Genomic DNA, 57,671 nt, shown 5'->3' with positions numbered 1-57,671 from the left:
ACATCCGCTCGCGCTCGGGGTCGTCCTCGGGGAGGTCGACGAAGTCGAGCACGACCATGCCGCCGGAGAGGCCCAGCGCGGTCTCGACCGAGTCGGTGAGCCGGCGCTTGGCGCTGTCCTTGACGGTGAGGCGGTCGATGACCACCTCGATGGTGTGCTTCTCCTGCTTCTTGAGCGTGGGCGGCTCGGAGAGCTGGATGGTGGTGCCGTCGACCCTGGCCCGGCTGTATCCCTTGGTCTGGAGATCGGCGAAGAGGTCGACGAACTCGCCCTTGCGCTCGCGCACCAGCGGCGAGAGCACCTGGAAGCGGCTGCCCTCGGGCAGGCCGAGGACCTTGTCCACGATGGCCTGCGGCGACTGGCGGGCGATGGGGCGGCCGCACTCGGGACAGTGCGGCTTGCCGATCCGGGCGAAGAGCAGCCGGAGGTAGTCGTAGACCTCCGTGATGGTGCCGACCGTCGAGCGCGGGTTGCGCGAGGTCGACTTCTGGTCGATGGAGACGGCAGGGGAGAGACCCTCGATGAAATCGACGTCCGGCTTGTCCATCTGGCCGAGGAACTGCCGGGCGTACGAGGAGAGGGACTCCACATAGCGCCGCTGGCCCTCGGCGAAGATCGTGTCGAACGCGAGGGACGACTTGCCCGACCCGGAGAGCCCGGTGAAGACGATGAGGGAGTCACGGGGGAGATCGAGCGAGACGTTCTTCAGGTTGTGCTCGCGCGCGCCACGGACGATGAGACGGTCGGCCACGCCGGTCCGCACCTTTCTAGAGAGAAGCGGGGGAACTGAGCCCCCGGTCCAGGTTATGGGGGGCGCCACAGCGATGTGGGAAGGTCTGTCTCCTCCGAGCGTATAGCACGCACATTCGATTTACGGTCGTGCTCGGACTCCTTCACCCGAATGAGTGGCGGAGCTAGGCTCGGCCGCATGATTGATCATGCGCACGACCTGGGAGCTGTACGCGAAGCGACCGATCGGCTGCTCAGCGAAGCGGGTAAGTGGGACAACGCCGCCCTCGCCGAGCCGTCACGGCTGCCCGGATGGAGTCGGGGCCATGTTCTGGCCCACCTGTCACGTAACGCCGACGCGCTCGGAAATGTTCTCCGGGGTCTCCCGATGTACGCGAGCAGCGAAACCCGGGACGCCGACATCGCCACCGGCGCCCCGCGCCCCCTGGCCGAGCAGCTGGCCGACTTCGAGGCGAGCGCGGGCCGCTTCGACGCGGTGGCGGCCGAACCGGCCGACTGGTCCCGTACGGTCACCCTGCGCAACGGCGTGACGGACTCCGCGTCCCGGGTCCCGTTCCGCCGGTTGATCGAGCTGGAGATCCACCACGTCGACCTGGACGTCGGCTACGAGCTGGAGGACCTGCCGGAGGGGTTCACGGAGCGGGAGATCGTCTTCCTCACCGACCGCTTCACCGGCCACCCGGAGGTCCCCGCCACCACCCTGACCGACGAGGCCGGCCGCACCTGGACCACGGGCGGCGGGTCGGACGGCGCCCCGGTGTCGGTGCGGGGTACGGCGGCCGGTCTGCTGGGCTGGCTCGCCGGCCGCCGTGACGGCTCCGCCCTGACGGTGACCGGGGGCGGACTGCCCGCCCTGCCGCCTCTGTAGCGGCCGCTCGGACTCCGTCCCCGCCCCGGCGGGGACGGATTAGGGTGAGCCGCATGACGTACAGCGGAGCGGTGAAGGTCGGCGGACCGGCGAGCGTGCACGAACTGACGGATCTGATGATCTCGAAGGCCGCCGTCGGCGGAATGAACAACAACGCCTATCTGCTGCGCTGCCGGGCCACCGGCGAGCAGCTCCTGATCGACGCGGCGGCCGAGCCCGCGACCCTGCTCACGCTGATCGGCGACGACTCCATCGCGTCCGTCGTCACCACCCACCGGCACGGCGACCACTGGCAGGCGCTGGCCGAGGTGGTGGCGGCCACCGGCGCCCGTACGTACGCGGGCCGGTACGACGCGGAGGGCATCCCGGTCCCCACGGACGTGCTCGTGGAGGACGGCGACATCATCACCGTGGGCCGGGTCGAGCTGACCGCCCGCCATCTGACCGGCCACACGCCGGGCTCGATCGCCCTGGTCTACGACGACCCGCACGGGGCCCCGCACCTCTTCACGGGGGACTGCCTCTTCCCCGGTGGGATCGGCAATACGCACAAGGACCCCGAGGCGTTCGCGAGCCTGCTGCACGATGTCGAGACGAAGCTGTTCGACCGGCTGCCGGACGAGACCTGGGTCTACCCGGGCCACGGCAACGACACGACGCTCGGCGACGAGCGCCCGCAGCTGCCCGAGTGGCGTGCGCGGGGCTGGTAGCCCCGGGCCGGCCCGCCTCCCGTAAACGGACAGCGGCCGGGGTGGACGGCTTGTGCCGTTCCGCCCCGGCCGCTGCCGGTGGGTCCCTGTGCCGCGCTCGGCGGCCCGGGATCAGCTGCTGACGCTCTCGGTCTCCTCGTCGGCCGCGTCGACGCTCTTGGCCTTCGCGGCCGCCTCGGCCTCGGCCGCCTCCTGCTTCTTGTTGGCGATCAGGCTGGTGATCGTGGTGATCACCAGGACGCCGCAGATGACGGTGAGCGAGAACGGGATGGAGATCTCGGGCACGTGCACCCCGGACTCGTGCAGGGCGTGCAGCACCAGCTTCACGCCGATGAAGCCGAGGATCACCGACAGGCCGTAGCTGAGGTGGACCAGCTTCTTCAGCAGACCGCCGATGAGGAAGTACAGCTGGCGCAGGCCCATCAGCGCGAACGCGTTGGCCGTGAAGACGATGTACGGGTCCTGGGTCAGGCCGAAGATCGCCGGGATCGAGTCCAGTGCGAACAGCACATCGGTCATACCGATGGCGAGCATGACCACCATCAGCGGGGTCAGGATGCGCTTGCCGTTCTTCTGGATGAAGAGCTTCGTGCCGTGGTACTGGTCGGCGACGCCGAAGCGCTGCTCGATCTTCTTGAGGAGACGGTTCTCCTCGAACTCCTCGTCCTCCTCGTCGGCCCGCGCCTCCTGGATGAGCTTCCAGGCGGTGTAGATCAGGAACGCGCCGAAGATGTAGAACACCCACGAGAAGTTCGCGATCACGGCGGCACCGGCGGCGATGAAGATCGCCCGGAGCACCAGGGCGATCAGCACACCGATGAGCAGCACCCGCTGCTGGAGGTGCGAGGGCACCGAGAACTTCGCCATGATCAGGACGAAGACGAAGAGGTTGTCGACGCTCAGCGACTTCTCGGTGATGAATCCGGCGAAGAACTCACCGGAGGCCTGGCTCTCGCCGAAGACCATGAGGCCGAGTCCGAAGAGGATGGCCAGGGCGATCCAGACGACCGTCCAGATCCCGGCTTCCTTGGTCGACACGTCATGGGGCTTGCGCCCGATGAAGAAGTCGACGGCGATCAGGGCTGACAGACCAAAGATGGTCAGAGCCCAAAGGGTCCATGAAACGTCCACTGCGCCTCCGGCAGTTCGCTACGGCTACTGATCAGCGTCGTCGCTGCCGGAGGTCTCTTCCACCCTGGCACACGGGATGCGTGCCGGGCCGACGCCCCGGGACCGGTCACGGTCCGTACTGACGGGAACGTCGCGTAAGGAGTACTCCCCTCCGTGCACCGAACAGTACAGGTACACCAAGGATAGGTAAAGAAAACGGTAAAGAGATCGTAAAAACAGCAGGTGGGGGCCGTTGGTACGGTCAGTGGCCGGCGGCTCTGCGAGCGGCTGTGACCGCCGCGAGGACCTGCTCCAGGACGCGGCTGCCCGGTGGTGTCGCCGGCGGCTCGTATGTCCACGCGTGACCGACCCAGGGGTCGGCGAGGTGGTTGTCGGCGACCGGGGTGATCCGCAGCAGCGAACGCCACAGCGGGTCGAGCACCGGCCCGTACGCACTCGCGTCCTCCCGGTCCGCGACCATCAGCAGATGCACGCCGACCGAGGGACCCTCGTCCGCGAGGTAGCGGAGCTGGGTGACGGCCCGGTCGTCGAAGCCGTGCGGGAAGTCGTTGACCACCAGGAGCTGCTCGCCGGTGTCCAGGTCGGGCGGGAGCGCGTCGGCCGCACCGGCCCGCACCGCCATCTGCACCAGGTCCACGCGCCGGGTGAGATGGGCGAGGACCGAGGCCACTCCCCCGGGCCCGGCGGCGGGCGGCCCGGCGAGGACGCCCGCGTCGACCAGCGGCGCCAGCGACCCGGCCGCAGAACCCGCCGGGTCGATGACATGGACCGAGAACTCACCGGGCGGGTAGACCGCGAGCAGCCGGGCGGCGTGCAGGACCGCGGTCTCCATCGCGAGGCGGCGGAGCCGGTCGGTGTCCATGTGGGCAGCGGCCTCGGAGGCCGTACGCCCGCTGTCCACCCATATCCCCCGCTCCAGCGGCAGCCGGACGAGCAGCGGGATGCGCAGGTCGGTGCGCTCGGGCAGATGGAGGTCACCGATGCGCAGGGCCATCGGCAGCTCCATCGGGATGCGGTGGGCGTGCCAGACGGGGTTGTCCCAGCCGGCGTACGCGGCGGGGAGCGCGGGCTCGACGACGGCCGCCTCGGCGGCCAGCTGGGCGAGGTCGCGGTCGAGGACCTCACGGGCCCGGGCGATCAGCTCGTCGCGCTTGGCGCGGGCCTCCTCGCGGGCGCGGTCGCCCGTACCGCCGATCCGGTTGCGCGGGTCGGACAGGGACCGGTCGAGCTCCTGGCCCATCCGGGACTCGGCGAAGTCCACGGCGCTGCGGTAGGCCGCGGCGGCCCGTGCCAGGTCCTCGAACATGCCCCAGATCTGGTTGTAGAGCCGCTCGTCCATCGACCAGCCGGTCGCGTCCCCGGCGACCGGCTGCGGGGCCTGTCCGGGCTCGGCGGGAGGTGCGGCTGGCGGGGGCGGCGGCGGGGCGGCGTGCTGCCGGCGCGGGTGCGCGTAGTTGATGGGGCCACCGGCCGTGGGGGCGGCGGGGGCCGTGGGGGTGCCGGGGCCGGTGCCGGTCGGCGGGTGCGCGGGCGCGGCGGGCTGGGGCACGGCCGACGGGTGTGCGGGCACCTGGGGCTGGGGCGCGGTGGGAGGGTGCGTTGCCGACTGGGGCGCGGTCGGCTGGTGCACCGTCGGGGGGTGTGCTGTCGGCTGGGGCTGGGGCGCGGTCTCAGGGTGCGGGTCCGACGGTCCGGAGGCGTGCCGTACGCGGTCGCCTTCGGGGGTGCGGGGCGGCGGTGGGGCCACCGAGCGGGCCAGGGACCGGGCGACCGCCTCCTGGATGGACGCGGCGAGCTCGGCCGCCCCGGCCAGGCCCTGGTCGGCGAGCATCTCGGCCAGCCCGGCCGCGTACCCCTGTCCGACGGCCCGGACCTTCCAGGCGCCCTGGCGGCGGTAGAGCTCCAGGGCGCTGACCGCCGACTCGGCGTCCAGGCCGGTCAGCGTGAAGGTGGCGATCTCGGTGCCGTCGAGCCCGGTGACGGCGACGAACGGCGCGGCGGTGGCGCCGAACCGGGTCGGCCCGCCGACGCCCGTCGGCAGGGCGAGCAGCACGGTGACCCGGTGCACCTCGTCGGGCAGGGCCTCCAGGTCGACGGCGAGCCGGTGACCGGCCGCGGCCTGGCGGGAGACCTCCAGGCCGGGGAGCCGGTGGGCGCCGGGGTGGGCGATCCACTCGACGCCGCGCACCGTGCCGTTCTCGTCGCCGAGGGTGGCTCCGGCCACGACGGGTGAGCCCGCCGACACCCGGATCTCCAGACGGGTCTGGGGCAAGGTGTGGTTCTGCCCCCGGACCAGTTCGGCCGTCATTGCGCTGTCCCCCTCGACGATGTGTGCTGCGCCGGGCCCCGCGCGGTGCAGCTCCCGGTGGCTAATGCCTCCGGGAGCTGCACGTGCCGGTGCCGGCCTCTGATCCGGTCCGGTCCGCCTACAGGTGGGGCAGGATGGACGGCATCAGGTCCTGGAAGGTGCGGCCGTTGGCCGGGTTTCCGAGGGCGGTCATCTGCCATCCGCTGCCCGCACGGTGCACCTTCGCCATGATCTGCGCGGTGTACTGGCCGCCGCCGTCCAGCGTGTACCGGGCGAGCTCCTGGCCGTTGGTCTCGTCGACGATGCGGCAGAAGGCGTGCCGGACCTCCTGGAACGTCTGTCCGGTGAAGGAGTTCACCGTGAAGACGATCTGGTCGATGTGGACCGGGACGCGCTGGAGGTCGACGAGGATCGCCTCGTCGTCGCCGCCGGAGCCGGCGCCGCCGACGAGGTTGTCACCGGTGTGCTTGACCGAGCCGTCGTCGCTGACGAGGTGACGGAAGAACACGACGTCGACCGGCTGCTTGTCGGCGAAGAGCACCGCCGAGGCGTCGAGGTCGATCTCCCGGGTGCGCGAGCCGAACAGACCGCGGCGCGGAGCCGCCTGCCAGCCGAGCCCCATCCGTACCGCGGTCAGGGTCCCCCCGTCGCTCTTCTGCAGGCTGATGGCCTGACCCTTGGTCATATTGACCGTCACGCGCTGTCCCCTCTCGGCATTGCCCCGCAACCATCCGTGTGCGGTTTTCCCGCACCCTACGCATTCCCCCCGGGACGGCAGCAGGTTCGGTCCGTTTTTGTGTCGGTCTTGCAACACACCGGGGGCGGTGGCCCCCGGTGCGGTCCTCGTCGGGCGCCGCCCGTCGCGTCAGGCGAGGCCCGCCTCCTTCATCTGGCGCAGCTCCTTCTTCAACTCGCCCACCTCGTCGCGCAGCCGGGCGGCCACCTCGAACTGCAGGTCGGCGGCGGCGGCCCGCATCCGGTCGGTCATCTCCTCGATGATCCCGGCCAGTTCGGTGGCGGGGCGGTCGCTGACGACGGCACCGGCCGACGCGCCCCGGCCCTTCGCACCGCCCTTGGCCGTCTTGGCGCCGAGCGTCGGCACCGGGGTCCTGGCCTCCTTGCCCTGGCGGTAGCCACTGCCGAGGAGCTGCTCGGTGTCGATCTCCTCGCGGGCGATGGTCGCGACGATGTCGTTGATCTTCTTGCGCAGCGGCTGCGGGTCCAGGCCGCGCTCGGTGTTGTAGGCGATCTGCTTCTCGCGGCGGCGGTTCGTCTCGTCGATGGCCTGCGCCATCGCCGGGGTGATCTTGTCCGCGTACATATGGACCTGGCCGGACACGTTACGGGCGGCGCGTCCGATGGTCTGGATGAGGGAGGTACCGGAGCGGAGGAAGCCCTGCTTGTCGGCGTCGAGGATGGCCACGAGGGACACCTCGGGGAGGTCGAGGCCCTCACGCAGCAGGTTGATGCCGACCAGGACGTCGTACTCGCCGGAGCGCAGCTCGCGCAGCAGCTCGATGCGGCGCAGGGTGTCGACGTCGCTGTGCAGATACCTGACCTGGATGCCGAGCTCCAGGAAGTAGTCGGTGAGGTCCTCCGACATCTTCTTGGTGAGGGTGGTGACCAGGACCCGCTCGTCGCGCTCGGTGCGCTTGCGGATCTCGTGCACCAGGTCGTCGATCTGGCCCTCGGTGGGCTTGACGACGATCTCGGGGTCGACCAGGCCGGTGGGGCGGATGATCTGCTCGACGAAGCCGTCGCCGCGTGAGAGCTCGTACTTCCCCGGGGTGGCGGAGAGGTAGACCGTCTGGTCGATCCGCTTCAGGAACTCCTCCCACTTCAGCGGGCGGTTGTCCATGGCGGACGGCAGCCGGAAGCCGTGGTCGACGAGCGTCCGCTTGCGGGAGGCGTCGCCCTCGTACATCGCGCCGATCTGCGGGACCGTGACGTGCGATTCGTCGAGGACGAGCAGGAAGTCCTCGGGGAAGTAGTCGAGGAGGGTGTTGGGGGCGGTGCCGGGGGCGCGCTCGTCGAAGTGCATCGAGTAGTTCTCGACGCCGGAGCAGCTGCCGATCTGGTGGAGCATCTCGATGTCGTACGTCGTGCGCATCCGCAGCCGCTGGGCCTCCAGCATCTTGCCCTGCTTCTCCAGCTCGGCCAGCCGCTCCTGGAGCTCCTCCTCGATGCCCCGGACGGCCTTCTGCAACCGCTCGGGTCCGGCCACGTAATGGCTGGCGGGGAAGACGTGCAGCGACCGGTCCTCGCTGATGACCTCGCCGGTCAGCGGGTGCAGGGTGGAGAGCGCCTCGATCTCGTCACCGAACATCTCGATGCGGACGGCGAGCTCCTCGTAGACCGGGAAGATCTCGATGGTGTCGCCGCGGACCCGGAAGGTGCCGCGGGTGAACGCGACGTCGTTGCGCGTGTACTGCATCTCCACGAACCGGCGCAGCAACTGGTCCCGGTCGACCTCCTCGCCGACCTTGAGCTGGACCATGCGGTCCACGTACTCCTGGGGCGTGCCGAGGCCGTAGATGCAGGAGACGGAGGCGACCACGATGACGTCGCGCCGGGTGAGCAGCGAATTCGTCGCCGAGTGGCGCAGCCGCTCGACCTCCTCGTTGATCGAGGAGTCCTTCTCGATGTAGGTGTCCGACTGGGGGACGTACGCTTCGGGCTGGTAGTAGTCGTAGTACGAGACGAAGTACTCCACCGCGTTGTTCGGCAGGAGCTCGCGGAACTCGTTGGCCAGCTGGGCGGCGAGCGTCTTGTTCGGCGCCATCACCAGGGTGGGGCGCTGCAGCTTCTCGATCATCCAGGCGGTGGTCGCCGACTTGCCGGTGCCGGTCGCGCCGAGCAGGACGACATCCTTCTCACCTGCGCGGATGCGCCGCTCCAGCTCGGCGATGGCCGCCGGCTGGTCGCCGCTGGGCTGGTAGGGACTGACGACCTCGAAGGGCGCCACCGAACGTTCGATCTTGGAAACGGGCCGCATGCATCCACCGTACGGCCCCCCACTGACAACGGCCTCGGATCGGTGTCACCGGACGTGGGAGGTGGGGCCGGGCGCGGCGGGGTGCAGCTGCACCCCGAGCGCGGCCATGCCGGTGTAGTGCATCCCGGTCACCGCGGCGGCCATCATGACGGCCGCCCCCAGGCCGGAGAGGAAGGCGCGGGAGGACAGGGCGAACCGGAGCGCGGCCGTGGCGGCGGCCGCGGCGATCAGGACCGAGAGGACGACGAGAGGTGTCTCGTACGTGAAGTGCCCCGGAAAGCGGATGCCCGCCATACCCAGGTAGTGGGTGGAGGCGATACCGAGGCCGGTGAGGGTGCCGCCCGTGATCAACGCCATGCGGGTCGCGCCCCGGTACCCGACAATGAAGAGGCCGACACCGGCCATCACGACGGCCACGACCAGGCCGGCGAGGATGTGGGGCTTGTCGTGGGAGAGCGGTGCCTCCACGACGGTGAAGCCCGTCATCGCGACGAAATGCATGGCCCAGATGCCGGAGCCGATGGACAGCGCACCCAGTGCCAGCCGGCCGGTCCTGAAGGAGCGTGCCGTGCGGGGAGACCTGATGGTGAAGCGGAGTCCGAGAGCGGCCCCCAGACAGGCCACCAGGAAAGCCAGGACCGGGATCACCGGGCCATGGGTGAATCCGTCAACCGTTCCCTGCACGCCGGCACACCCTTCGAGAAAGCCCGGGTTCGAGGGGGATCCCCCAGGGTCCGACAGGCATATGTAAGGAACACATTTTATCGGCACGGGACCGTGCTCCCGGCCCCCCGGTGTGTATCCCGGGCCACTCCGGTGGCGCGGATTCCGTTCATTCCGCGGCCATCGCCGCCCCGCCCGGCGTTGGTGGGCCGCTGCCAGTCTCGTCGTGTCCGCACACTCCGATACGAGGAGTCCACGTGTTCGTACGCACCGCTACCGCCTCCACCGCCGCCGCGGCCGTACTCGGCGCCGGCGCCCTGCTGCTGCCCGCCGCCCAGCCGCAGGAGACGGCCGCCCGTACCCCGGACCGGCAGACGAGCCCCGTCGTCGTGGCCCACCGGGGCGCGTCGGGCTACGCACCGGAGAACACGCTCGCCGCCGTGGACGCCGCGAAGGCGCTCTCCGTCGACTGGGTGGAGAACGACGTCCAGCGCACCAAGGACGGCGTGCTGGTCGTGCTGCACGACACCGACCTGAAGCGCACGACGGACGTCGAGGAGGTCTTCCCCGACCGTGCGCCGTGGGCCGTCAAGGACTTCACCGCCGCGGAGGTGGCGAAGCTGGACGCGGGCAGCTGGTTCGGGAAGCAGTTCGCCGGAGCCCGCGTGCCGACGCTCACCCAGTTCGTGAACCGCCTGGAGCGCAACCGGCAGAAGCTCCTTCTGGAGATCAAGAGCCCGACGACCTACCCGGGCATCGAGCGGGACATCCTGCGCGTGCTGCGCAAGGAGGGGTGGCTGGACCGCGCGCACGTACGGGACCGGCTGGTCATCCAGAGCTTCGGCGCCGCCGTCATCAAGGAGGTGCACGCACTGCGGCCCGACATCATCACCGGCTTCCTGGGCACGCCGGCGGTGGCAGACCTCCCTTCGTACGCGGCGTTCGCCGACCAGATCAACCCCTCGTACGCGACGATCGGCGCCGAGTACGTGGCGGCCGTGCAGCGGCTCAAGGGCCCGCACGGCAAGCGGCTGAGGGTGAACACCTGGACGGTCAACGACGCGGCGAAAGCGGTGAAGGCCCGCGCGTACGGCGTCGACGGCATCATCACCAACTATCCCGACGTGGTGCGGGACGCCACGCGCTGACGCGGTGGGGTGAGGGGCGGCGGAGCAGGGGACGGGGCCGTTGTCAGTGGCCGGTCGTACGGTGGGCGGCATGAACAACTACGGGCTCGGTGGCGAGCCGACCGTCGAGTGGTCCGTCGTGGAGAGCGGTATCGGGCCACTACTGCTCGCCGCGACCTCCGCCGGTCTGGTGAGCGTGGCCTTCCATGCCCGCCCCGACGTCCGGGACGCGGCGCTCGCACAGCTGCGGACCCGGCTCGGCGCGGAGCCGGTGGAGGCGCCCGGCTCGGCCCGGCTGGCCGAGCCGATACGCAGGCTCGCGGCGTACTTCGCGGGTGAGCGGCAGGACTTCGGCCTTGAGCTGGACTGGTCGCTGACGGCCGGGTTCCACCGCGAGGTGCTCCGCGAGCTGGCATCCGGGGTGCCGTACGGGACGGTCGTCGGGTACGGGGAGCTGGCCGCGCGGGTCGGCCGGCCGGAGGGGGCACAGGCGGTGGGGGCCGCGATGGGGGCCAACCCCCTGCCGGTGGTGGTGCCCTGCCACCGGGTGGTGGAGAGCGACGGCGGCCTCGGGGGGTTCGGGGGCGGACTGGAGACGAAGCGGCAGCTGCTGGCGCTGGAGGGAGTGCTTCCGCAGCCGCTGTTCTAGGGGGCGTCCGGAGCGGGCTGTTCGGGGCGGCATCCGGAGCGGCTGTTCCGCGGACGTCCGGAACGGCTGTTCCGCGGACGTCCGGAACGGCTGTTTCCGGGACACCCGAAGCGGGCTGTTCCAGCCGACGCCCGGAGCCGCTGTTCCGGGCGGCATCCGGAGCGCCTCGTGCGATTCCCGGACGCTTCGGCGGCCGGTTCACCCGTTCGGGTGCGTCACGCCGTTCGCCTGATGGCACACTTCGCCGGTGACGCCACCCCTCCCCCGCTCCGCCGTCCCGCCGGTCACGGCCGCCGGGCTGCCCGCCCTCCAGCGCCGGACATCGGCCGTGCTCGTCGTCAGCCAGATACTCGGCGGCCTCGGTGTGGCCATCGGCATCGCCCTGGCTCCGATGCTGGCCACCGAGGTGACCGGTTCCGAGGCCCTGTCCGGTCTGGCCCCCACCGCTTCCGTCGCCGGTACGGCGCTGCTGTCGCTGCCGCTGGCTGCCCTGATGACCTCGCGCGGCCGCCGCCCCGGTCTGGTGCTCGCCTATCTGATCGGTGCGCTCGGCGGCGCTCTGGTGGTCCTCGGCACGGTGGTGCGCAGCTTCCCGTTGCTGCTGCTCGGGATGGCCGCGTTCGGCGCCGGGTCCTCCGCCAACCTCCAGGCCCGGTTCGCGGCGGCCGACCTGGTCGGGCCGGAGCGGCGGGGCCGGGCGATCTCGACCGTCATCTGGGCCACCACCATCGGCTCGGTGGTGGGCCCCAACATCGCGGCCCCGGCGGGCCGGGTGTTCCGCGGTACGCCGGTGCCGGAGAGCGCGGGCCCCTACCTCTGGTCGGCCGCCGCCTTCCTGCTCGCCGGAGTGGTCGTGGCCGTACTCCTGCGGCCGGACCCGCTGCTCACGGCCCGGGCCCTGGCCCCGCAGAGCCCCCAGGGCGAGCGGAAGAGGTCCCTGCGCGCCGGGGTCGCCGCCGTCCGGGAGTCGCCGATGGCCAAGCTGGCCCTGGTGGCCGTCACCGTGTCGCACACCGCGATGGTGTCGATCATGGTCATGACCCCGGTCCATCTGGGCGGGCACGGTGCGGATCTCCAGCTGATCGGGCTGGTCATCAGCGGGCACATCGCGGGCATGTACGCGTTCTCCCCGGTGATGGGGTGGCTGGCCGACCGGTTCGGGCGGCTCTCCGTGATCGGCCTGGCGGTCGGTCTGCTGAGCACCGCCGCGCTGCTCGCGGGCACCGCCGGGCCCCGGCACGGCCAGACCGCCCTGGGCCTGTTCGTCCTCGGCCTCGGCTGGTCGGCGGGGATGATCGCCGGTTCGGCGCTGCTCACCGACTCCGTACCGCAGGAGGCCCGGGCAGCCGTGCAGGGTCTGTCGGACCTGACCATGAACGCGGCGGCGGGCATCGGCGGAGCGAGCGCCGGGGTGATCGTCGCCCAGTGGGGGTACGGCCCACTGAACGCGATCGGTGCCGCTCTGCTGCTGCCGGTGGCCGCGCTCGCCCTGCGCCGGAGCCTGCGGCCTTCCGCCGCCGGAGCCTGAACCCCCAGGCCTCAGAGGCCTCAGAGGCTGATGTGGTACGCCTTGCGGAGCGTCTCGTGGACCGTCCAGGTGGTCCGGTCGCCCTCGCGCAGTACGCAGGCGTCGCCCGGCCCGATCTCCAGCGTCGCGCCGCCCTCGACCGCCACGGTCGCCCGACCGCTGACGACCACGAACAGCTCGTTCGCCTCGGTGTCGGTGACCACTCCCGGAGTGATCTGCCAGATCCCGCGCACCTGTGTGCCGTCGGCGGACTCCCACAGCACCTTGCCCGTCACCACGGGCTCGCCCGAGACGATCTGTGCCGGGTCCAAGGGCTCCGGTTCGAGCTCGGCGTCCGGGATGTGCACGGCGAAGGAGGCGGGGGCCTGGTCATTTGTCGTCATGGGCGGTCACCCTAGCGACCACTTCCGGCCGACCCGTCACCAGGACCGGCCGGAACCCGTCCCCCCGTGGTTTGCGGCCCTCCTGCCCGCGACAGGGATGGGGGCATGCCACAGAACACCGACACCTCCTACGAGCCGGTCCTCTCCGCCGAGGTACGCGCGGCCCTGGCCGGCGGGCTGCCCGTCGTGGCCCTGGAGTCGACGATCATCGCGCACGGGCTGCCGCGTCCCCGCAACCTCCGGGTCGCCGTCGAACTGGAAGGGATCGTCCGGTCCGCCGGTGCGGTCCCGGCCACCATCGCGGTCCTGGACGGGCAGGCCCATGTGGGCCTGGAGAAGGACCAGTTGGAGCGGGTGGCCGGGGATCCGGCGGTCCGGAAGCTGGGCCACCGCGATCTCGCCCCCGCCCTCGCACTCGGGGCGAGCGGAGCGACGACGGTCTCCGCGACCGCGTTCCTGGCAGCGCGGGCGGGCCTGCGCTTCTTCGCCACCGGCGGGCTCGGGGGCGTACACCGGGAGTGGGCGGACAGCCAGGACGAATCGGCCGATCTGCGGCTCCTCGCCCGTACCGGGATCACGGTGGTCTGCGCGGGTGTGAAGTCGATCCTCGACGTCCCGGCGACGCTCCAGCGCCTGGAGACCCTGGGGGTGGGCATCCTCGGTTACGGCACCGGCCACTTCCCGGGCTTCTATCTGAGCAGCTCCGGGCAGCCGGTCGACTGGACCGTGCACAGCCCCGAGGAGGTGGTGGAGGTGGTCCGGGCGAAGGAGGCGCTGGGCGGCCCGGCGGCAGCGCTGATCGTCGCCAACCCCGTACCGGAAGCGGACCAGTTGGATCCCGCGCTGCACGACCGGGTGCTCTCGGAGGCGCTCGACGCGTGCCGGGAGCGCGGGATCACCGGGCAGGGCGTCACCCCGTTCCTGCTGGACCAGCTGATGCGGCGGACCGAGGGCGCGTCGCTGGAGGCGAACCTGGCGGCGGTACGGGGGAACGTGCGGCTCGCGGCCCGGATCGCCGCAGCGGCGGCCGTACGGTGACCGACGCCGAGCAGGCGGCGGGGAGCGGGCTCCTCGTGGTGGGGGACGTGGTCACCGATGTCGTGGCCCTCCACGGCTCCCCGCTCACCCACGGCACGGACACCCCGGCCCGGATCCGGAGCGTGCCGGGCGGCGCGGGGGCCAACGTCGCCTGCTGGGCGGTGCGTTCGGGGTGCCGGGAGGTGGCGCTGCTGGCCAGGGCGGGGGCGGAGTCCGCCGACTGGCACCGGGACGCGCTGGAGCGGGCGGGGGTGCGGGCGCTGCTGGCGGTGGACGAGGAGGTGGCGACCGCGACCGTCATCTCCCTGGTGGACGCCACCGCCGAGCGGACGTTCCTCACCGACAGCGGGGCCGTGCTGCGGCTCGCCACCGAGGACTTCGCGCCCTCCATGCTCGACGGCATGGGGTGGCTGCACCTCTCCGGCTATCTCCTGTTCGCCGCGACGAGCCGCGCCACGGCACGGCTCGCCCTGCGTACGGCCCGGGAGCGGGGCGTTCCGGTGAGCGTGGATCCGGCGTCGGCCGGGTTCCTGGCGGAGCTGGGCCCGAAGCGGTTCCTGGAGTTCGCCGAGGGGGCCGAGCTGCTGCTGCCGAACGCGGACGAGGCGCGGCTGCTGACGGGGCTGCCCGAACCGGCGGAAGCCGCAGCCGAGTTGAGCCGGGTCTTCCCCCGGGTCGTCGTCACCCTGGGCGAGGGGGGTGCGGTGGTGGCCGCCGGGGGTGTGGTGACGGGGCGGGTCGGCGCCCGGCCGGTCCGCGACCCGGTCGACTCGACGGGCGCGGGTGACGCGTTCACCGGCGGGTTCCTCGCGGCCCTGCTGGCCGGGGCGGACGACCGGGCCGCCGCGGCGGAGGGCTGCCGGGCCGGGGCCGAGGCGGTGGCGACGGTGGGCGGACGCCCGCGCACATAAGGCCGCCCGCTTGGAGACCGCCCACCTGACACCCACCCACGTAGAACGAGGCCCTAAAGGCCACCCAGCCCCGACCACGCCGGGTGGAGCGGGTCGTCCGCGCGCACGACCACGTCCGCCGCGTCGGCGGGCGCCACCTCGTCCTCGTACCGGGCGAAAGCAGGCAGCGTCCACCGCTCCGCCTCCGCCGTGCGCCGCCGCAACGCCCCCGGCGAGAGCCGCACATGGACGCTCAGCGCGAACGGGAACCAGCGGCCGAGCAGCAGCGGCCCGTGCAGGATCACCACGCCGCCCTCCGGCAGCGGGTGGTACGGCGTACGGGTGGCCCGGTCGGTCACCGGGTCCCACAGGGCGGGCAGCACGCGCCCGGATCCGCCCGCCTCCAGCGGCCCGAACACCTCGCGCCAGAGCGCCCCCGTGTCGAACCAGCCGTCGGCGTACGAGTCCGGGTCCTCCTTGCCGTACTCGAAGCGCAGGCTCGCCGGGCGCAGAAAGCCCTCGGTTGAGAGCACGAGCACCGACCGGCCGCGCAGCCTCAGCTCATCGGCGACGCGTTCGGCCAGGTCACCGGTGCGGGCGGCCGGGGCGCCGTCGATGCCGAGGGTGAGCCAGGGGGCTCCGTCGGCGGCGGTCAGGCCGTCGCTGTGCCGGGCCAGCTCGCCGGCCAGGCGTTCCCAGGTGATCGCTTCGAGTCGCACGCCTCCATCATCGTCCATCCCGATGGACGCGCCCCCCGCGTCACTCGCCCCGCAGTTCGGCGGCGAGCGGACCGTCCCCCGACACCTCGATCCGGCCGTCCTTGACCGCCTCCGCGAGGGTGACGCCGCCGCGCCCGAGCTCCAGGCACAGTTCGGCGTCGAGGGTGATGCGGGCGTCGGCCCGGGGCGCCGGGCCGAACCCGTACGGCTCGCCGTCGGCCCCGGCCACCGGCGCTCCCCCTCCCGTACGGACGTGGAACTCGCCCTCGTCCAGCCGGACTTCGAGGACGCCCTCGTGGGTGAGCCCGGCCAGTGCGCGCAGCAGCGGCAGCGCGAACCAGTGGGCGCGTACGGCGTCGGTGGGGCGGCGTTCGGTGAGTGCGGGGGCTCCCCACTCGGCGAGGGCGGCCAGGACGGGGAGCAGGCCGTGGCCGCGCTCGGTCAGTTCGTAGACCGATGCGGGGGCCGGGGGCGGGAGCTTGCGGCGTACGGCGAGGCCGCCCTGTTCCATGTCCTTGAGGCGGGAGGCCAGGACGTCGGTGGAGACGCCCGGCAGGTCGGCGTGGAGGTCGGTGTAGCGGCGGGGTCCGGCCAGCAGTTCGCGGACGATCAGCAGTGTCCACCGGTCGCCGACGGAATCGAGGGCGCGGGCGGTGGCGCAGAACTGGTCGTAGCTCCGGCGTCTGACGGGGCGTGGGGCGGCGGGCTGCTGACGTGGCATGCGACGCAGTCTAAACATGTTGTTGGACTTTCCAAGCTCAAGCTTGGTAAAACCAAGTATCGCAGTTCGGCTCGGGGAGGCACCGCATGGAGTTCCGGCAGTCCAGCAAGCTCAACGAGGTCTGTTACGAGATCCGGGGCCCGGTCATCGAGCACGCCAACGCCCTGGAGGAGGCGGGCCACAGCGTGCTCCGGCTCAACACGGGCAACCCGGCGCTCTTCGGCTTCGAGGCGCCGGAGGAGATCGTCCAGGACATGATCCGGATGCTGCCCCAGGCCCACGGGTACACCGATTCGCGCGGCATCCTCTCCGCGCGGCGGGCGGTGGCGCAGCGCTACCAGGCCATGGGGCTCACCGAGGTCGGCGTGGACGACATCTTCCTCGGCAACGGGGTCTCCGAGCTGATCTCCATGGCCGTGCAGGCGCTGCTGGAGGACGGCGACGAGGTGCTGATCCCGGCCCCGGACTTCCCGCTCTGGACGGCCGTCACCACGCTCGCGGGCGGCAAGGCCGTGCACTACATCTGCGACGAGGAATCCGACTGGAACCCGGACCTCGCCGACATGGCGTCGAAGATCACCGACCGGACCAGGGCCGTCGTGATCATCAACCCGAACAACCCCACCGGGGCGGTCTATCCGCGCGAGATCCTCGAAGGCATTCTCGACCTGGCCCGCAGGCACGGGCTGATGGTCTTCGCCGACGAGATCTACGACCAGATCCTGTACGACGGAGCCGAGCACCACAGCGCCGCCGTCCTCGCCCCGGACCTGGTCTGCCTCACCTTCAGCGGGCTCTCGAAGACGTACCGGGTGGCCGGGTTCCGCTCCGGCTGGCTGGTGGTGTCCGGCCCGCAGCAGCACGCCCGCAACTATCTGGAGGGCCTCACCATGCTGGCCTCCATGCGGCTGTGCCCCAACGCCCCCGCGCAGTACGCCATTCAGGCCGCGCTCGGCGGGCGGCAGTCCATCCGGGAGCTGGTGGCGCCGGGCGGCAGGCTGCACGAGCAGCGGGACCGGGCCTGGGAGCGGCTGAACGAGATCCCCGGGGTCTCGTGCGTGAAGCCGAAGGGCGCGCTGTACGCGTTCCCGCGCATCGATCCGAAGGTGCACCCGATCGTCGACGACGAGAAGTTCGTGCTGGACCTGCTGCTGCGGGAGAAGATCCAGGTGGTGCAGGGCACCGGCTTCAGCTGGCCGCGCCCGGACCACTTCCGCATCCTGACCCTCCCGTACGCCGACGACCTCGACGCGGCGATCAGCCGCATCGGCCGCTTCCTGAACGGATACCGCCAGTGACCTGTGCCCTCTGCTCCGTCCCCGTCCACACCCAGTTCGCCTCGGCCGAGCTGGTGGGGGCGATCGTGGAGGGCGGGCTCGACCCGGCCGAGGATCCGGGCTGGGCGGAGTCGGGGGCGGGTTCGCGCGAGGAGTACGCGCGCTGGGCAGGTCATCTGTGCGGTATGACCTGCCTGCGCATGGCGCTCGGCGCCGACGCCCCCTCGCTGTTCGAACTGCGGGACGGGGCACTGAAGTACGGGGCGTACACGGAGGACGGGGACGGGACGATCCGGGGCCTGGTCTACGCGCCCTTCGCGGAGTACGTCGGCGAGGTGTACGGGCGTGAGGCCACGGTCCACCGGCACCTGGAGGTGGACGGAATCCCCGCGCTGCTGGACGCGGGCCGGACCGTGCTCGCCTCCGTCCACTACGGGATCCGGCATCCGGAGCGGCCGGCTCCGGGACGGGGCGGTCATCTGGTGCTGGTGACCGCGCGGACGGCCGACGGCTCGGGCCTCCACTTCCACAACCCGTCGGGGACGGATGCCGGGACGCGGACGGCCGTGCTGCCGGTGGCGGAGTTCGAGCGGTTCTTCGCGGGGCGGGGCGTGTCGCTGGCGTGAGGCGCCCGCCCTCGGAACCGGAACCCCCGGAAACGGGAGCGGGCCCGGAACCTCAGGAAACGGGAGCGGGCCCGGAGGCGTAGCCGGCCTCCGGGCCCTGAGTGTGCCGCCCATCGGGCACGCCGGCACGTTTAAGGGTCCGGGTCAGTCATGATGTCGTCGCGTCCTGCCTTTGGACCACCGCAGATCGAAGCTCTGCGGGCCGGACTTGAACCGGCATCTCGACGCGCGCGGGCCCGGGCCCGTTCGATCCGGCGATCGGCGGCGAATGCTGAGTCTGGAGCAATAGTCTGAGATTGACGGCGGTCTGCCTCTGCCTGTTTGGGCTACTCCGGCCCGTGCCGGAGGGAGGAGTCGAACCTCCACTGGAACCGCGCCTTCACGACAAGCCTCAGTTTCAGCTTGCGCTCCTCGCGCACCCCGGCGGCCTTGACCGGCTGCCGGGGAATCCATGGTCGGTCACCCGAAGAGGTAACCGAATACCGCATCACCCACCCGCTGGTCGGTGACGTCCGCGCCGTTGGCCTCCTCGCGGGCGAACTTCACGGCCTGCTGGAGCTTCTCGATCCGGTCCAGCAGCTCGTTGACGCGCCGCGCGGGCAGCGCCCCGGAGAACTTCACCGTCGTCCAGTACCCGATCGGGATGTCCTCGTAGTACACCTCGACCTGCGCCGGGTGCTTCTCGGTGGCCTCCGCCTTCACATGGTTGCGGGGCACCTTCTTCGTACGGAGCGTCCGGACCGGCTCGGTCTTCCAGGAGTCCGTCGACGGGTCCTGGACCCAGGACTCGGCGGCATCCAGCACCGGCAGCTTGCGGATGAAGGTGTTGAGGTCGGTCAGCTGCTTCTCCAGGAAGAGCAGATACGACACCGGCACCTCGCTCACCAGCACCCGGCCGTCGACCTTCACATCGGCCCTGGCCGAGCAGTTCGCCCAGTCCTTCGTGGCCGTCACATCGAAGAGCCGGGTGAGTGTGGCGGCGGTGGACCGCAGCACGTCCTCGGCCTTGACCTGGACCAGCGTCGACTCGGGCGGAAGCTGTTCGCCCTCCTCGTCCTTGGGCTGGTAGGTCCGGGAGATCCCGGCCAGCAGTCCGGCCTTCTGCAGGCCGTGGTGTGCTGCCGTCAGGTCCTGGTGCGCCTTGGACTTGACGCCCTTCTCCACTGCGATGATCTGATTGAGTTTCGCCACGTCGAGGACGCTAACAGCGCCAACTGGGCTGTGGCCAAGGGTTTTACCGCACGTACCTGCTAGCGCACGTACGGAGGGTCGGCCTCCGGGTCCGGGACGGGGTCGCCGGTCAGCAGCGCTTCGAGGGCGGTGACCGGATCCGGGTCGGGGGCGGCGCGGGGCCACCAGTCGTCGGCGCCGGGGTCGGACTCGTAGCCGTACCACCGGGCGTCGTGGCCGAAGCGGAGCTGGAACGTGCCGGCCGGGTGGGTGAGGTGGTTGCGCCAGGGCGTCAGGCGCGGGAACTCGGCGGCGGCCAGCAGGGGCCTGGCCCGGTCGAAGGGGCCGGCCGGCGGGTCCCAGGGCGTCTCCAGGACCGCGAGGCCCTCGGCGCCGCCCTGCCGCCAGGCGGCCACCGCGCGGGCCAGGTCGGTGGTGTTGCGGCCGGTGGCGTGGGCGAGCTCCCGGTAGAGCGCGCGGGTGGTGGCGGTGAGCCCGGCGGTCGGGCGTGAGGCGGCGATCCGGACCGCGTCCTGCCAGGGGGTGAGCCCGGCGAGCGGATCGCGGCCCGAGGTCAGCAGGGCGTGGGCGCGGGCGGCTGCGTCGGTGGCGAGGTGGTCCAGGCCCAGCGGGTCGCGGGCACCCGGCAGGTCCGGGTAGGACGGCGGCTGACCCGGATACGGCGGTACGGGAAGGGGTGCCGGGAGCGGCGGCAGGTACCGGTCCGCGAGGGCATCCGCCGCGGCGACCGACGGGACGGCGGGGGCGGCGGGGCGCTCGCGGGCGGAGTGTTCGGCGTTCCGGCGGCCCAGCTCGTCCAGCAGCTCGCGCTCCCCCCGGCCCCGCATCAGCAACAGGACGAACGGGTCGCTGTCGAGGAGCCGTCCGGTCTGGTAGCAGAGCGCGGCGACATGCTTGCACGGCCGGCCGAGGTCGGGGCACGTACAGCTCGGGTCCAGGTCGTCGGGGCCCGGCAGCAGCCGGACGTCGGCCTCCCGTGCGGTGTCGGCCAGGGAGTGCGGCATCTCCTTCGCCAGCAGGGCGGAGAGGTGGCCGGGGTGGGCGGCGACCGCGGCGAGCAGGGTGTCCCAGCCGGTCTCGGTGAAGGTCCGCAGCCGCAGCTCGGCGCGGTAGGGGCGGGCCCGGCTGCCGTGCACATAGGCGACGACGCGTCCGGGGGTGACGGTGATCGCGGCGACCTTGCCGTCGTCGGCGTACGCGCGGCCGCGGGCGAGCCGGGCCCCGTCCATCGACAGGGACTCCAGCGCGGCCACCCAGGCGCGGCCCCACCAGCTGTCCGCGAAGGGCTCGCCCTCCTGGGAGGTACGGGCGGGCACCGCCTCGAAGGTGCGCCGCAGATCGTCGGGGCCGGGCCGGGCGCGGGGTGCCGATCTCCGGGCGGCCGGTCCGGACGTCGGTCGCGGGCTCATGCGGGCCTCCGCAGCGAGACGAGGTCGGCGAGGTCACGGTCGCTGAGCTCGGTGAGGGCGGTCTCGCCCGTGGAGAGGACCGCGTCGGCGAGCGCCCGCTTGGACTCCAGCAGCTCGGCGATCCGGTCCTCCACCGTGCCCTCGGCGATGAGGCGGTGGACCTGCACGGGCTGGGTCTGCCCGATGCGGTACGCCCGGTCGGTGGCCTGCTCCTCCACGGCCGGGTTCCACCAGCGGTCGTAGTGGATGACATGGGCGGCGCGGGTCAGGTTCAGCCCGGTGCCGGCCGCCTTGAGGGAGAGCAGGAAGACGGGGACCTCGGCGGACTGGAAGCGGTCCACCATCCGCTCCCGCTCGGGCACCGGCGTACCGCCGTGGAGGAGCTGCGAGGGGATGGCGCGGGAGGCGAGGTGCGCGGAGAGGAGCTTGGCCATGGTCACGTACTGGGTGAAGATCAGGACCGAGCTGTCCTCGGAGAGGATCGTGTCGAGGAGCTCGTCCAGCAGGGCGAGCTTGCCGGAGCGGCCGGTGAGCCGGGTGGGCTCCTCCTTCAGATACTGCGCCGGGTGGTTGCAGACCTGCTTGAGCGAGGCCAGCAGCTTCATGACGAGACCGCGGCGGGCGATGCCCTCGGCCCCCTCGATCTGCGCCATCGTCTCGCGCACGGCCGCCTCGTACAGCGTGGCCTGCTCCCGGGTGAGGGAGACGGGGTGGTCGGTCTCCGTCTTGGGCGGCAGCTCGGGGGCGATGCCGGGGTCGGACTTCTTGCGGCGGAGCAGGAAGGGGCGGACCAGCCGGGCGAGCCGCTCGACCGCCTCCTCGTTGCCGAGGCCCGCGGCCGTACCGGTGTTCTCCACGATCCGGGCGTGCCGGGCCCGGAACGCCTTGAGCGGGCCGAGCAGTCCGGGGGTCGTCCAGTCGAGCAGGGCCCAGAGCTCGGAGAGGTTGTTCTCCACGGGGGTGCCGGTCAGGGCGACCCTGGCCGGGGCGGGGATGGTGCGCAGGGCCTTCGCGGTGGAGGAGTGCGGGTTCTTGACGTGCTGGGCCTCGTCGGCGACGACCAGGCCCCAGGTGTGCGCGGCGAGCTGGGCGGCGCTGGAGCGCATGGTGCCGTACGTGGTGAGGACGAAGCCGCCGTCCTGCTCGCCCAGGGTCCGGTCGGTGCCGTGGAAGCGGCGGACCGGGACGCCGGGCGCGAACCGGTTGATCTCCCGGTGCCAGTTGCCGAGGAGGGAGGCGGGGCAGATCACCAGGGTGGGGGCCTTGCGCGCGCGGTGCAGGTGGAGGGCGATGAGGGTGATCGTCTTGCCGAGGCCCATGTCGTCGGCGAGGCAGCCGCCGAGGCCGAGCGAGGTCATCCGGTCCAGCCAGGCCAGGCCGCGCAGTTGGTAGTCCCGCAGGGTCGCGTCGAGTCCGGGCGGCGGTGCGATCACCGTGTCGTCGGCGAGGATCCGCGTACGGAGGGCGGCGAGGGCTCCAGCCGGGACGGCCTCGACCTGCTCCCCGTCCACCTCGGCGCTGCCGGTGAGGGCGACGGCCAGCGCGTCCACCGGGTCAAGCAGCCCCAGCTCCCGCTTGCGCGCCTTGCGGACGAGCGCGGGATCGACGACCACCCACTGGTCGCGCAGCCGCACCACCGGGCGGTGCGCCTCGGCGAGGGTGTCCATCTCGGCCTCGGTCAGCAGCTCGTCGCCCAGCGACAGCTGCCAGTTGAAGGCGAAGAGCTGCTCGGCGTCGAAGAACGACGTGCCGTCGGTGGCCGATCCGGGCGCGGGCCGCACGACGGCGGCCGCCGTCAGCGAACGGGCCAGCTCGCGAGGCCAGTGGACATGGACCCCCGCCGCCGCCAGCCGGGCCCCCGCGTCGCTCAGCAGCTCGTACAGTTCGTCCTCGGTGATCGCGAGCACGTCGGGGACGGGCTGCCCCAGCAGCCGTTCCAGCGGGGCCCAGACCCGGGCGGCGCGGCGCAGCGCCAGCACCGCGTCGACCATGGCGCGGGGCCCGAACGGCTCGCCCGCCAGGCCGTTCCAGAGGGCGGCGGCGTCGACCACGTACGTCGGGTCGGCGAGGCTGTGCACCTGGACGACGGCTGCGGCGGCATGGCGGGCCGCCGGGTCGTCCGGGTGGTCCGGGGCACCCTGGTCGGGCTCTTCCCGGGAAGCCGTGAGGGCGTAGGTGTCGGCGGTGTCGAACAGCTCGTAGGCGGAGAGGTCGAGGCGGAGCGAGACCCGCACGCCCGCGTCCAGGCCCGAGGCCACCTCGACGGCCCAGGCGGCGGCGTGGGGCAGGTGCTGGGGCTCGCGGGCGGCGAAGGGCGCGCCCATCGCGAAGGCGGCGGCGGGGGTGCGCGGGAGTGTGTCGGCGACGGCGTCCAGGAAGGAGCCGATGAGCGCCTCCGGATCGGGGAGCCGGGGCGGGTCGAGCCCCGGGAGCGGCACCGCGTACCCCTCGGGCGGCAGCGCCGCGGCGGTGGCCCGCAGGTGCGCGATGTCCTCGGCGTCCCGGGGGCCCGCCCGCCAGGCGTCATGGCCGCCCGCCGTGAGACCGGGCAGCAGCCTGCCGCGCGCGACCAGGTGGAGGGCGTGCAGGGCGGCCGCGCCCCAGCAGCGGGTGGCGGCGTGGGCCGATGCCAGGTGCCGGGCGCGGACGAGCACGGGCAGCGCGTCGGCCAAGGAGAGCAGCGCGGCGGGCACCTCGACGCTCCGGACGCCGGGCTTTCCCGGGGCGGGCGCCCCGCCCTGCCGGGCGTCCCGCCGGACGACCGTGAGCTCGGCCGGACTGTAGGGCACGGCGTCGGCAGGGGCCCGGTCGTCCGCGTAGGCGCCGTCCGCGTAGGCGAAGGAGGACCCGTCCGCAAAGGCCGCTTCGGCGTCCGCGTGCGGGTCCCAGAAGGCGATCCGGCCCTCTCGCGGGACCTGGCCCGGCAGGAAGACCGCCGCGCAGCGCAGCAGGCGGCCGACGTCCGCGGTGCGCGGCTCGCCGCCGCTCAGGTCGTGTGCGTCCTGTGCCGCCATCACGGCCACCCCCTTCCGCCCGATCCGCCCAGTGGGCCCAGCACGGTGCGTGCTGACTCTGCGAGTCTAGGCGGGGGGTCCGACAACGCTTCTCGCGGCCGCGTCACCACAGTTCAGAGCGGTCTGCGGCGCACTCGGGACCGGTCCGGCGGCGGACACGCTCAGTGATGGCCGGGCGGCACCCCGTCCGGATGCCCGGTGAACCTCCGTCGTCCCCTCCCGTCGCCCGGTCGGCCGCGCACCGGATGCCGGGGTGGTGGGGAGCGGGCAGGGTGGCCAGCGCCAGCACGTCTCCCCTGCGTACCGATGAGGGCCGGAGGCGTACCGATGAGAGCCGGACGAGCACCGGACGAGCAGACGAGGACCCGCCCATGTCCGTGACCGCGCCCGATCCCCGCCGCCGACGCCGTCTGGGTGCCGTCGCCGCGGCCTCGCTCCTGGCCCTCACCGTCTCGGGCTGCTCCGGCCTCGGCCGTACCGCGGTCGGCCCGGTGACGTACACGACCGACCGCGAGGCGGTGGTGCAGGTGAACAGCCCCTCGGTGCGCGGCTGCCACCGGCTGGCCCCCGCCGGGGCCCGCGAGCTCGAGAACGGCACTCTGGTCGACATCATCGTCTACCCCACCCGCGACTGCACCGGCCGCGGGGCGGCGTACGTGGCCACCCGGTTCAGCGATGTGGCGGCCGAGAGCGGCCCGCCGTGGCGCAGCTACACCTTCGTGCACTGACCGGCCGGTACGCGTACGCCTTCGCGCACCGAGCGGACCAGGGCGGCCCCCGCGATCACACCGGGTCGGCCGCGGTTCCCGCCGCGGGCCTCGCGGGTCCATGCTGGAGTGTGAGGTGATCGCCATGCGTACCGGCAGTGAGCCCGCGACCGCCCGCAGTCCGTTGCGGATGCGGTTCTGGCTGAGTCTGTGGGGGACGTTCTGGGCGCTCTTCGGTCTGCTGGCCTTCTCCCTGACCGGGCGGCCCGGCTGGGCGGTGGCCTGTGCGGTGCTCCTGGTCCTCACGGTCCTGGACCTCTGTGTGGTCACGTACCGCATGCGTCAGGGGGCGCACTTCCAGCCGGGCCGGGACGTGCCGCCGTACGAACCCGACCGGGGCGGACGCCCCCGGTGGCGGAGGCCCGACCCGGGGGACCGTACGAAACCGCCGTGACGGGCGCGGAGCGCCGGAAGCTCAGCCTCCGGCGTCGAACCTGGCCGCCTTCAGGTACTCCGGCTTCGGGTCGAGCGCGGCCGCGAGCCGGAAGTGGCGCATCGCCGCTTCCGGGCGGCCCGCCCGCTGGAAGGTGCGGGCCAGTGCGTAGTGGGCGAACGCGTTGTCCGGCTCGCGCTCCAGCACCAGCTCGAACTCCAGCTCGGCCGGGCGCAGTTGGGCGGAGGCGAAGAAGGCGCGGGCCCGCAGCAGCCGGGCGGCGGTGTTCTCCGGGTGGGCGGCGATCACCGAGTCGAGCAGTTTGACCGCGCCCCGGGGGTCCCGGGCGTCGAGCAGTTGCTCGGCCGCGCGGAAGTCGATGACATGGGTTTCCGGGTTGCTCTCGGGCACGGTCGCATCCTTCCCTTCGCTCCCGGGTTTCCAACGTCCGCCCCGGTGCGGGTATTCCAGCGGGCCGGCACGGGTGGTCGGTACGAGTGGTCCGTACGGGTGTCCGGCGCGGAGTCAGCGGGTGGTGGCGGCCGCCCTGCGCAGCAGTTCCTCCCAGACCCCGCGGACCTGGGGTTCCAGCGCCTCCAGCGACCCGTCGTTGTCCACGGTCAGATCGGCGACGGCCAGGCGCTCCTCGCGGGTCGCCTGGGCGGCCATCCTGGCGCGGGCGTCGGACTCGGTCATCCCCCGCACGTTGACCAGCCGGTCGAGCTGGGTCTCGGGGGACGCGTCCACGACGACGACCAGGTCGTAGAAGGGGGCGAGGGCGTTCTCCGCCAGCAGCGGTACGTCATGGATGACGACGGCGTCCGCACCGGCCTCCCGCTCCAGCTCGGCGGCGCGGGCGCCGACCAGGGGGTGGACGATCGCGTTCAGCGCGGCGCGGCGGTCCGGGTCGGCGAAGACGATCGCGCCGAGCGCGGGGCGGTTCAGGGTGCCGTCGGCGGTCAGGACGTCCGGTCCGAACTCCTCGATCACGGCCGCGAGCCCGGGAGTTCCGGGCTCGACGACCTCGCGCGCGATCCGGTCGGAGTCGATCAGCACGGCACCGTACGCGACGAGTCGCCGTGACACTTCGCTCTTGCCGGCGCCGATCCCGCCGGTCAGGCCCACTTTCAGCATGGGCCGCAGCCTACGGGTCCCGCCGGGGCGCCCGGCCGCCACCCTCCCGCTCGGTGGCCGAGCAGCTCAGCCGTCGCCCTCCCGCTCCGCGAGGAAGCGCTCGAACTCGCGGCCGATCTCGTCGGCGGACGGCAGGTCGACCGGTTCGGCGACGAGGTTGCCGCGGGTCTCGGAGCCGGCGACCGCGTCGTACTGGTGCTCAAGGCCCTCGACCAAGGAGACGAGTTCCTCGTCGCCCTGGCCGATCTGGCGGTCAATCTCGGTCTGGGTGCGGTGGGCCTCGGTGCGCAGGGAGTGCGCGAGGGCGGGCAGGACCAGGCCGGTCGCGGCGGTGATGGCCTCCAGCGCGGTCAGGGCCGCGTCCGGGTAGGCGGACCGGGCGACGTAGTGCGGGACGTGGGTGGCGACCCCGAGGACGTCGTGGCCCGACTCCATCAGCCGGTACTCCACGAGGGACTCCGCCGATCCGGGGACCTGGGCCTCGTCGAAGGGGCTGCGGTGGCCCGGCATCAGGTCGGTGCGGTTGCCGTGCGGGGTGATGCCGACGGGGCGGGTGTGCGGGACGCCCATGGGGATGCCGTGGAAGTTCACCGTGAGGCGTACGCCGAGGCGCTCGACGATCTGCTCGACGGCGGCGGCGAACCGCTCCCACTCCACGTCCGGCTCCGGGCCCGACAGCAGCAGGAAGGGCGCTCCGGTGGCGTCCTGGACGACCCGGACCTCCAGGGTCGGGGCCTCGAAGGACGTCCAGCGGTCGCGGCGGAAGGTCAGCAGCGGGCGCCGTGCGCGGTAGTCGACGAGCCGGTCGTGGTCGAAGCGGGCCACGACCTGGTGGGGCAGCGTTTCGAGCAGGCCGTCGACGATCTGCTCGCCGGTCTCGCCCGCGTCGATGTATCCGTCGAAGTGGTAGAGCATGACCAGGCCGACCGACTCCTGGGCCAGCGCCATGTCGACGACGGCCAGGCCCTTCGGCTCCCATTCGTACAAACTCTGCGGATCAGGCACGGTTACCGCTCCTCCTCGTGTTCCTTGGGAAGAACGCGGTCGGCTCCATGAGCATTCCCCGCGACCGCACTTTCCGGCAACGGAGCTTCACGGCATGTCAGTTATTGGTCCAGACCTTGACGCGCCCTGCCGCCGTCCCTACCGTCACTGGGCAACACGTTCAGAGATGCATTCCGTATTCATGTACCGGAACATTCTGGACCCCTCCGACGGGAAGGCACCCCCATGCGCACCCGCACTCCGTTCACCGTTCTGCTCGCCGCCGCCCTCGCCACCGGCGGGCTGGCCCTGACCGGCGCCGGGACCGCGAACGCCGGAGCCGTGAAGGCGGCGGCCGTGATCGACGTGTCCACCGCGGCCCAGCTGAAGTCGGCGCTCACCACGGTCTCCCCCGGTGACACGATCCGGCTCGCCGACGGCACGTACACCGGGAACTTCAAGGCCACCCGGCCGGGCACCTCCGGCGCCCGGATCACCCTGACCGGCTCCGGCAGAGCCGTCCTGACGGCGGGCGGCGGCAACGGGCTGCACCTGAACGGCGCCTCGTACTGGACGGTCCAGGGGGTCACGATCAAGGGCGGCCAGAAGGGCATCATGACCGACGCGGCGAACGGCGTCGTCATCGACTCGGTGACCATCCACGACCTCGACATGGAGGGCGTCCACTTCCGCACGTCCTCCCGGGACGGCGTACTGAAGAACTCCCGCATCTACGACACCGGGCAGAACGGACGCGGCATGGGCGAGGGCGTCTACGTCGGGACGGCGAACGACCTCTCCGACCGGAGCGACAACGCGCAGATCCTCAACAACACGATCGGGCCGGGGGTCGGCGGCGAGAACATCGACATCAAGGAAGGCACCACCGGCGCCCGGATCATCGGCAACACCTTCGACGGCAACGGGCTCACCGGGGCCAACTACGACGACTCCTGGGTCGACGTGAAGGGCAACAACGTGCTGGTGGAGGGCAACAGGGGCACCCGTACCACCAACAACGGCTACGAGACCCACACCCAGCAGAGCGGCTGGGGCTGCGGCACCGTCTTCCGCAACAACACCTCGAACCTGTCCGGCGCCACCGGCGACCGGCAGCTCGCCATCAACGTCACCAACAACAGCGCCAACTGCCGCACCACGGTGTACGCGAGCAACACCGTCACCGGCGGCAGGGGGCTGACCAACATCACCGTCACGCCATGACGGGCTGAACACATGGGTGAGGCCCGCCCCCCGAAGGGGACGGGCCTCACTCAGTGCTCTACAGCTCTACCGCAGCCGATGAGCCGCCGGGGGTCGGAGCGTCAGCTCTGGCCGCCCGCCAGCTTCTCGCGCAGGGCGGCAAGGGCCTCGTCCGACGCCAGGGCGCCGGAGTTGTCCGCCGACTCCGAGGAGTACGAGCCGCCGCCGCCACCGCTGCCGCCGGAGGCGGCCGGAGCAGCGCCGGCCGGGGCAGCAGCGCCCTCGGCCGCAGCAGCCTCGTCGGCCTCGCGGGACTTGATGACCTGGGCCTGGTGCTGCTCGAAGCGCGTCTGCGCCTCGGCGTACTGGGTCTCCCAGACCTCGCGCTGCGCCTCGAAGCCCTCGAGCCAGTCGTTGGTCTCGGGGTCGAAGCCCTCGGGGTAGATGTAGTTGCCCTGGTCGTCGTACGACGCGGCCATGCCGTACAGCGTCGGGTCGAACTCGACCGAGGCCGGGTCGCCACCGAAGGACTCGTTGGCCTGCTTCAGCGAGAGGCTGATGCGGCGGCGCTCGAGGTCGATGTCGATGACCTTGACGAAGATCTCGTCGTTGACCTGGACGACCTGCTCCGGGATCTCCACGTGGCGCTCGGCCAGCTCGGAGATGTGGACCAGACCCTCGATGCCCTCGTCGACGCGGACGAACGCACCGAACGGAACGAGCTTCGTGACCTTACCCGGGACGACCTGACCGATCTGGTGCGTCCGGGCGAACTGCTGCCACGGGTCTTCCTGCGTCGCCTTGAGCGACAGGGAGACGCGCTCGCGGTCCATGTCGACGTCGAGGACCTCGACGGTGACTTCCTGGCCGACCTCGACAACCTCGGAGGGGTGGTCGATGTGCTTCCAGGAGAGCTCGGAGACGTGCACGAGACCGTCGACGCCACCCAGGTCCACGAAGGCACCGAAGTTGACGATCGAGGAGACGACGCCGGAGCGGACCTGACCCTTCTGCAGGGTGGTGAGGAACGTCTGGCGAACCTCGGACTGGGTCTGCTCGAGCCAGGCACGGCGGGACAGGACCACGTTGTTGCGGTTCTTGTCCAGCTCGATGATCTTGGCCTCGAGCTCCTTGCCCACGTAGGGCTGGAGGTCGCGGACGCGACGCATCTCGACGAGCGACGCCGGGAGGAAGCCACGGAGGCCGATGTCGAGGATGAGACCACCCTTGACGACCTCGATGACGGTACCGGTGACGATGCCGTCTTCTTCCTTGATCTTCTCGATGGTGCCCCAGGCACGCTCGTACTGAGCGCGCTTCTTCGAGAGGATCAGGCGGCCTTCCTTGTCCTCCTTCTGGAGAACCAGGGCCTCGATCTCGTCGCCGACCTTGACGACCTCGTTCGGGTCGACGTCGTGCTTGATCGAGAGCTCGCGGCTCGGGATGACACCTTCGGTCTTGTAACCGATGTCGAGGAGAACTTCGTCCCGGTCAACCTTGACGATGACTCCGTCAACGATGTCGCCGTCGTTGAAGTACTTGATCGTCTCGTCGATCGCCGCGAGGAACGCGTCCGCGTCGCCGATGTCGTTGACCGCAACCTGCGGAGTGGTGGCGGTGGTCTCGGTGCTGCTCGTCATGTGGGAAAGGGCTCCGGTACGGACAGAGAGTCGTAGGTACTGCCACGCCGAAAGCCCGTATCGCCTCTGCAGAAGCCGGACAGCCTGGAAAGCGCGCAATCCGTTTCCGGAGAGACGCCTCGACAACCGAGGGGACATGCAACAGACGCGAGCGCGGCCTGCTAGGTCTGAGGCGCGCAGGCTCGCAGCGCAACTTGTAGCATACGGGGGCAGCCGGACAGGGTCAATGCGCGCAGGCGCGGACCGGGGACACAACGGCCCCTCATCGGCCCTGTACCGGAGCAACTCCTGTTCTCCGAGGCGTGTTCGGGCCGATCGACCCGAACACAATACGGCAGTGCGGCAAGGCGTCGCGCGCACGCGTCCGTATCCCGGTACCACCTCTGGTACGTACCGCGTGCGGCGAGTGAAGGCAAACTACAACGACGGGCACGATGAGCCAAGAGATCCACGGAACCCACTCCGACGAACCCGACGACCCCGCAGAACCCGCAGCCACCCGCCGCGCGGCGGACGAGGCCGAGAGCAGCCGGGCCAGCCGGGGCTGGTGGGACCGGAACGCGGACGAGTACCAGAACGATCACGGCGGCTTCCTGGGGGACGACCGCTTCGTCTGGGGCCCGGAAGGGCTGGACGAGGCGGAGGCCGCCCTGCTGGGGCCCGCCGCCTCCCTCAAGGGGCTCGACGTCCTGGAGATCGGCGCCGGGGCCGCCCAGTGCTCGCGCTGGCTGGCCGCGCAGGGCGCCCGCCCGGTCGCGCTCGACCTCTCCCACCGCCAGCTCCAGCACGCCCTGCGGATCGGGGAGGGCATCCCGCTGGTCGAGGCGGACGCGGGCCGGCTCCCCTTCCGGGACGGCTCCTTCGACCTGGCCTGCTCCGCGTACGGGGCGGTGCCCTTCGTCGCCGACCCCGTGCAGGTCTTCCGCGAGGTCCACCGGGTGCTGCGGCCCGGCGGGCGCTGGGTCTTCTCCGTGACGCACCCGATCCGCTGGGCGTTCCCGGACGAGCCGGGGCCCGAGGGCCTCTCCGTCGCCGCCTCCTACTTCGACCGCGTCCCCTATGTCGAGCAGGACGAACAGGGCGACGCCGTCTACGTGGAGCACCACCGCACGCTCGGTGACCGGGTCCGGGACGTGGTGGCGGGCGGGTTCCGCCTGGTCGACCTGGTCGAACCGGAGTGGCCCGCGTGGAACAACCAGGAGTGGGGCGGCTGGTCCCCGCTGCGCGGCAACCTGATCCCGGGGACGGCGATCTTCGTCTGCGAGCGGGACCGACCGTCCGCAGAGGGAAGCGCCCGTACGACACTGGGGGCGTGATCCGCACCCAAGCCCTCGACCTGCTGCCCGTCCGCACCGCCGTGCCCGCCCTCCGGCGCGCGCTCGACGACCGGGGCGTCGCCGTCCTCTGCGCCCCGCCCGGCACCGGAAAGACGACCCTCGTCCCGCTGGTCCTGGCCGGGCTGACCGGCGAGAGCCCGGTGCGCCGGGTCGTGGTCGCCGAGCCGCGCCGCATCGCCGCACGGGCGGCGGCGCGGCGCATGGCGTGGCTGCTGGGCGAGCAGCCGGGCGGGCGGATCGGCTTCACCGTGCGCGGGGAGCGCGTGGTGGGGCGGGACACGGTGGTGGAGGTCGTGACGACCGGGGTGCTGCTCCAGCGGCTCCAGCGCGACCAGGAGCTGGCCGGGGTCGACGTGGTGATCATCGACGAGTGCCACGAGCGCCATCTGGACGCCGACACGGTGGCCGCCTTCCTCCTCGACGTACGGGAGGCGATCCGGCCCGATCTGCGGCTGGTGGCGGCCTCCGCGACGACGGACGCGGAGGGGTGGGCGCGGCTGTTGGGGGACGCCCCGGTGGTCGAGGCCCAGGGCGTCTCGTATCCGGTGGAAGTGGTCTGGGCGCCGCCCGCCCGGCCGGTGAAGCCGCCGCACGGGATGCGCGTCGACCCGGCGCTGCTGACGCATGTGGCTGCCACCGTGCGCCGGGCGCTCGGTGAGCGGGAGGGGGACGTGCTCTGCTTCCTGCCCGGCGTCGGGGAGATCTCGCGGGTGGCCGGGCAGCTCGCCGGGGCGGACGCCGAGGTGCTCCAGGTCCACGGGCGCGCCCCGGCCGCCGTGCAGGACGCGGTGCTCGCCGGGTCCTCCGGCGGGCGGCGGGTGATCCTGGCGACCTCCGTGGCGGAGTCGTCCCTGACCGTGCCCGGTGTGCGGGTCGTCGTCGACTCGGGCCTCGCCCGGGAACCCCGTACCGACCATGCCCGGGGCCTGAGCGCCCTGACCACCGTCCGGGCCTCGCAGGCGGCCGGGCGGCAGCGTGCGGGCCGGGCGGGGCGGGAGGCGCCGGGGGCGGTGTACCGGTGCTGGGAGCAGGCCGAGGACGGGCGGCTCGCGCGCTTCCCGGCCCCGGAGATCAAGGTCGCCGACCTCGCGGCGTTCGCGCTCCAGGCGGCGTGCTGGGGCGACCCGGGCGCCTCCTCGCTCGCGCTGCTGGACCCGCCGCCCGCCGGGGCGATGGGCGCCGCCCGGGAGGTGCTGGAGGCGATCGGCGCGGTGGACGCGGAGGGCCGGGTCACGACACGCGGCGTACGGATGTCCCGGCTCGGGCTGCACCCCCGGCTGGCCCGCGCCCTGCTGGACGGCGCGAAGGAGGCCGGGGCGCGGCGGGCCGCGGAGGTGGTGGCCCTGCTCAGCGAGGAGCCGCCGAGGGAGTACGGGGACGATCTCGCGGCGGCGCTGCGGACCGCCCGCCGGGGTCAGGACGGGTACGCGGCGCGGTGGAAGCAGGAGGTGCGGCGGCTGTCGTCCCAGGTGGAGGGCGCCGGCTCCGGCGAGAGCCGCTCCGATGACGCCGTCGTGGGGCTCGTCGCCGCGCTGGCGTTCCCCGAGCGGGTGGCGCGGGCCCGAGGCGACGGGGCCTTCCTCATGGTGTCGGGGACCGGCGCGGAGCTGCGGGACGGGTCGCGGCTGCGCAGCGCGCCCTGGCTGGCCGTCGCCGTCGCGGACCGGCCCTCCCACGCGGCCTCCGCCCGGGTGCGGCTGGCGGCGGTGGTCGACGAGCCCACCGCGCTCCTGGCCGCCGGGCACCTGCGGGTGCGCGGCGAGGAGGTCCGCTGGGTGGACGGCGAGGTGGTGGCCCGGTCGGTGGACCGGGTGGGGGCGGTGGAGCTGTCGGTGCGGCCGCTGAAGCAGCCGGATCCGGAGCTGGTGCGCGGGGCCCTGGTGGAGGGGCTGCGGCGGGAGGGGCTCGGGCTGCTGCGGTGGACCCGGGACAGTGAGCAGTTCCGGCTGCGTCTGGCGTTCCTGCACCGGGTGCTGGGCGCGCCGTGGCCGGACGTCTCGGACGAGGCGCTGCCGGCGGAGACCGGGGCGTGGCTGGAGCCGGAGCTTTCCCGGGCCCGGCGCCGCTCCGACCTGGGCCGGATCGACGCGGGCCAGGCGCTGCGCCGGCTGCTGCCGTGGGCGACGGGTGAGGCGGTGCGGCTGGACGAGCTGGCGCCGGAGCGGATCGAGGTGCCGAGCGGCTCCCGTATCCGGGTCGAGTACGGCGGCGAACAGCCCGTACTCGCGGTGAAGCTCCAGGAGTTGTTCGGGCTGAGCGAGACGCCCCGGGTGGCCGGGGTGCCGGTCCTGGTCCATCTGCTCTCCCCCGCCGGGCGGCCCGCCGCTGTCACGGCGGACCTGGCGTCGTTCTGGCAGGACGGCTACAAGGCCGTACGGGCGGAGCTGCGCGGCCGCTACCCGAAGCACCCGTGGCCGGAGGACCCCACGACCGTACAGGCGACGCGGTACACCTCGGCGCGGCTCAAGCGCTCGTAGGTTCCCGCGGTGTCCGGGAGCGGGCCTCCAGCCACAGGGCCAGTGCGAGCAGGCCGATACCGAGGCCGAGGAAGCCCCAGGGCAGGTAGGAGGTGAGGAGGAGGACCAGGACGCGCTGGGACTTCACCAGGCCGACGGTGTCCACGATGTAGTCCTCGCGCATCTTCACATGGCCGGAGAACGCGGTGACGGTGTCCTCGGACATGCCCATCTTCTTGGCGTTGCGCAGCTCCTCCCGGTGGATCTCCTCGCCGTTGACCGGGGCTCCGGTGACGGGGTCGACCCAGAACATGCGCTTGGTGGTGTACCAGCGGGTGATGCCGGTCTGCGTGATCTGCTCGGCGGTGACGCCCTCGATGGGCATCTTCTTCGGCATCGGGACCTTGGTCCACGGGATCGTCTGCTCGAAGTAGTAGACCTCCAGGCCGCGGAAGGTGCGGGTGCCCTTGTAGTGGATGGGCGCGGTGGTGCGGCTCTGGGCGTCGAAGTACTCGTAGTCCCGCTTCTCGGTGAGGAAGGGCCACTTGAACTCGATGCCCGTGCGCCGGACCGGGTCGCCGTCGACCATCTCGCCGGTGGCGTTGACGGGGGCCTGGGTGTGGGCGTCGAAGATGTAGCGCTCGGGGATCTCGGAGACCATCTTGCCGTCGGGGCCCTGGATGTAGGAGAGCGCGTCCCAGACGACGACGTCCCGCCCGGCGCTGCGTTCGATCTTCTCGGACTCCTCCACATTGCCCTTGAGCGTCTGGACGATGGTGACCTTCTCGACCTCCTTCGCCTTGAGGGTCGTGTAGTCGAGGAGGGTGGCGGGCTTCGCCTCCAGGACGACTTCCTGGTACTGGTTCGGCGGGACCTTGGCCAGGCGGGGGAAGGCGTACCAGCGCAGCAGGGGCGACAGGGCGGCGAAGAAGACGGCGAAGGCCAGGAGTACGAGACCGGCTCGGCGGCGCATGGTGGTGACCTCTCCCTCGCTGGGCTACTGCTTGGGGCCCGGGACGGTGGTGAGCAGGGGTTTCGGTGAGGTCTCGCCGGGCGGGGAGCCGACGGCGGAGATCGTGAACACCAGCGCGAGGGCGGCGGCCAGTCCGATGGCGGCGGCGACGAGGGCACGCATGCTCGGCCTCCCGGGACGGTGATCTGATGGGGCGTCAGGGCTGGGGCACCGTAGCAACCCGGGCGTGAGATGAGAACAGCGCGGACAGCCCCCGCACCGGGTGGGTGCGGGGGCTGTCGGGAGAGCGGGCGGGTCAGGCTTCAGGGGGCGCCGTCTCCTCGGCCGCTTCCACGGTGAGCTCGATGACGACCGTGGCGCCGCCCTCGGTGGTGAGCACCAGCTGGTACGTGCCCGGGTTCTCGTCGGCGAAGAGGTCCGGGAGCCGGAGCAGCCCGTCGGCGTCCGTCGTGAGGGCCAGGGTGCGCAGCGGCTTGCCGTCCGCGTCCTTGAAGTGCGGGCCCCTGTCGTTCTCGGCGGGCTTGTCGGCATCCGCGACCAGGGTGGCGGTGACGGCCACTCCGGCGGCTGCGGCGCCCTTGTACGTGGCCTTGAGGGTGACCGCGTCCGCGAACTTCTCGCCGGGCGCCGCGACGAGCGCCTTGCTGTCCGTCCGTACGATCACGTCGGCCTGGCGGGCGGTGACGCTCGCCGCGTACGTCAGGGTGCGCGGCCGGGTGGTGCCGGCGGTGGCGGTCACGGTGAAGTCGCCGGACTTCTCGCCCGCCTTGAGCGCCGGTGCGGTGGCGGTGCCGTCGGCCTTGCTGAGGACCGTGACCGTCTTCCGGCCGCCGTCGAAGAGGGTGCCGGTGGACCCGGTGACGGTGAAGGTGACGGGCAGCTGGGCCATCGGTGCGCCGAGGGCGTTGCGGGCGCGGACGGAGACCCGCTCGTCGAACGTCCCGCCCGCGGTGGCGGTGAGGGGGCCGGTGCCCGCGTTCTCCAGGGAGCCGAGAGTGTCGGCCGGGGGCGGGGTCGGCTTCGGGGGCGGGGTCGGCGTCGGCGTGGGCTTCGGGGTCGGGCTGGAGCCGCCGCCGGGCTTCGAGGGGCCGGGGCTCGGCTTCGTACCGCCGGACTTGGAGGGCGACGGGGACGGCGTCGGGCTCGTCGTCCCGCCGGGGGTGGGGCTCGGCGTCGGGGTGCTGGGAGAGGTGGGGAGGACTCCGCTGCCGTCGGGCACCTCGTGCGTACCGCGCTGGTAGTACGCGAACCAGGAGCGGACCGTACGCAGGTACTCCGTCGACTGGTTGTAGCTCAGTACGGCCCGGTCGAGATCGGCCGCGACGGCGAGGTCCCGGCCGCCCGCGCAGAGGTAGCGCCCGGCGGCGAGCGCCGCGTCGTAGATGTTGTTGGGGTCCTTGCGGCCGTCGCCGTTCGCGTCCTGGCCCCAGGTGGCCCAGGTCGACGGGATGAACTGCATCGGGCCGACCGCGCGGTCGTGGACGGCGTCACCGTCGTACGCCCCGCCGTCGGTGTCCTTGATCAGTGCGAAGCCCTGGCCGTTGAGGGCCGGGCCGAGTATCGGGGAGGGGGTGGTGCCGTTCGCGTCGACCTTGCCGCCGCGGGCCTGGCCGGACTCGACCTTGCCGATCGCGGCGAGGAGCTGCCAGGGCAGCCGGCAGGCCGGGTCGGTGCCCGCCACGGTCCGCTCGGCCTGCTTGTACGCGGCCAGGACGGAGGCCGGAATGCCCGCTTCCGCACTGCCGGTGGCGGCCGGGAGATTACTGGACGAACCGGGCCGGTCGGGCGTGACGAGGGGCGGAAGGTCGGTGTAGTACGGCGAGTTGCCCGTGGCGGCATCGTCCTCCGGGCCGCCCGACTCACCGCCGGCGGCCTGCTGGTCGCCGCCCGTGGACCCTTCGGTCAGCGGGGCCGCGGGGGCCTGGGAAGCCGCGAGCGCCGCCACGGCGGCCGCCGCCACCGCGGTGGTCGTGGCCCCCTTGCGCAGACGTCGTCGAATGTGCGCTGCCATACGTTCCGGTCCCTCCCCCTCGAAGGCTGCTCGCGCTCCCCAGCGCAAGACTCAAGCGACCCTACGGCACCTCGTGACGCCCGGGCACCGCACCCTGACCGCTTCTTACTGTTTTTTCACGTTCCCGCGCACACGTGGTCCGGGAGGGCAACGGAGGGTGCCCCGAGGTGCGGTACCCGACGTTCGCGCATACTTGCCGCCATGCCGTTCACCCTCAGCCATGCCGCCGCCGTGCTCCCGGCGATCCGCCGGAACGGGACCGCCCGCTGGGGGCTGTTCCCCTCGGCGCTCGTCGCCGGCTCGTTCGCGCCCGACGTCACCTACTTCGCGGACACGGTGATCCCCGGGGCCATGGAGTTCGGTGACTTCACGCACACCTTCCTCGGTGTGGTCACCGTGAACGTGCTGATCGCGGCCGTGCTGGTGGCCGTGTGGGCGGCGCTGCGCGAGCCGCTGGTTGCACTGCTTCCGGTACGGGTACGGGGCCGCGTCCACACCTTCGTACGGGGACAGCGGTGGACCCGCGAAACGTTCGGGCCGTCCGCCTGGCTGTGGTTCGTGCGGTCCGCCGCACTCGGTGCCGCCACGCATGTGGTGTGGGACGCGTTCACCCATCACAGCAGGTGGGGCACGGAGTTGCTGCCGTTCCTCAACCGGACCGTCGGCGGCTTCCCGCTCTACCAGTTCGCGCAGTACGGCAGCTCGGCGCTGGCGCTGGTGGTGCTCGGCTGGTTCGTCGCCACCGGGCTGCGACGCACCGCCGACGCCCCGGCGCCCGTGGACCCGGCGCTCCCGTCGCTCGGCCGGGGCGAACGGTGGGGCGCGCTCGGACTGCTGGCCGGCTGCGTGGTGCTGGGGACCGCCCACCGGTGCGTGCGCTGGTACGCCCACTTCGGGCGCATCGAGAACCCGCTCGACATCATCCCGACCGCCTGCTTCGGCGCGGGCGCGGGACTTGCGGCCGGACTGCTGCTGTACGGGGTGTGGATGCGGCTGCTGCGCAGGCGGCGGCCGGCGGACGACGGCCCGGGGACGGTGTCCGGGGCGGAGGAGTCCCGTACGGGAGCGTCCGCCGGCCGGGAGTAGCCGCACGGGTAAGGGCCCGGGACCGCGATGCGGTTCCGGGCCCTTCCCGTTTCCCCCGGCTCAGTGGGCCGCCGACTCCCAGTCCTTGCCGACGCCGACCGAGACGTCGAGCGGGGCGCGCAGCTCGACGGCGTTCGCCATCTCGTGGCGGAGGATCTGCTCCACCTGCTTCCGCTCGCCCTTCGCGATCTCCAGCACGATTTCGTCGTGGACCTGGAGCAGCATCCGCGAGGTCAGCTCCGCCTCCCGCAGCGCCTTGTCCACCCGCAGCATCGCCACCTTCACGATGTCCGCGGCGGTGCCCTGGATCGGGGCGTTGAGCGCCATCCGCTCGGCGGCCTCGCGGCGCTGGCGGTTGTCGCTGTTCAGGTCGGGGAGATAGCGGCGGCGGCCGAGGATCGTCTCCGTGTACCCGGTGGCACGCGCTTCCTCGACGACCCGGTGGAGGTAGTCCCGGACCCCGCCGAACCGCTCGAAGTAGGTGTCCATCAGCACCCGGGCCTCGGCCGGGTCGATGTTCAGCTGCTGGGAGAGGCCGAACGCGGAGAGACCGTAGGCCAGTCCGTACGACATGGCCTTGATCTTGCGGCGCATCTCCGCGTCGACAGCGCCCTTCTCGACGCCGAAGACCTGCGAGGCGACCGTGGTGTGCAGGTCCTCGCCGGAGGTGAACGCCTCGATGAGACCGGCGTCCTCGGAGAGGTGCGCCATCACCCGCAGCTCGATCTGGCTGTAGTCCGCCGTCATCAGCGTCTCGAAGCCCTCGCCGACGACGAAGCCCCGGCGGATCGCCCGCCCCTCATCCGTACGGACGGGGATGTTCTGCAGGTTGGGGTCGGTGGAGGAGAGCCGGCCCGTCGCCGCCACCGTCTGGTTGAACGTGGTGTGGATCCGGCCGTCGGCGGCGATCGTCTTGACCAGGCCCTCGACCGTGACCCTCAGCTTCGCCTGCTCGCGGTGGCGCAGCATCAGGACCGGCAACTCGTGCTCGGTCTGCGCGGCCAGCCAGGCCAGCGCGTCCGCGTCCGTCGTGTATCCGGTCTTGGTCTTCTTCGTCTTCGGCAGGCCCAGCTCACCGAAGAGGATCTCCTGGAGCTGCTTGGGCGAACCGAGGTTGAACTCCCGGCCCACCGCCGCGTGCGCCTCCTTCACCGCCTGCTGCACGGTCCCGGCGAACTGCTCCTCCATGGACTCCAGATGGGCCCGGTCCGCGGCGATCCCGTGCCGCTCCAGACGGGCCAGGAGGATCGAGGTCGGCAGCTCCATGTCATGGAGCAGCTCGGTGGCGTTGACCTCCTTCAGGCGGGTCGTGAACGCGTCACCCAGGTCGAGCACGGCGCGGGCCTGCGCCATCAGGGCGTCCGCCTCGGCCCGGTCGTCCGCGCCGAAGGCCAGCTGCCCGTCGGAGGCGGCGGCCGGGGCCAGCTCGCGGCCCAGATACTCCACGGCCAGCGCGTCCAGGGCGAAGGAGCGGCGGCCCGGCTTCACCAGATACGCGGCGAGCGCGGTGTCCATCGCGACGCCTTCGAGCTGCCAGCCGTGCTCGGGGAAGACCCGCATCACGTTCTTCGCGTTGTGCAGGACCTTCGGCCGCTGCGGGTCCGACACCCAGGCGGCGAACGCCCGCTCGTCGGCCTCCTCCAGCTGCGTCGGGTCCAGCCAGGCGGCGGCACCGTCGGCTGCGGCGAGCGCCACCTCGGTGACCGTGCCGGCGCCCAGCGACCAGGTGTCGACGGTCATCACGCCGAGCGGCTGCGCACCGTGCGCCTCCAGCCACGGGGCGACCTCACCCGAGCCGAGCACCACCCCGTCCAGCTCGATCCCGGCGGCGGGCGCGGGCGGCTCGGCCTCCGCCGCACCCGGGTCGACGGCGAGAAGACGCTCACGCAGGCTCGGGTTACGGATCTCCAGTATGTCCAGGACACCGGTGACCGCCGTGCGGTCGTACGGAGCGCGCTCCAGCTCGGCCGGGGACTTCGGCAGCTCCACGTCCCGGACCATCTCGGTCAGGACCCGGTTCATCTTCACCGCGTCCAGGTGGTCCCGGAAATTCTGCCCGGCCTTGCCCTTGACCTCGTCGGCCCGCTCCACCAGCTCCGCGAACGAACCGAACTGGTTGATCCACTTCGCGGCCGTCTTCTCACCGACGCCGGGGATGCCCGGAAGGTTGTCCGACGGGTCGCCGCGCAGCGCGGCGAAGTCCGGATACTGCTGCGGGGTGAGTCCGTACTTCTCGACGACCTTCTCCGGAGTGAACCGGGTCAGCTCGGAGACCCCCTTGGTGGGGTACAGCACGGTCACGTTCTCCGTGATCAGCTGGAAGGAGTCCCGGTCACCGGTGACGATCAGCACCTCGAACCCGGCCGCCTCGGCCTGGGTCGCCAGCGTCGCGATGACGTCGTCCGCCTCGAACCCGTCCACCGCGAACCGGTCCGCGTGCATCGCGTCCAGCAGCTCGCCGATCAGCTCGACCTGCCCCTTGAACTCGTCGGGGGTCTTGGAGCGGTTCGCCTTGTACTCCGGGAACTCCTGCGCACGCCAGGTCTTGCGGGACACGTCGAACGCGACCGCGAAGTGCGTGGGCGCCTCGTCACGCAGGGTGTTCGCCAGCATCGACATGAAGCCGTACACGGCATTCGTCGGCTGCCCCACCGCCGTCGTGAAATTCTCCGCGGGCAGGGCGAAGAACGCCCGGTACGCCAGGGAGTGCCCGTCCATGAGGAGCAGGCGCGGTCGGTTGTCTGCCGTCTTCTTCGATGCCGTCTCAGCCACGCCCCCGATCCTGCCACGCCCCACTGACAATCCGGACCGGCACCACCTTGCGCGGCCGTGACAGGATCGATGGTGAGGACATGCAATACCTCGCCACGTGGAAGAGCGCTCGAAGGGGAGCAGCATCATGGCCAGCAAGCCGCCGACCGGTGACCCGGTCCAGGACGCCCCGCAGGTCGAAGCGGCCCCGCACGCCGCCGCCGGACTGCCCGCCGTCGCCCACTCCCTGCGCATCGCCCAGCAGCAGATGGGCGTGCGCCGCACCGCGCAGACCCTCCTCAAGGTCAACCAGAAGAACGGCTTCGACTGCCCCGGCTGCGCCTGGCCCGAGGGCGAGAAGCGGCACACCGCCGAATTCTGCGAGAACGGGGCGAAGGCCGTCGCCGAAGAGGCGACCCTGCGCCGCGTCACCCCCGACTTCTTCGCCGCGCACCCCGTCGCCGACCTCGCCGAGCGCAGCGGCTACTGGCTGGGCCAGCAGGGCAGGATCACCCAGCCGGTGTACCTCCCCGAAGGCGCCGACCGGTACGAGGCCATCACCTGGGAACGCGCCTTCGCGGTCATCGCCGAGGAGCTGACCGCCCTGGCCTCCCCCGACGAGGCCCTCTTCTACACCTCGGGGCGCACCAGCAACGAGGCCGCGTTCCTCCTCCAGCTCTTCGCCCGCGAGTTCGGCACCAACAACCTCCCCGACTGCTCCAACATGTGCCACGAGTCGTCCGGCTCGGCGCTCAACGAGACCATCGGCATCGGCAAGGGCAGCGTCTCCCTGGAGGACATCCACCAGGCCGACCTGATCATCGTCGCCGGACAGAACCCCGGCACCAACCACCCCCGGATGCTCTCCGCCCTGGAGAAGGCCAAGAACTCCGGAGCGAAGATCATCTCGGTGAACCCGCTCCCCGAAGCCGGCATGGAGCGGTTCAAGAACCCGCAGACCCCGCACGGCATGCTCAGGGGCACACCGCTCAACGACCTCTTCCTCCAGATCCGCATCGGCGGCGACCAGGCCCTCTTCCGCCTCCTCAACAAGCTGATCCTCGCCACCGAAGGCGCCGTCGACACCGCCTTCATCACCGAACACACCCACGGTTACGAGGAGTTCGCCAAGGCCGCCGAAGCCGCCGACTGGGACGAGACCCTCGCCGCCACCGGCCTCACCCGCCCCGAGATCGAGCAGGCCCTCACCATGGTCCTCGCCTCGGAGCGCACCATCGTCTGCTGGGCCATGGGACTCACCCAGCACAAGCACTCCGTGCCCACCATCCGCGAAGTCGTCAACTTCCTTCTCCTGCGCGGAAACATCGGCCGCCCCGGCGCCGGGGTCTGCCCCGTGCGCGGCCACTCCAACGTCCAGGGCGACCGCACCATGGGCATCTTCGAACGGCCCGCCCCGGCCTTCCTCGACGCCCTCGACAAGGAGTTCGGCATCACCTCGCCCCGCCACCACGGCTACGACGTGGTGCGCTCCATCCAGGCCCTGCGCGACGGGGAGGCCAAGGTCTTCTTCGCCATGGGCGGCAACTTCGTCGCCGCCACCCCCGACACCACGGTCACCGAGGCCGCGATGCGCCGCGCCCGCCTCACCGTCCACGTGTCGACCAAGCTCAACCGCTCGCACGCCGTCACCGGCACCCGCGCCCTGATCCTGCCGACGCTCGGCCGCACCGACAAGGACACCCAGGCCAGCGGCAAGCAGTTCGTGACCGTCGAGGACTCCATGGGCATGGTCCACGCCTCCCGGGGCAACCTCACCCCCGCGAGCCCCCACCTCCTCTCCGAGCCGGCGATCGTCGCCCGCCTCGCCCGCGCGGTCCTAGGCGCCGACTCCCGTACGCCGTGGGAGGAGTTCGAGCGGGACTACGCCACCATCCGCGACCGGATCTCCCGCGTCGTCGCCGGCTTCGAGGACTTCAACACCCGCATCGCCGCCCACCCCGGCGGCTTCGCCCTCCCCCACGCCCCCCGCGACGAACGCCGCTTCCCCACCGCCACCGGACGCGCCAACTTCACCGCAGCGCCCGTCGAGTTCCCCGAACTCCCCGCAGGCAGGCTCCTGTTGCAGACCTTGCGCTCCCACGACCAGTACAACACCACCATCTACGGCCTCGACGACCGCTACCGCGGCATCAAGGGCGGCCGCCGCATCGTCATGGTCAACCCCGACGACGCGGAAGCCCTCGGCCTCACCGACGGCGCCTACACCGACCTCGTCAGCGAGTGGAAGGACGGCGTGGAACGCCGCGCGGAGGGCTTCCGCGTCGTCCACTACCCCACCGCCCGTGGCTGCGCCGCCGCCTACTACCCCGAGACCAACGTCCTGGTCCCGCTCGGCTCCACCGCGGACACCAGCAACACCCCGGCCAGCAAGTCGGTCGTGATCCGCTTCGAGAGCACAGAGGCCACCGACTGAGAACCGCCACCCCCTAAGCGTTTGCTCAGTCGTCTGGTAAGAACAGTGCACACAGCAATGAACCAGCGCAGACGATCGGAGCCGGATCCATGGGCGAGCACACCGCACCCCTCTTCCCGCAGGAAGTCATCGACGAGTACGCGGCACTCGGCATCGACCTGCCCGCCCTCTTCTCCGCAGGCCACCTCGGCGAACGCATGGGCGTGACCATCGTCGAGGCCGCCGCCGACCGCGTCGTCGGCACCATGCCCGTCGAAGGAAACACCCAGCCCTACGGCCTCCTGCACGGCGGCGCCTCCGCAGTCCTCGCCGAGACCCTTGGCTCCATCGGCTCCATGCTCCACGGCGGCGCAGGCAAGATCGCCGTCGGCGTCGACCTGAACTGCACCCACCACCGCGGCGCCCGCAGCGGCCTCGTCACCGGCGTCGCCACCCCCGTACACCGCGGCCGCTCGACCGCCACGTACGAGATCGTCATCACCGACGAACAGGACAAGCGGGTCTGTACCGCCCGTCTCACCTGCCTCCTCCGTGACGCCCCCCGCCCCGACGCGAGCTGACACCCGCACTCCCGACAGCACGCCACACCACCCCCGTACCACCGCCGCAAGGCCCCACTGCCCGGCCGGAATCGCACCTCGCATTCCGGCCGGGCAGCGCCATATCCCCACCAATTCCCACCACGTTGATCACCACACTCGGTCAACACCCTTGACGCCGCACGACGTTCCATGAGCCACTCAGCAGCCACATTGGCCTCAGCGGACTCGAACGCACCTTCGCGGCCGTAACACTGCGTAACAAGCACGAAATGCGAGAACCAGCCGCCCACCCCGGCCCGAGGCCCCCGGGGAGCACCGGCACGCCCGACGCCACCCCCACCTCGCGTCAGCACCAAGATCACCCCAAGCCCCTTAGCAGAGCTGCGCGTTCTCAGCATGTGGTCATTCCGCACTCCGTGCCAAAGCCACACATCCACACCCAGGAACCTCAAGCCTTGCTCAACGGCATAACAAGAGCGTCACATCCGTCGCCGACCCGTCCCGGAGGCCCTCAGCTGCGCTTAGAGTCACCGCCAGTCACCGCGCCGCCGGGCACGTCTGCTGCACAGCCCCCTCGCACCACTCAGTACGGCCCGGCGACCGACACGGCACCTCAAGCAGAGGAGGCCGCGCCAGGGAAAGGACTTTTCGTGCGACACCGTTCTTTGCTCATACTCACTGCCGTGCTCACCACCGGAGCACTCACCCTCACCGCCTGTGGATCGCGTGACGACAGCGGCAACGACGGCAGCGGCGGCGACGGTGGCACCCAGACCGTCGTCATCGGCCTCGACGCCCCGCTCACCGGCGACCTGTCCGCCCTCGGCCTCGGCATCAAGAACTCCGCCGACCTCGCCGTCAAGCAGGCCAACTCCAAGAAGTACGTCGAAGGCATCACCTTCGAGATCCAGGCGCTCGACGACCAGGCCCAGCCGTCCTCCGGACAGCAGAACGCCAGCAAGTTCGTCGCCAACAAGAAGGTCCTCGGCACCGTCGGCCCGCTGAACTCGTCCGTCGGCGAGTCCATGCAGAAGGTCCTGGCCGACGCCAAGCTCGTCCAGGTCTCCCCGGCGAACACCTCGCCCTCCCTCACCCAGGGCCAGGACTGGAACGGCGGCACCAAGGCCCGCCCGTTCGCCTCCTACTTCCGCACCGCGACCACGGACGCCGTCCAGGGCCCCTTCGCGGCGCAGTACCTCTTCAACGACGCCAAGAAGAAGAACGTCTTCGTCATCGACGACAAGAAGACCTACGGCGCAGGCCTGGCCGGCACCTTCAAGGCCGAGTTCGAGAAGCTCGGTGGCAAGATCGCCGGCACCGAGCACATCGACCCCGAGACCAAGGACTTCTCCTCGGTCGCCACCAAGGTCAAGAGCTCCGGCGCCGACGTCGTCTACTACGGCGGCGAGTACCCCGCCGCAGGCCCGCTGAGCAAGCAGATCAAGAAGGCCGGCGCCAAGATCCCGCTCGTCGGCGGCGACGGCATCTACAGCGGCGAGTACATCAAGCTCTCCGGCGCGGAAGGCGTGGGCGACCTCGCCACCTCCGTCGGCGCGCCGATCGAGACCCTGCCGTCCGCCAAGGAGTTCGTCGCGAACTACGAGAAGGCCGGCTACAAGGAGCCCTTCGAGGCTTACGGCGGCTACTCCTACGACGCCGCCTGGTCGATCATCGAGGCCGTCAAGGCCGTCGTCGAGGCCAACGACGGCAAGCTCCCGAGCGACGCCCGCGCCAAGGTCGCCGAGGCCGTCGGCAAGGTCGACTTCGAAGGCGTGACCGGCAAGGTCTCCTTCGACGAGTTCGGTGACACCACCAACAAGCAGCTCACCGTCTACGAGTACAAGGACGGCAACTGGGCCGCGGTCAAGTCCGGCGAGCTCACCAGCTGACACCACCAGCCTGACCTACCACCGGCAGCGCGGGGGGCCGCACACCAGGCACCCCGCGCTGCTCTATACCCGGCGAAAGACACGGAGGACCCGCGGTGAACGAACTGCCGCAACAGCTGGTCAACGGCCTGCTACTCGGATCGATGTACGGGCTCGTCGCCATCGGCTACACGATGGTCTATGGCATTGTCCAGCTCATCAACTTCGCCCACGGCGAGATCTTCATGACCGGCGGCTTCGGGGCCCTCACGGTCTGGCTCATACTCCCCAGCGGCACCAGCGTGCTGCTCGCACTCCCCCTCATGCTCATAGGCGCGATCGTCGTCGCCACCACCATCGCGGTCGGAGCGGAACGATTCGCCTACCGGCCACTGCGCGGCGGACCACGACTCGCACCACTCATCACCGCCATCGGCCTCTCGCTCGCCCTCCAGCAAGCCGTATGGGCCTGGTACCCGGGCGCCAAGTCCGCCCGCACCTTCCCCGAAATCCCCGGCGGCCCCTTCGAGCTCGGCCCCGTCACCATCCAGACCGGTGACGTCTTCCTGCTCATCGCCGCCCCCCTGTCGATGGCCGTCCTCGGCTACTTCGTGGTCAAGACCCGCACCGGCCGCGGCATGCAGGCCACCGCGCAGGACCCGGACACCGCCAAGCTCATGGGCATCAACACCGACCGCATCATCGTGGTCGCGTTCGCCCTCGGCGCCACCTTCGCCGCCATCGGAGCCGTCGCCTACGGCCTCAAGTACGGCGAAGTCCAGTTCCGCATGGGCTTCCTCCTCGGCCTCAAGGCCTTCACCGCAGCCGTCCTCGGCGGCATCGGCAACATCTACGGCGCCATGATCGGCGGCCTCACCCTCGGCGTCGCCGAGACCATGGCAGCCGCCTACGTCGCCGAAATACCCGGCCTCGAACAGCTCGGCGGCCAGTCCTGGGCCAACGCCTGGGCGTTCGTACTCCTCATCCTCGTGCTCCTCTTCCGGCCCCAGGGCATCATGGGCGAGCGCGTCGCGGACAGGGCGTGACCACGATGACCACTACACAGACCACCACGGTCACCGCACCCGCACCGGCCACCCCGGCCACCCGCGGCTCCCTCCTCCCGCCCCACATCGCACGGGCCACAGCCACCGCAGGCGGCGCACTCACCGTCGTCTCCGCCTTCCTCGCCTGGACCTGGACCTCCGCCTTCCCCGGCGACCTCACGGTCTACGGCTACCCCGGCGGCCTCCAGTGGCTCGTCCTCGTCAGCGGCGCACTCCTCACCCTCTTCGGCCTCTCCTCCTACGGGATCAAGGGCCTGAACTGGCTCACCCCGCAGGGCGCCGACCCCGCGATCCGGCTCGCCGCCTACGCGGCCTTCGCCACCGCCTGGTTCACCATCGGCGCCATCAGCACCAAGCTCGGCGGCGCGGTCAACCTCGAACCCGGCGCCTACGTCGCCCTGGCCGCCACCCTCATCGGCTGGCTCGGCGCCCGCTCCCTGCCCTACGAGCGGCCCGAAACCAGCCCGGCCGACCCCGACGACAGCGCCTTCGACCAGTTCAAGCACAACCTCAGCAACCGCTGGTCCGTCTACAAGGGCACCCTCGCCACCACCCCCGCCCCGCCCGCGAAGACCCTCCCCTCGTACATCGAGATCCTGATCGTCGCGGTCGTCCTCGCACTCGGCCTCGCCGTCTTCACCTACGGCATCACCACCGAGTACGACCAGCTGTTCATCGGCTTCCTCATCACCGCTGGCTTCGGCTTCGCGGCGATCCAGAAAGCCGGCCTCATCCAGCGGGTCTCCACCCTCACCGCACGCCACCGCAACGTGACCCTCGTCGGCGCCTTCGTAGCCGCCGCGGCCTTCCCGTTCACCCAGTCCGACGACCAGTACGCGACCATCGGCGTCAACATCCTCATCTTCGCCACCGTCGCCCTCGGTCTGAACATCGTCGTCGGCCTCGCCGGCCTCCTCGACCTCGGATACGTCGCCTTCCTCGGCGTCGGCGCCTACGCCGCCGCCCTGGTCTCCGGCTCCCCGACCTCCCCGCTCGGCATCCAGCTGCCGTTCTGGCAGGCCATCCTGGTCGGCGCCACCGCATCCATGGTCTTCGGCGTCCTCATCGGCGCCCCCACCCTGCGACTGCGCGGCGACTACCTCGCCATCGTGACCCTCGGCTTCGGAGAGATCTTCCGCATCGCCGTCCTCAACCTCGACGGCACCTCAGGACCCGACGTCACCAACGGCTCCAACGGCATCTCCTCGATCCCGAACCTCACCATGTTCGGCTTCGACTTCGGCGCCACCCACACCATCGCCGGGTTCACCATCGGCCGCTTCGCGAACTACTTCTTCCTGATGCTGCTGGTCACCCTCGTCGTGGTCGTGGTCTTCCGCCGCAGCGCGGAATCCCGCATCGGCCGCGCCTGGGTCGCCATCCGCGAGGACGAGACAGCCGCCGAAGCCATGGGCATCAACGGCTTCCGCACCAAGCTCATCGCCTTCGCCCTCGGCGCCACCCTCGCCGGCCTCGCCGGAGCCGTACAGGCACACGTCACCTACACCGTGACCCCCGAGCAGTACCAGTTCGCCCACGCCGTCCCTCCCAACTCGGCCTTCCTCCTGGCAGCGGTCGTCCTCGGCGGCATGGGAACGATCAGCGGCCCGCTCGTCGGCGGCGCACTGCTCTTCCTCATCCCGGCCAAGCTCCAGTTCATGAGCGACTACCAGCTCTTCGCCTTCGGCCTCGCACTGGTCCTGCTCATGCGCTTCCGCCCCGAGGGCCTCATCGCCAACCGCCGCCGACAGCTCGAATTCCACGAGAAGGACGAAGCGCCCGCCACTCTCACCAAGGCAGGGGCCTGACGATGACCACCGACACCACCACCGCCGAGGCAGCAGCCGTGAGCGCACCCGGCGAGACCGTCCTCGACGCCCGCGGCGTCACGATGCGGTTCGGCGGCCTCACCGCCGTCCGGTCCGTCGACCTCACCGTCAACTCCGGCGAGATCGTCGGCCTCATCGGCCCCAACGGCGCAGGCAAGACCACCTTCTTCAACTGCCTCACCGGCCTCTACATCCCCACCGAGGGCGAAGTCCGCTACAAGGGCAACGTCCTCCCCGCCAAATCCTTCAAGATCACGGCGACCGGCATCGCCCGCACCTTCCAGAACATCCGGCTCTTCTCCAACATGACCGTCCTGGAGAACGTCCTCGTCGGACGCCACACCCGCACCAAGGAAGGCCTCTGGTCCGCCCTCCTCCGCGGCCCCGGCTTCCACCGCGCCGAGGCCGAATCCAAGGCCCGGGCCATGGAACTGCTGGAGTTCGTCGGCCTCGACCACAAGGCCGAACACCTCTCCCGCAACCTCCCCTACGGCGAACAGCGCAAGCTGGAGATCGCCCGCGCGCTCGCCAGCGAGCCCGGCCTCCTCCTGCTCGACGAACCCACCGCAGGCATGAACCCGCAGGAGACCCGCGCGGCCGAAGAACTCATCTTCGCCATCCGCGACAAGGGCATCGCCGTCCTCGTCATCGAGCACGACATGCGCTTCATCTTCAACCTCTGCGACCGCGTCGCCTGCCTCGTCCAGGGCGAGAAACTGGTCGAAGGCACCGCCGCCGAGGTCCAGGGCGACGACCGCGTCGTCGCCGCCTACCTCGGCGAGCCCTTCGAAGGCGACCCGGGCGCGGCGGAGGTCGCCGAGGTCGAAGCCGCCGAAGCCGCAGCAGCGGCGGAGACCACCGAGGCCACCACCCCGGAGGCCACCGCCCCCGCGGCAGAGGCCACCACCGAGGACGCCCCGGCCGCCCCCGGCGAGAGCACCAGCAAGGAGAACGACCGATGACCGCACTTCTCGAAGTCGAGGACCTGCGCGTCGCCTACGGCAAGATCGAGGCCGTCAAGGGAATCTCGTTCAAGGTCGAAGAAGGCGAAGTCGTCACCCTCATCGGCACCAACGGCGCCGGCAAGACAACGACGCTGCGCACCCTCTCCGGACTGATCAAGCCGCTCACCGGCCAGATCAAGTTCAACGGCAAGTCCCTCCGCAAGGTCCCGGCCCACCAGGTCGTCTCCCTCGGACTCGCCCACTCCCCCGAGGGCCGCCACATCTTCCCCCGCATGTCCATCGAGGACAACCTGCGCCTCGGCGCGTTCCTCCGCAAGGACAGCGACGGGATCAACAAGGACATCCAGCGCGCCTACGACCTCTTCCCCATCCTCGGGGAACGCCGGAAGCAGGCCTCCGGAACCCTCTCCGGCGGCGAGCAGCAGATGCTCGCCATGGGCAGGGCCCTGATGTCCCAGCCGAAGCTGCTCATGCTCGACGAGCCCTCCATGGGCCTCTCCCCGATCATGATGCAGAAGATCATGGCGACCATCACCGAACTGCGCGCGCAGGGCACCACCATCCTGCTCGTCGAGCAGAACGCCCAGGCGGCGCTCTCGCTCGCCAACCACGCGCACGTGATGGAGGTCGGCAACATCGTCCTCTCCGGCACCGGCCAGGACCTGCTGCACGACGACTCGGTCCGCAAGGCGTACCTGGGCGAGGACTGAGGTCCTTCCCCTCCCCGTACGCGAAGAGGCCCGCACCCGGTTCTTGTTCCGGGTGCGGGCCTCTTTATTTACGCGTACGTAAGCGGTACGGGGCTACTCGGCCGTCTTCTTCTTCTCCTCGGCGTCCTCGATCAGCGCCTCCGCCAGCTGCTGCATCGACATCCGCCGGTCCATCGACGTCTTCTGGATCCACCGGAACGCGGCCGGCTCGGAGAGCCCGTAATCCGTCTGCAGGATGCTCTTGGCCCGGTCCACCAGCTTGCGGGTCTCCAGCCGCTGGGAGAGGTCCGCGATCTCGCTCTCCAGCGCCTTCAGCTCCGCGAACCGGGAGACGGCCATCTCGATGGCCGGCACCACGTCGCTCTTGCTGAACGGCTTCACGAGGTACGCCATCGCCCCGGCGTCCCGGGCCCGCTCGACCAGGTCGCGCTGCGAGAAGGCGGTGAGCATGAGGACGGGCGCGATGGACTCCTCGGCGATCTTCTCGGCGGCGGAGATCCCGTCGAGGACCGGCATCTTCACGTCCAGGATGACCAGGTCCGGCTTGTGCTCCCGGGCCAGCTCGACGGCCTGCTGCCCGTCGCCCGCCTCACCGACGACGGAGTAGCCCTCCTCCTCCAGCATCTCCTTGAGGTCGAGGCGGATGAGGGCCTCGTCCTCGGCGATGACGACACGGGTCGTCAGCGGCGGGACGTGCGACTTGTCGTCGTCGACGGCGTCTACGGGCTGGGGCGACTCGGGGGTGGTCACGGGGCTCCTTGATTCAGGGCAGGCACTGCTACATGAGCCTACCTAGCTCCTGTATGTTTGAGTCACAGCGGGTCTAAACTAACCTTTGATGCTAAGCCAGCCCTGGTAGTCCAGCGGTAGAGACACGGTGCTCAAACCACCGACAGCGTGGGTTCGAATCCCACCCAGGGCACTTTCCCTTCATTTCCAAGGTTCACCAACGGTTGGCGATCTTCACTCCCACCGGTGAAAACGGCGCCATGCAGGCCCTCAACCGCCAGATCGCGTCCAAGGTCGTCAATATGTACGACGTTGACACCCGCACACGCGTCATCGCACTTGTCGCACAGGGACGCAGCCTCAATTCCGTGAGCAAGCAGACCGGCATATCGCGCGCCGCGATCCGCTCCTGGCAGACCCGCCTCGAACCGCTCGACACGAACCGGGGCAAACCATGCCCGAGGTGTACCGAAGAGCCCACGGCGATCGAAAACCCGTCCTCGTACGCCTACTTACTGGGGCTCTACCTCGGAGACGGCTGTATCAGCGCGGCGAAGCGAGGCGTGTACTCGATGCGCATCGCGTGCGCCGACGCTTGGCCGGGCCTCATCGACGCCTGTGCCGAAGCCATCCAGATCGCGCGGCCGCACAACAAGGTCTGCCGGGTGGCCAGTGTGGGCTGCCAGTACGTCACTTCCTTCAGCAAGCACTGGCCCTGCCTCTTCCCCCAACACGGCCCCGGCAAGAAGCACAACCGCCGGATCGCCCTCGAACCCTGGCAGCAGCAGATCGTGGCCGCCCACCCCTGGGAATTCATCCGCGGGCTCATCCACTCCGACGGCTGCCGCATCACCAACTGGGCCACGCGCATGGTTCGCGGCGAACGCAAGCGTTACGAGTACCCCCGGTACTTCTTCAGCAACAAGTCGGACGACATCCGCAGGCTCTTCAGCGACACCCTCACCGCCGTAGGCGTGGAGTGGACCACCCTCGCGCGCGGCAGCGATCCGTTCAACATCTCCGTAGCCCGACGGGCATCCGTCGCCCTCATGGATGCGCACGTCGGGCCTAAATACTGAGCCGCCCTACTTCGGGCTGTCGTCCTCGCCGATGTGGTGGACGCGGACCAGGTTGGTGGAGCCGGCCACGCCGGGCGGGGAGCCGGCGGTGATCACCACGATGTCGCCCTTCGCGCAGCGGCCGATGCGCAGGAGCTCCTCGTCGACCTGGGCGACCATCGCGTCCGTGGAGTCGACGTGCGGGCCGAGGAAGGTCTCGACGCCCCAGGTGAGGTTGAGCTGGGCGCGGGTCGCTTCGTCGGGGGTGAAGGCGAGGAGCGGGATGGGTGAGCGGTAGCGGGAGAGGCGCTTGACCGTGTCGCCGCTCTGGGTGAAGGCGACGAGGAACTTCGCGCCGAGGAAGTCGCCCATCTCGGCGGCGGCCCTCGCGACGGCGCCGCCCTGGGTGCGGGGCTTGTTGCGGTCGGTGAGGGGCGGGAGGCCCTTGGCGAGGATGTCTTCCTCGGCCGCTTCGACGATGCGGGACATGGTGCGCACGGTCTCGATGGGGTACTTGCCGACGCTGGTCTCGCCGGAGAGCATCACCGCGTCGGTGCCGTCGATGATCGCGTTGGCGACGTCGGAGGCTTCGGCGCGGGTGGGGCGGGAGTTGTCGATCATCGAGTCGAGCATCTGGGTGGCGACGATGACCGGCTTGGCGTTGCGCTTGGCGAGTTTGATGGCGCGCTTCTGGACGATCGGGACCTGTTCCAGGGGCATTTCGACGCCGAGGTCGCCGCGGGCGACCATGATGCCGTCGAAGGCGGCGACGATGTCGTCGATGTTCTCGACGGCCTGGGGTTTCTCGACCTTGGCGATGACGGGGAGGCGGCGGCCTTCCTCGTCCATGATGCGGTGGACGTCGTCGATGTCGCGTCCGGTGCGGACGAAGGAGAGGGCGATGAGGTCGGCGCCGGTGCGCAGGGCCCAGCGGAGGTCGTCGATGTCCTTCTCGGAGAGGGCGGGGACGGAGACGGCGACGCCGGGGAGGTTGAGGCCCTTGTTGTCGGAGACCATGCCGCCTTCGATGACGGTGGTGTGGACGCGGGGGCCGTCGACGTCGGTGACTTCGAGGGTGACGCGGCCGTCGTCGACGAGGATGCGTTCGCCGGTGGTGACGTCGGCGGCGAGGCCGTCGTAGGTGGTGCCGCAGATGTCGCCGTTGCCTTCGTTTTCGAGGGGTTCGACGGTGATGGTGAAGGTGTCGCCGCGTTCAAGGAGTACGGGGCCTTCGCGGAAGCGTCCGAGGCGGATCTTCGGGCCTTGAAGGTCGGCGAGGATGCCGACGCTGCGGCCGGTCTCTTCGGAGGCTTTGCGGACGTGGTGGTATCGCTGCTCGTGTTCGGCGTAGGAGCCGTGGCTGAGGTTGAAGCGGGCGATGTCCATTCCCGCTTCGACCAGGGCCTTGATCTGGTCGTATGTGTCGGTTGCCGGTCCCAGGGTACAAACGATTTTCGCTCGGCGCATGGTTCGAGCCTAAACCTTACCTACGGGTAGGTATTTGGCTCCTCATGACACCTCAACAACCTTTGGGTGAAGGGTTATTGACAAGTGTTGAATTGTGCAGCGGTCCGCTCTGATGAGCGTTTATCCGAGGGCCGGCGGGATGAGGGTGAAGGAGGCTTCGACCTGGGCGTCGATGTTCTGGCGTACGGGTTCGAGGTTGATGGGGGCTGCGTCGGCGGCGTCGGCTCCGCCCGCCGCTGCCGCGTAGGGCATGGACTCGGCGAAGGCGGCGCGGGCGAGGGGGCTGTGGTGGGTGCCGGTGTCGCTGAGTTCGAGGAGGGCGCCGAGGCGGGTGTCGAGGGCTTCGGCGTATTCGCGGGCGCGTTGGAGGGCTTCGCGGACGGCTTGGCTGCGTGCGGTGGCGTGGTGGGGGGAGGTGGGGCGCAGGGACCACCAGGGGCCGTCGATGCGGGTGAGTTCCTGGTCGGCGAGGCGGGTGATGAGTTCGCCGAGGGTGGTGAAGTCGTTGATGGTGACGGTGAGTTGGATGTGGCCGTGGTAGGCGCGGATGCGTTCGGCGCGGCCGTGGCGGGTGAGTTCGGGGTTGATGGTGAGGGTGCCGGTTTCGAGTTTTTCGATGGTGTCGCCGTAGCTCTTGATGAGGTCGAGGGTGGTGGTGTTGCGGCGGGTGAGGTCGTCGAGGGTGGTGCGGCGGTCGGTGGAGCGGGCGGTGACGGTGACGGTGATGTGGGCGGTTTCGGGGTCGACTTCGAGGTGGGCCTGGCCGCGGACGGTGACGTGGGGGGAGTCGGGGGTGCCGTAGGGGTGGTGGGTGGTGGGGGTGGACGCGGGCTGGGGTGTGGGGGTTTCGGTCATGCGTTCACTGTGGCACGGGGGTGGGTGTGGAGGAGGTGTGTCGGGGGGTCATCGGATCGAAACCTGTGTGGGGTGTTGCGTGGAACGGGGGGCGGGTCAGAATCTACGCGCGTTGCCCGTACTGAACGAGGAGTGAGTGAGCGATGTCGTTGAACCCCTTGGACCGCAGGACGTTTCTGGGCCGTTCGGCTGCCGCCGGTGCGGGGGTGGCGTTGGCGGGCGGTGCGGTCGTGGGGGCGGCGGGTACGGCCGAGGCGCACGGCCGCGGGCATGGGCATGGGCACGGTCATGGGCGCCCCGGTAAGCGGTACTCGTTCACCGTGATGGGCACGACCGATCTGCACGGGAACGTCTTCAACTGGGACTACTTCACCGACAAGGAGTACGACGACGCGGCCCACAACGACGTCGGTCTGGCGAAGATCTCGACGCTGGTGGATCAGGTGCGCCGGGAGAAGGGGCGCCGGAACACGTTGTTGATCGACGCGGGTGACACGATCCAGGGCACGCAGTTGTCGTACTACTACGCGAAGGTCGATCCGATCACCGCTCGGCGTGGTCCGGTGCATCCGATGGCGCAGGCGATGAACGCGATCGGGTATGACGCGGCAGCGCTGGGGAATCACGAGTTCAATTACGGGATTCCGGTGCTGCGGAAGTTCGAGGAGCAGTGTGATTTCCCGCTGCTGGGGGCGAATGCGCTGGATGCGAGGACGTTGCGGCCGGCGTTCGCCCCGTACGTCATCAAGCGGTTGCGGACGCCGTTCGGTCGTGATGTGCGGGTTGCGGTTCTGGGGTTGACTAATCCGGGGATCGCGATCTGGGACAAGGCGAATGTGGGCGGGAAGATGGTGTTCCCGGGGTTGGAGGAGCAGGCGGCGAAGTGGGTGCCGAAGCTGCGTTCGATGGGTGCTGATGTGGTGATCGTGTCGGCGCATTCGGGTTCGTCGGGGACGTCGTCGTACGGGGATCAGTTGCCGTACGTCGAGAATGCGGCGGGTCTGGTGGCGGAGCAGGTGCCGGGGATCGACGCGATTCTGGTGGGGCACGCGCATGTGGAGATCGCCGAGCACTTTGTCACGAACAAGGTGACGGGTAAGCGGGTGGTTCTTTCGGAGCCGGCGAAGTGGGGGCAGCGGCTGACGTTGTTCGATTTCGATCTGGTGTGGGAGAAGGGGCGCTGGGCGGTCGAGAAGGCGGGTTCGCAGGTGCTGAATTCGAATGCGGTGGCGGAGGACCGGAAGGTGGTGTCGCTGCTGCGGGACGAGCACCGGAAGGTGGTGGCGTACGTCAATCAGGTGATCGGTACGTCGGTGGTGGCGATGTCGACGGCGGATGCGCCGTGGAAGGACGAGCCGATCATCGATCTGATCAACCAGGTGCAGGCGGAGACGGTGGCGGCGGCGCTGGCGGGTGGGGAGTACGCGGCGCTGCCGGTGCTGTCGCAGGCGTCGTGCTTCTCGCGTACGGCGGGGCTCCCGGCCGGTGATGTGACGATCCGGGATGCGGCGGGGCTGTATCCGTTCGAGAACACGCTGGAGGCGCGGCTGCTGACGGGGGCGCAGTTGAAGGATTATTTGGAGTATTCGGCGCGGTATTACGTGCGGACGGCTGCGGGTGGTCCGGTGGATACGGCGAAGCTGACGAATGCGGACGGTATTCCGGATTACAACTACGACGCGGTGTCGGGGGTGACGTACGACATCGATATCGCGCAGCCGGTGGGGTCGCGGATCGTGGGGCTTTCGTTCGAGGGGAAGCCGGTGGATCCGGCGGCGCGGTTCGTGTTCGCGGTGAATAATTACCGGGCGAGTGGTGGGGGTAATTTCCCGCATGTGCCGGGTGCGAAGCAGTTGTGGGCGAATTCGGACGAGATCCGGAACACGATCATCGGGTGGGTGCAGGCGAAGGGGTCGGTGGATCCGGCGGCGTTCGCTTCGGTGGGGTGGCGGCTGACGCGTGAGGGGTCGCCGGTGTTCCCGTAACTCTGTGGGGTGTGCTGTTCGTTCGGCCCGGGTCTCCGTCCGGTGGAGTCCCGGGCCGTTCTGTGTCCGCCGTCCGCCGTGCGTCGGCTAGACGGACTGACTCAGGGGGATGAGGGCGGGGGCCTGGGCGGGGACCCGTGGGGAGTTCGGGGTGAGGCCGAAGGTGGTGAAGGCGGTGCGTTCGGGGAGGGGGTAGGGGGTGGTGCCGGTGAGGTTGTTGAGGATGGTGGCGCTGCGCCAGGCGGCGAGGCCTAGGTCGGGGGCGCCGACTCCGTGGGTGTGGCGTTCGGCGTTCTGTACGTAGACGTGGCCGGTGACGTTGCGGTCGAGGACGAGGCGGTACTGGTCGTCGATGCGGGGGCGGTGGGAGGCGTCGCGGCGGAGGTAGGGGTCGAGGCCGCCGAGGAGGGCGTCGAGGGGGCGTTCGCGGTAGCCGGTGGCGAGGATGACGGCGTCGGTGGTGAGGCGGGAGCGGGAGCCTTGCTGGGTGTGTTCGAGGTGGAGTTCGACGCGGGTGTTGGCGACGCGGCCCGCGGTGCGGACGTGGACGCCGGGGGTGAGGGTGGTGTCGGGCCAGCCGCCGTGGAGGGTGCGGCGGTAGAGCTCGTCGTGGATGGCGGCGATGGTGTCGGCGTCGATGCCTTTGTGGAGCTGCCATTGGCGGGGGACGAGTTCGTCGCGGGCGGATTCGGGGAGGGCGTGGAAGTAGCGGCTGTAGTCGGGGGTGAAGTGCTCCAGGCCGAGCTTGGAATATTCCATGGGGGCGAAGGCCTGGGTGCGGGCGAGCCAGTGGATCTTTTCGGCGCCTTCGGGGCGGGCGCGCAGGAGGTCGAGGAAGATTTCGGCGCCGGACTGTCCTGAGCCGATGACGGTGATGTGGTCGGCGGCGAGGAGGCGTTCGCGGTGGCGGAGGTAGTCGGCGGAGTGGAGTACGGGGACGTTGGGGGCTTCGGCGAGGGGGCGCAGGGGTTCGGGGACGAAGGGTTCGGTGCCGATGCCGAGGGCGATGTGGCGGGCGTAGGCGCGGCCGAGGGCTTCGGCTTCGCCGTCGCGGTCGAGTTGGGTGAAGTCGACTTCGAAGAGGGCGCGTTCGGTGTTCCAGCGGACGGCGTCGACCTGGTGGCCGAAGTGGAGTCCGGGGAGTTGTTCGCTGACCCAGCGGCAGTAGGCGTCGTATTCGGCTCGTTGGATGTGGAAGCGCTCGGCGAAGTAGAAGGGGAAGAGGCGGTCGCGGGTGCGGAGGTAGTTGAGGAAGCTCCAGGGGCTGGAGGGGTCGGCGAGGGTGACGAGGTCGGCGAGGAAGGGGACTTGGAGGCTGGCGCCGTCGAGGAGGAGACCGGGGTGCCAGTGGAAGGCGGGGCGTTGTTCGTAGAAGGTCGCGGCGAGGGGGCGGGGGTCGTCGGGGGCGGCGGGGATGTTGTGGGCGAGGGCGGCGAGGGAGAGGTTGAAG

Annotated in this window: 48 protein-coding genes and 1 tRNA gene (1 of these 49 running past the window's edge); 25 read left to right on the top strand and 24 right to left on the bottom strand. The window is 70.9% G+C overall.

All coding sequences use genetic code 11. The annotated features are described in order from the left end of the window. Positions 1-751 carry the 5' end (the start) of an excinuclease ABC subunit UvrA gene (gene uvrA, locus IE264_RS36700; protein ID WP_032756619.1) on the bottom strand. The gene continues 2,294 nt to the left of window position 1, outside the view, so only the first 751 of its 3,045 coding nucleotides appear in the window; the start codon lies at positions 749-751; the stop codon falls past the left edge of the window. 177 nt (positions 752-928) lie between these two features. Here uvrA and IE264_RS36695 point away from each other — a divergent pair, with 177 nt between their 5' ends. After that, the gene (locus tag IE264_RS36695; RefSeq protein WP_032756617.1) at positions 929-1,618 is read left to right on the top strand and encodes a maleylpyruvate isomerase family mycothiol-dependent enzyme; all 690 of its coding nucleotides are present in this window, start codon (positions 929-931) and stop codon (positions 1,616-1,618) included. A gap of 53 nt (positions 1,619-1,671) precedes the next feature. Next, positions 1,672-2,328: an MBL fold metallo-hydrolase gene (locus IE264_RS36690; RefSeq protein WP_015607860.1), complete on the top strand. Its 657-nt coding sequence runs from the start codon at positions 1,672-1,674 to the stop codon at positions 2,326-2,328. A 111-nt stretch (positions 2,329-2,439) separates the two neighbouring features. On the opposite strand, the gene IE264_RS36685 is transcribed toward IE264_RS36690, so the two are convergent. The 5 genes from IE264_RS36685 to IE264_RS36665 all read right to left on the bottom strand — a co-directional run bounded on the left by IE264_RS36685 (position 2,440) and on the right by IE264_RS36665 (position 9,446). Continuing rightward, positions 2,440-3,459, bottom strand: a complete 1,020-nt coding sequence (locus IE264_RS36685) for a TerC family protein (RefSeq protein ID WP_015607861.1) — start codon at positions 3,457-3,459, stop codon at positions 2,440-2,442. A gap of 241 nt (positions 3,460-3,700) precedes the next feature. Continuing rightward, entirely contained in the window at positions 3,701-5,767 is a 2,067-nt protein-coding gene (locus tag IE264_RS36680) for a TerD family protein (protein WP_032756615.1), read from the bottom strand. Positions 5,768-5,885: 118 nt separating this feature from the next. Further along, positions 5,886-6,464, bottom strand: coding sequence for a TerD family protein (locus IE264_RS36675; RefSeq protein ID WP_015607863.1), 579 nt, complete (start codon positions 6,462-6,464; stop codon positions 5,886-5,888). A gap of 168 nt (positions 6,465-6,632) precedes the next feature. Further along, positions 6,633-8,762 carry an excinuclease ABC subunit UvrB gene (gene uvrB / locus IE264_RS36670; protein ID WP_015607864.1) on the bottom strand — a complete coding sequence of 710 codons (2,130 nt, stop codon included), beginning with the start codon at positions 8,760-8,762 and terminating at the stop codon, positions 6,633-6,635. A gap of 45 nt (positions 8,763-8,807) precedes the next feature. Further along, complete coding sequence (locus IE264_RS36665) at positions 8,808-9,446, bottom strand: MHYT domain-containing protein (protein WP_015607865.1); 639 nt, start codon at positions 9,444-9,446, stop codon at positions 8,808-8,810. 236 nt (positions 9,447-9,682) lie between these two features. Here IE264_RS36665 and IE264_RS36660 point away from each other — a divergent pair, with 236 nt between their 5' ends. The 3 genes from IE264_RS36660 to IE264_RS36650 all read left to right on the top strand — a co-directional run bounded on the left by IE264_RS36660 (position 9,683) and on the right by IE264_RS36650 (position 12,729). Beyond that, positions 9,683-10,573, top strand: a complete 891-nt coding sequence (locus tag IE264_RS36660; protein ID WP_032756614.1) for a glycerophosphodiester phosphodiesterase family protein — start codon at positions 9,683-9,685, stop codon at positions 10,571-10,573. A 70-nt stretch (positions 10,574-10,643) separates the two neighbouring features. Further along, positions 10,644-11,201, top strand: coding sequence for a methylated-DNA--[protein]-cysteine S-methyltransferase (locus tag IE264_RS36655; RefSeq protein WP_032756613.1), 558 nt, complete (start codon positions 10,644-10,646; stop codon positions 11,199-11,201). A gap of 328 nt (positions 11,202-11,529) precedes the next feature. Next, entirely contained in the window at positions 11,530-12,729 is a 1,200-nt protein-coding gene (locus IE264_RS36650; protein ID WP_032756747.1) for an MFS transporter, read from the top strand. A 20-nt stretch (positions 12,730-12,749) separates the two neighbouring features. Here the strand turns inward: IE264_RS36650 and IE264_RS36645 are convergent, their stop codons facing one another. After that, entirely contained in the window at positions 12,750-13,112 is a 363-nt protein-coding gene (locus tag IE264_RS36645; RefSeq protein ID WP_015607869.1) for a cupin domain-containing protein, read from the bottom strand. 105 nt (positions 13,113-13,217) lie between these two features. Between IE264_RS36645 and IE264_RS36640 the strand changes: the two genes are divergently transcribed. Next, a complete protein-coding gene (locus tag IE264_RS36640) occupies positions 13,218-14,150 on the top strand; it encodes a pseudouridine-5'-phosphate glycosidase (protein ID WP_032756612.1) in 933 nt (310 codons plus the stop codon). Then, positions 14,147-15,061 (top strand): carbohydrate kinase family protein, encoded by a 915-nt coding sequence (locus tag IE264_RS36635; RefSeq protein ID WP_032756611.1) that lies wholly within the window; start codon positions 14,147-14,149, stop codon positions 15,059-15,061. The genes IE264_RS36640 and IE264_RS36635 overlap by 4 nt, the downstream gene beginning before the upstream one ends. A gap of 53 nt (positions 15,062-15,114) precedes the next feature. Here the strand turns inward: IE264_RS36635 and IE264_RS36630 are convergent, their stop codons facing one another. Then, on the bottom strand, positions 15,115-15,759 hold the full coding sequence (locus IE264_RS36630; protein WP_032756610.1) for a nucleoside/nucleotide kinase family protein: 645 nt from the start codon (positions 15,757-15,759) through the stop codon (positions 15,115-15,117). A gap of 40 nt (positions 15,760-15,799) precedes the next feature. Then, on the bottom strand, positions 15,800-16,480 hold the full coding sequence (locus tag IE264_RS36625) for a winged helix-turn-helix transcriptional regulator (RefSeq protein WP_032756609.1): 681 nt from the start codon (positions 16,478-16,480) through the stop codon (positions 15,800-15,802). 86 nt (positions 16,481-16,566) lie between these two features. Here IE264_RS36625 and IE264_RS36620 point away from each other — a divergent pair, with 86 nt between their 5' ends. Together IE264_RS36620 and IE264_RS36615 are read left to right on the top strand one after the other, a co-directional pair. After that, entirely contained in the window at positions 16,567-17,778 is a 1,212-nt protein-coding gene (locus IE264_RS36620) for a pyridoxal phosphate-dependent aminotransferase (RefSeq protein WP_015607874.1), read from the top strand. Beyond that, positions 17,775-18,383 carry a cysteine peptidase family C39 domain-containing protein gene (locus IE264_RS36615; protein ID WP_032756608.1) on the top strand — a complete coding sequence of 203 codons (609 nt, stop codon included), beginning with the start codon at positions 17,775-17,777 and terminating at the stop codon, positions 18,381-18,383. The genes IE264_RS36620 and IE264_RS36615 overlap by 4 nt, the downstream gene beginning before the upstream one ends. A gap of 459 nt (positions 18,384-18,842) precedes the next feature. On the opposite strand, the gene IE264_RS36610 is transcribed toward IE264_RS36615, so the two are convergent. From IE264_RS36610 to IE264_RS36600, 3 genes are read right to left on the bottom strand one after another with little or no spacing between them, the layout of a single operon-like run. Further along, entirely contained in the window at positions 18,843-19,574 is a 732-nt protein-coding gene (locus IE264_RS36610; protein WP_032756607.1) for a DUF7873 family protein, read from the bottom strand. A 59-nt stretch (positions 19,575-19,633) separates the two neighbouring features. Beyond that, the gene (locus tag IE264_RS36605; protein ID WP_032756605.1) at positions 19,634-20,983 is read right to left on the bottom strand and encodes an SWIM zinc finger family protein; all 1,350 of its coding nucleotides are present in this window, start codon (positions 20,981-20,983) and stop codon (positions 19,634-19,636) included. Continuing rightward, positions 20,980-23,997: an SCO1167/SCO6262 family helicase gene (locus IE264_RS36600; protein ID WP_051821797.1), complete on the bottom strand. Its 3,018-nt coding sequence runs from the start codon at positions 23,995-23,997 to the stop codon at positions 20,980-20,982. The genes IE264_RS36605 and IE264_RS36600 overlap by 4 nt, the downstream gene beginning before the upstream one ends. A 371-nt stretch (positions 23,998-24,368) precedes the next feature. On the opposite strand from IE264_RS36600, the gene IE264_RS36595 reads away from it, so the two are divergent. Continuing rightward, a complete protein-coding gene (locus tag IE264_RS36595; protein ID WP_031125621.1) occupies positions 24,369-24,725 on the top strand; it encodes a hypothetical protein in 357 nt (118 codons plus the stop codon). 100 nt (positions 24,726-24,825) lie between these two features. Then, positions 24,826-25,158, top strand: coding sequence for a DUF6343 family protein (locus tag IE264_RS36590; RefSeq protein WP_015607880.1), 333 nt, complete (start codon positions 24,826-24,828; stop codon positions 25,156-25,158). 21 nt (positions 25,159-25,179) lie between these two features. On the opposite strand, the gene IE264_RS36585 is transcribed toward IE264_RS36590, so the two are convergent. From IE264_RS36585 to IE264_RS36575, 3 genes are all read right to left on the bottom strand, one after another. Next, entirely contained in the window at positions 25,180-25,548 is a 369-nt protein-coding gene (locus IE264_RS36585) for a tetratricopeptide repeat protein (RefSeq protein ID WP_015607881.1), read from the bottom strand. Between the two features lie 114 nt (positions 25,549-25,662). Continuing rightward, a complete protein-coding gene (gene coaE / locus IE264_RS36580; protein ID WP_032756602.1) occupies positions 25,663-26,271 on the bottom strand; it encodes a dephospho-CoA kinase in 609 nt (202 codons plus the stop codon). Positions 26,272-26,337: 66 nt separating this feature from the next. Beyond that, the gene (locus tag IE264_RS36575) at positions 26,338-27,276 is read right to left on the bottom strand and encodes a PAC2 family protein (RefSeq protein WP_032756600.1); all 939 of its coding nucleotides are present in this window, start codon (positions 27,274-27,276) and stop codon (positions 26,338-26,340) included. A gap of 225 nt (positions 27,277-27,501) precedes the next feature. On the opposite strand from IE264_RS36575, the gene IE264_RS36570 reads away from it, so the two are divergent. Further along, positions 27,502-28,479, top strand: coding sequence for a right-handed parallel beta-helix repeat-containing protein (locus IE264_RS36570; RefSeq protein ID WP_015607884.1), 978 nt, complete (start codon positions 27,502-27,504; stop codon positions 28,477-28,479). Positions 28,480-28,580: 101 nt separating this feature from the next. Here the strand turns inward: IE264_RS36570 and rpsA are convergent, their stop codons facing one another. Beyond that, positions 28,581-30,098: a 30S ribosomal protein S1 gene (gene rpsA / locus IE264_RS36565; protein WP_015607885.1), complete on the bottom strand. Its 1,518-nt coding sequence runs from the start codon at positions 30,096-30,098 to the stop codon at positions 28,581-28,583. Positions 30,099-30,532: 434 nt separating this feature from the next. On the opposite strand from rpsA, the gene IE264_RS36560 reads away from it, so the two are divergent. Both IE264_RS36560 and hrpB read left to right on the top strand, forming a co-directional pair. After that, positions 30,533-31,414: a class I SAM-dependent methyltransferase gene (locus IE264_RS36560; protein WP_032756597.1), complete on the top strand. Its 882-nt coding sequence runs from the start codon at positions 30,533-30,535 to the stop codon at positions 31,412-31,414. Further along, positions 31,411-33,912 carry an ATP-dependent helicase HrpB gene (hrpB, locus tag IE264_RS36555; protein WP_032756595.1) on the top strand — a complete coding sequence of 834 codons (2,502 nt, stop codon included), beginning with the start codon at positions 31,411-31,413 and terminating at the stop codon, positions 33,910-33,912. The genes IE264_RS36560 and hrpB overlap by 4 nt, the downstream gene beginning before the upstream one ends. Here the strand turns inward: hrpB and pgfA are convergent. The 3 genes from pgfA to IE264_RS36540 form a co-directional block, all read right to left on the bottom strand. Next, the gene (pgfA, locus tag IE264_RS36550; RefSeq protein WP_032756593.1) at positions 33,899-34,864 is read right to left on the bottom strand and encodes a cell envelope lipid trafficking protein PgfA; all 966 of its coding nucleotides are present in this window, start codon (positions 34,862-34,864) and stop codon (positions 33,899-33,901) included. The genes hrpB and pgfA overlap by 14 nt on opposite strands. A 24-nt stretch (positions 34,865-34,888) precedes the next feature. Then, on the bottom strand, positions 34,889-35,026 hold the full coding sequence (locus tag IE264_RS36545; RefSeq protein WP_015607889.1) for an SPW_0924 family protein: 138 nt from the start codon (positions 35,024-35,026) through the stop codon (positions 34,889-34,891). A gap of 133 nt (positions 35,027-35,159) precedes the next feature. Then, positions 35,160-36,875 carry a lytic transglycosylase domain-containing protein gene (locus IE264_RS36540; protein WP_032756591.1) on the bottom strand — a complete coding sequence of 572 codons (1,716 nt, stop codon included), beginning with the start codon at positions 36,873-36,875 and terminating at the stop codon, positions 35,160-35,162. A gap of 201 nt (positions 36,876-37,076) precedes the next feature. Between IE264_RS36540 and IE264_RS36535 the strand changes: the two genes are divergently transcribed. After that, a complete protein-coding gene (locus IE264_RS36535; protein WP_032756590.1) occupies positions 37,077-37,961 on the top strand; it encodes a DUF4184 family protein in 885 nt (294 codons plus the stop codon). 60 nt (positions 37,962-38,021) lie between these two features. On the opposite strand, the gene polA is transcribed toward IE264_RS36535, so the two are convergent. Then, positions 38,022-40,733: a DNA polymerase I gene (gene polA / locus IE264_RS36530; protein WP_032756587.1), complete on the bottom strand. Its 2,712-nt coding sequence runs from the start codon at positions 40,731-40,733 to the stop codon at positions 38,022-38,024. Between the two features lie 127 nt (positions 40,734-40,860). Here polA and IE264_RS36525 point away from each other — a divergent pair, with 127 nt between their 5' ends. The 7 genes from IE264_RS36525 to IE264_RS36495 all read left to right on the top strand — a co-directional run bounded on the left by IE264_RS36525 (position 40,861) and on the right by IE264_RS36495 (position 50,127). Then, on the top strand, positions 40,861-43,146 hold the full coding sequence (locus IE264_RS36525) for an FdhF/YdeP family oxidoreductase (protein WP_032756744.1): 2,286 nt from the start codon (positions 40,861-40,863) through the stop codon (positions 43,144-43,146). Positions 43,147-43,235: 89 nt separating this feature from the next. Next, positions 43,236-43,706, top strand: a complete 471-nt coding sequence (locus IE264_RS36520) for a PaaI family thioesterase (protein ID WP_015607894.1) — start codon at positions 43,236-43,238, stop codon at positions 43,704-43,706. Between the two features lie 632 nt (positions 43,707-44,338). Next, on the top strand, positions 44,339-45,577 hold the full coding sequence (locus tag IE264_RS36515) for a branched-chain amino acid ABC transporter substrate-binding protein (RefSeq protein WP_015607895.1): 1,239 nt from the start codon (positions 44,339-44,341) through the stop codon (positions 45,575-45,577). A 95-nt stretch (positions 45,578-45,672) separates the two neighbouring features. Continuing rightward, a complete protein-coding gene (locus tag IE264_RS36510; RefSeq protein WP_015607896.1) occupies positions 45,673-46,602 on the top strand; it encodes a branched-chain amino acid ABC transporter permease in 930 nt (309 codons plus the stop codon). Further along, complete coding sequence (locus IE264_RS36505; RefSeq protein WP_015607897.1) at positions 46,599-48,431, top strand: branched-chain amino acid ABC transporter permease; 1,833 nt, start codon at positions 46,599-46,601, stop codon at positions 48,429-48,431. Before IE264_RS36510 ends, IE264_RS36505 begins: the two co-directional genes overlap by 4 nt. Before the next feature lie 2 nt (positions 48,432-48,433). Beyond that, positions 48,434-49,414 carry an ABC transporter ATP-binding protein gene (locus IE264_RS36500; protein WP_032756584.1) on the top strand — a complete coding sequence of 327 codons (981 nt, stop codon included), beginning with the start codon at positions 48,434-48,436 and terminating at the stop codon, positions 49,412-49,414. After that, positions 49,411-50,127, top strand: coding sequence for an ABC transporter ATP-binding protein (locus IE264_RS36495; RefSeq protein WP_015607899.1), 717 nt, complete (start codon positions 49,411-49,413; stop codon positions 50,125-50,127). The genes IE264_RS36500 and IE264_RS36495 overlap by 4 nt, the downstream gene beginning before the upstream one ends. 93 nt (positions 50,128-50,220) lie before the next feature. On the opposite strand, the gene IE264_RS36490 is transcribed toward IE264_RS36495, so the two are convergent. Further along, positions 50,221-50,877, bottom strand: a complete 657-nt coding sequence (locus IE264_RS36490) for an ANTAR domain-containing response regulator (RefSeq protein ID WP_032756582.1) — start codon at positions 50,875-50,877, stop codon at positions 50,221-50,223. A gap of 99 nt (positions 50,878-50,976) precedes the next feature. On the opposite strand from IE264_RS36490, the gene IE264_RS36485 reads away from it, so the two are divergent. Both IE264_RS36485 and IE264_RS36480 read left to right on the top strand, forming a co-directional pair. After that, positions 50,977-51,049: transfer RNA gene (locus tag IE264_RS36485), tRNA-Leu, on the top strand. A 109-nt stretch (positions 51,050-51,158) separates the two neighbouring features. After that, entirely contained in the window at positions 51,159-51,935 is a 777-nt protein-coding gene (locus tag IE264_RS36480; RefSeq protein WP_032756743.1) for a helix-turn-helix domain-containing protein, read from the top strand. Between the two features lie 6 nt (positions 51,936-51,941). Here IE264_RS36480 and pyk read toward each other — a convergent pair whose 3' ends face one another. Beyond that, entirely contained in the window at positions 51,942-53,381 is a 1,440-nt protein-coding gene (pyk, locus tag IE264_RS36475; protein WP_015607901.1) for a pyruvate kinase, read from the bottom strand. A gap of 120 nt (positions 53,382-53,501) precedes the next feature. Beyond that, positions 53,502-54,236, bottom strand: coding sequence for an SIMPL domain-containing protein (locus IE264_RS36470; RefSeq protein ID WP_190167886.1), 735 nt, complete (start codon positions 54,234-54,236; stop codon positions 53,502-53,504). Positions 54,237-54,379: 143 nt separating this feature from the next. On the opposite strand from IE264_RS36470, the gene IE264_RS36465 reads away from it, so the two are divergent. Then, positions 54,380-56,221, top strand: coding sequence for a bifunctional metallophosphatase/5'-nucleotidase (locus IE264_RS36465; protein ID WP_190167885.1), 1,842 nt, complete (start codon positions 54,380-54,382; stop codon positions 56,219-56,221). An 87-nt stretch (positions 56,222-56,308) separates the two neighbouring features. On the opposite strand, the gene IE264_RS36460 is transcribed toward IE264_RS36465, so the two are convergent. Next, the coding region (locus IE264_RS36460; RefSeq protein ID WP_190167884.1) for a lysine N(6)-hydroxylase/L-ornithine N(5)-oxygenase family protein at positions 56,309-57,671 on the bottom strand (1,363 nt) is incomplete at its 5' end.

It is taken from the genome of Streptomyces microflavus (assembly GCF_014650075.1).
Taxonomy (GTDB): domain Bacteria; phylum Actinomycetota; class Actinomycetes; order Streptomycetales; family Streptomycetaceae; genus Streptomyces; species Streptomyces microflavus.
The sequence above is the reverse complement of the archived record's forward strand: the minus strand, read 5'-3'. Positions and strand labels throughout refer to the sequence as shown.

What these genes read in the sequence shown, in the direction of transcription:
- IE264_RS36695 (WP_032756617.1), top strand. Translation starts at nt 929, where the DNA reads ATGATTGATCATGCGCACGACCTGGGAGCTGTACGCGAAGCGACCGAT.
- IE264_RS36690 (WP_015607860.1), top strand. Translation starts at nt 1,672, where the DNA reads ATGACGTACAGCGGAGCGGTGAAGGTCGGCGGACCGGCGAGCGTGCAC.
- IE264_RS36680 (WP_032756615.1), bottom strand. Translation starts at nt 5,767, where the DNA reads ATGACGGCCGAACTGGTCCGGGGGCAGAACCACACCTTGCCCCAGACC.
- uvrB (WP_015607864.1), bottom strand. Translation starts at nt 8,762, where the DNA reads ATGCGGCCCGTTTCCAAGATCGAACGTTCGGTGGCGCCCTTCGAGGTC.
- IE264_RS36655 (WP_032756613.1), top strand. Translation starts at nt 10,644, where the DNA reads ATGAACAACTACGGGCTCGGTGGCGAGCCGACCGTCGAGTGGTCCGTC.
- IE264_RS36645 (WP_015607869.1), bottom strand. Translation starts at nt 13,112, where the DNA reads ATGACGACAAATGACCAGGCCCCCGCCTCCTTCGCCGTGCACATCCCG.
- IE264_RS36640 (WP_032756612.1), top strand. Translation starts at nt 13,218, where the DNA reads ATGCCACAGAACACCGACACCTCCTACGAGCCGGTCCTCTCCGCCGAG.
- IE264_RS36625 (WP_032756609.1), bottom strand. Translation starts at nt 16,480, where the DNA reads ATGCCACGTCAGCAGCCCGCCGCCCCACGCCCCGTCAGACGCCGGAGC.
- IE264_RS36620 (WP_015607874.1), top strand. Translation starts at nt 16,567, where the DNA reads ATGGAGTTCCGGCAGTCCAGCAAGCTCAACGAGGTCTGTTACGAGATC.
- IE264_RS36605 (WP_032756605.1), bottom strand. Translation starts at nt 20,983, where the DNA reads ATGAGCCCGCGACCGACGTCCGGACCGGCCGCCCGGAGATCGGCACCC.
- IE264_RS36600 (WP_051821797.1), bottom strand. Translation starts at nt 23,997, where the DNA reads ATGGCGGCACAGGACGCACACGACCTGAGCGGCGGCGAGCCGCGCACC.
- IE264_RS36595 (WP_031125621.1), top strand. Translation starts at nt 24,369, where the DNA reads ATGTCCGTGACCGCGCCCGATCCCCGCCGCCGACGCCGTCTGGGTGCC.
- IE264_RS36590 (WP_015607880.1), top strand. Translation starts at nt 24,826, where the DNA reads ATGCTGGAGTGTGAGGTGATCGCCATGCGTACCGGCAGTGAGCCCGCG.
- coaE (WP_032756602.1), bottom strand. Translation starts at nt 26,271, where the DNA reads ATGCTGAAAGTGGGCCTGACCGGCGGGATCGGCGCCGGCAAGAGCGAA.
- IE264_RS36570 (WP_015607884.1), top strand. Translation starts at nt 27,502, where the DNA reads ATGCGCACCCGCACTCCGTTCACCGTTCTGCTCGCCGCCGCCCTCGCC.
- rpsA (WP_015607885.1), bottom strand. Translation starts at nt 30,098, where the DNA reads ATGACGAGCAGCACCGAGACCACCGCCACCACTCCGCAGGTTGCGGTC.
- IE264_RS36560 (WP_032756597.1), top strand. Translation starts at nt 30,533, where the DNA reads ATGAGCCAAGAGATCCACGGAACCCACTCCGACGAACCCGACGACCCC.
- pgfA (WP_032756593.1), bottom strand. Translation starts at nt 34,864, where the DNA reads ATGCGCCGCCGAGCCGGTCTCGTACTCCTGGCCTTCGCCGTCTTCTTC.
- IE264_RS36545 (WP_015607889.1), bottom strand. Translation starts at nt 35,026, where the DNA reads ATGCGTGCCCTCGTCGCCGCCGCCATCGGACTGGCCGCCGCCCTCGCG.
- IE264_RS36540 (WP_032756591.1), bottom strand. Translation starts at nt 36,875, where the DNA reads ATGGCAGCGCACATTCGACGACGTCTGCGCAAGGGGGCCACGACCACC.
- IE264_RS36535 (WP_032756590.1), top strand. Translation starts at nt 37,077, where the DNA reads ATGCCGTTCACCCTCAGCCATGCCGCCGCCGTGCTCCCGGCGATCCGC.
- IE264_RS36525 (WP_032756744.1), top strand. Translation starts at nt 40,861, where the DNA reads ATGGCCAGCAAGCCGCCGACCGGTGACCCGGTCCAGGACGCCCCGCAG.
- IE264_RS36520 (WP_015607894.1), top strand. Translation starts at nt 43,236, where the DNA reads ATGGGCGAGCACACCGCACCCCTCTTCCCGCAGGAAGTCATCGACGAG.
- IE264_RS36500 (WP_032756584.1), top strand. Translation starts at nt 48,434, where the DNA reads ATGACCACCGACACCACCACCGCCGAGGCAGCAGCCGTGAGCGCACCC.
- IE264_RS36495 (WP_015607899.1), top strand. Translation starts at nt 49,411, where the DNA reads ATGACCGCACTTCTCGAAGTCGAGGACCTGCGCGTCGCCTACGGCAAG.
- IE264_RS36480 (WP_032756743.1), top strand. Translation starts at nt 51,159, where the DNA reads ATGTACGACGTTGACACCCGCACACGCGTCATCGCACTTGTCGCACAG.
- pyk (WP_015607901.1), bottom strand. Translation starts at nt 53,381, where the DNA reads ATGCGCCGAGCGAAAATCGTTTGTACCCTGGGACCGGCAACCGACACA.
- IE264_RS36470 (WP_190167886.1), bottom strand. Translation starts at nt 54,236, where the DNA reads ATGACCGAAACCCCCACACCCCAGCCCGCGTCCACCCCCACCACCCAC.
- IE264_RS36465 (WP_190167885.1), top strand. Translation starts at nt 54,380, where the DNA reads ATGTCGTTGAACCCCTTGGACCGCAGGACGTTTCTGGGCCGTTCGGCT.